Annotated in this window: 60 protein-coding genes and 1 tRNA gene (1 of these 61 cut by a window edge); 23 read left to right on the top strand and 38 right to left on the bottom strand. The window is 62.1% G+C overall.

All coding sequences use genetic code 11. The annotated features are described in order from the left end of the window. Positions 1-3 precede the first annotated feature (3 nt). The 9 genes from ACZ9XP_RS12785 to ald form a co-directional block, all read right to left on the bottom strand. The gene (locus tag ACZ9XP_RS12785; RefSeq protein WP_206211367.1) at positions 4-933 is read right to left on the bottom strand and encodes a GNAT family N-acetyltransferase; all 930 of its coding nucleotides are present in this window, start codon (positions 931-933) and stop codon (positions 4-6) included. An 87-nt stretch (positions 934-1,020) separates the two neighbouring features. Next, on the bottom strand, positions 1,021-1,812 hold the full coding sequence (locus ACZ9XP_RS12780) for a TrmH family RNA methyltransferase (RefSeq protein WP_147687839.1): 792 nt from the start codon (positions 1,810-1,812) through the stop codon (positions 1,021-1,023). 3 nt (positions 1,813-1,815) lie between these two features. Continuing rightward, positions 1,816-3,144 (bottom strand): histidine kinase, encoded by a 1,329-nt coding sequence (locus ACZ9XP_RS12775; protein ID WP_147687837.1) that lies wholly within the window; start codon positions 3,142-3,144, stop codon positions 1,816-1,818. After that, complete coding sequence (locus ACZ9XP_RS12770) at positions 3,131-3,877, bottom strand: class I SAM-dependent methyltransferase (RefSeq protein WP_147687834.1); 747 nt, start codon at positions 3,875-3,877, stop codon at positions 3,131-3,133. The genes ACZ9XP_RS12775 and ACZ9XP_RS12770 overlap by 14 nt, the downstream gene beginning before the upstream one ends. Beyond that, positions 3,877-4,815 (bottom strand): flagellar motor protein MotB, encoded by a 939-nt coding sequence (motB, locus tag ACZ9XP_RS12765; RefSeq protein WP_147687832.1) that lies wholly within the window; start codon positions 4,813-4,815, stop codon positions 3,877-3,879. Before motB ends, ACZ9XP_RS12770 begins: the two co-directional genes overlap by 1 nt. Before the next feature lie 222 nt (positions 4,816-5,037). Further along, positions 5,038-6,417 (bottom strand): aspartate aminotransferase family protein, encoded by a 1,380-nt coding sequence (locus ACZ9XP_RS12760; protein ID WP_465188554.1) that lies wholly within the window; start codon positions 6,415-6,417, stop codon positions 5,038-5,040. A gap of 77 nt (positions 6,418-6,494) precedes the next feature. Next, positions 6,495-7,829 (bottom strand): glutamine synthetase family protein, encoded by a 1,335-nt coding sequence (locus ACZ9XP_RS12755; protein WP_026107855.1) that lies wholly within the window; start codon positions 7,827-7,829, stop codon positions 6,495-6,497. Positions 7,830-7,883: 54 nt separating this feature from the next. After that, positions 7,884-8,639 (bottom strand): gamma-glutamyl-gamma-aminobutyrate hydrolase family protein, encoded by a 756-nt coding sequence (locus ACZ9XP_RS12750; protein ID WP_147687828.1) that lies wholly within the window; start codon positions 8,637-8,639, stop codon positions 7,884-7,886. Between the two features lie 14 nt (positions 8,640-8,653). Beyond that, positions 8,654-9,778 carry an alanine dehydrogenase gene (ald, locus tag ACZ9XP_RS12745; RefSeq protein WP_147687826.1) on the bottom strand — a complete coding sequence of 375 codons (1,125 nt, stop codon included), beginning with the start codon at positions 9,776-9,778 and terminating at the stop codon, positions 8,654-8,656. A 210-nt stretch (positions 9,779-9,988) separates the two neighbouring features. Between ald and ACZ9XP_RS12740 the strand changes: the two genes are divergently transcribed. The 4 genes from ACZ9XP_RS12740 to ACZ9XP_RS12725 all read left to right on the top strand — a co-directional run bounded on the left by ACZ9XP_RS12740 (position 9,989) and on the right by ACZ9XP_RS12725 (position 14,269). Beyond that, positions 9,989-10,534, top strand: a complete 546-nt coding sequence (locus ACZ9XP_RS12740; protein WP_026107854.1) for a cupin domain-containing protein — start codon at positions 9,989-9,991, stop codon at positions 10,532-10,534. Positions 10,535-10,581: 47 nt separating this feature from the next. Beyond that, positions 10,582-12,069, top strand: coding sequence for an aldehyde dehydrogenase (locus tag ACZ9XP_RS12735; protein ID WP_465188553.1), 1,488 nt, complete (start codon positions 10,582-10,584; stop codon positions 12,067-12,069). Positions 12,070-12,349: 280 nt separating this feature from the next. Next, a complete protein-coding gene (gene moaA / locus ACZ9XP_RS12730) occupies positions 12,350-13,324 on the top strand; it encodes a GTP 3',8-cyclase MoaA (protein WP_147687822.1) in 975 nt (324 codons plus the stop codon). 300 nt (positions 13,325-13,624) lie between these two features. Next, positions 13,625-14,269, top strand: a complete 645-nt coding sequence (locus ACZ9XP_RS12725) for a hypothetical protein (protein ID WP_147687820.1) — start codon at positions 13,625-13,627, stop codon at positions 14,267-14,269. Between the two features lie 521 nt (positions 14,270-14,790). Here the strand turns inward: ACZ9XP_RS12725 and mobA are convergent. Both mobA and ACZ9XP_RS12715 read right to left on the bottom strand, forming a co-directional pair. Continuing rightward, positions 14,791-15,375 (bottom strand): molybdenum cofactor guanylyltransferase MobA, encoded by a 585-nt coding sequence (gene mobA, locus ACZ9XP_RS12720; protein ID WP_465188552.1) that lies wholly within the window; start codon positions 15,373-15,375, stop codon positions 14,791-14,793. Beyond that, on the bottom strand, positions 15,372-16,295 hold the full coding sequence (locus ACZ9XP_RS12715) for a pseudouridine synthase (RefSeq protein ID WP_465188551.1): 924 nt from the start codon (positions 16,293-16,295) through the stop codon (positions 15,372-15,374). Before ACZ9XP_RS12715 ends, mobA begins: the two co-directional genes overlap by 4 nt. Before the next feature lie 91 nt (positions 16,296-16,386). On the opposite strand from ACZ9XP_RS12715, the gene ACZ9XP_RS12710 reads away from it, so the two are divergent. Together ACZ9XP_RS12710 and ACZ9XP_RS12705 are read left to right on the top strand one after the other, a co-directional pair. Further along, positions 16,387-17,001, top strand: a complete 615-nt coding sequence (locus tag ACZ9XP_RS12710) for a UPF0149 family protein (protein WP_147687814.1) — start codon at positions 16,387-16,389, stop codon at positions 16,999-17,001. 3 nt (positions 17,002-17,004) lie between these two features. Beyond that, positions 17,005-17,628, top strand: coding sequence for a class I SAM-dependent methyltransferase (locus tag ACZ9XP_RS12705; protein ID WP_465188550.1), 624 nt, complete (start codon positions 17,005-17,007; stop codon positions 17,626-17,628). Positions 17,629-17,695: 67 nt separating this feature from the next. Here ACZ9XP_RS12705 and ACZ9XP_RS12700 read toward each other — a convergent pair whose 3' ends face one another. Continuing rightward, entirely contained in the window at positions 17,696-18,439 is a 744-nt protein-coding gene (locus ACZ9XP_RS12700) for a substrate-binding periplasmic protein (protein WP_465188549.1), read from the bottom strand. Positions 18,440-18,630: 191 nt separating this feature from the next. On the opposite strand from ACZ9XP_RS12700, the gene ACZ9XP_RS12695 reads away from it, so the two are divergent. Together ACZ9XP_RS12695 and ACZ9XP_RS12690 are read left to right on the top strand one after the other, a co-directional pair. After that, entirely contained in the window at positions 18,631-19,209 is a 579-nt protein-coding gene (locus ACZ9XP_RS12695) for a translesion error-prone DNA polymerase V autoproteolytic subunit (RefSeq protein ID WP_147687808.1), read from the top strand. A gap of 14 nt (positions 19,210-19,223) precedes the next feature. After that, positions 19,224-19,373: a hypothetical protein gene (locus tag ACZ9XP_RS12690; protein ID WP_017508317.1), complete on the top strand. Its 150-nt coding sequence runs from the start codon at positions 19,224-19,226 to the stop codon at positions 19,371-19,373. A 309-nt stretch (positions 19,374-19,682) separates the two neighbouring features. Here the strand turns inward: ACZ9XP_RS12690 and ACZ9XP_RS12685 are convergent, their stop codons facing one another. The 3 genes from ACZ9XP_RS12685 to ACZ9XP_RS12675 all read right to left on the bottom strand — a co-directional run bounded on the left by ACZ9XP_RS12685 (position 19,683) and on the right by ACZ9XP_RS12675 (position 22,837). Then, entirely contained in the window at positions 19,683-20,249 is a 567-nt protein-coding gene (locus tag ACZ9XP_RS12685) for a GNAT family N-acetyltransferase (RefSeq protein ID WP_465188548.1), read from the bottom strand. A 187-nt stretch (positions 20,250-20,436) separates the two neighbouring features. Then, complete coding sequence (locus ACZ9XP_RS12680; protein ID WP_147687803.1) at positions 20,437-21,660, bottom strand: sugar MFS transporter; 1,224 nt, start codon at positions 21,658-21,660, stop codon at positions 20,437-20,439. 262 nt (positions 21,661-21,922) lie between these two features. Continuing rightward, complete coding sequence (locus tag ACZ9XP_RS12675) at positions 21,923-22,837, bottom strand: LysR family transcriptional regulator (RefSeq protein ID WP_147687801.1); 915 nt, start codon at positions 22,835-22,837, stop codon at positions 21,923-21,925. Between the two features lie 155 nt (positions 22,838-22,992). On the opposite strand from ACZ9XP_RS12675, the gene ACZ9XP_RS12670 reads away from it, so the two are divergent. The 8 genes from ACZ9XP_RS12670 to ACZ9XP_RS12635 all read left to right on the top strand — a co-directional run bounded on the left by ACZ9XP_RS12670 (position 22,993) and on the right by ACZ9XP_RS12635 (position 29,143). Continuing rightward, positions 22,993-23,796, top strand: a complete 804-nt coding sequence (locus tag ACZ9XP_RS12670; RefSeq protein WP_147687799.1) for a carboxymuconolactone decarboxylase family protein — start codon at positions 22,993-22,995, stop codon at positions 23,794-23,796. 38 nt (positions 23,797-23,834) lie between these two features. Continuing rightward, positions 23,835-24,470, top strand: a complete 636-nt coding sequence (locus ACZ9XP_RS12665; protein ID WP_147687797.1) for a hypothetical protein — start codon at positions 23,835-23,837, stop codon at positions 24,468-24,470. Continuing rightward, complete coding sequence (locus ACZ9XP_RS12660; protein ID WP_147687795.1) at positions 24,467-25,267, top strand: SDR family oxidoreductase; 801 nt, start codon at positions 24,467-24,469, stop codon at positions 25,265-25,267. The genes ACZ9XP_RS12665 and ACZ9XP_RS12660 overlap by 4 nt, the downstream gene beginning before the upstream one ends. 9 nt (positions 25,268-25,276) lie before the next feature. Next, a complete protein-coding gene (locus tag ACZ9XP_RS12655) occupies positions 25,277-26,473 on the top strand; it encodes an MFS transporter (protein WP_147687793.1) in 1,197 nt (398 codons plus the stop codon). Positions 26,474-26,553: 80 nt separating this feature from the next. After that, entirely contained in the window at positions 26,554-27,327 is a 774-nt protein-coding gene (locus ACZ9XP_RS12650; RefSeq protein ID WP_147687791.1) for an AfsA-related hotdog domain-containing protein, read from the top strand. Continuing rightward, positions 27,324-28,169 (top strand): hypothetical protein, encoded by an 846-nt coding sequence (locus tag ACZ9XP_RS12645; protein WP_147687789.1) that lies wholly within the window; start codon positions 27,324-27,326, stop codon positions 28,167-28,169. The genes ACZ9XP_RS12650 and ACZ9XP_RS12645 overlap by 4 nt, the downstream gene beginning before the upstream one ends. Positions 28,170-28,181: 12 nt before the next feature. Beyond that, positions 28,182-28,415: a tautomerase family protein gene (locus ACZ9XP_RS12640; protein WP_147687787.1), complete on the top strand. Its 234-nt coding sequence runs from the start codon at positions 28,182-28,184 to the stop codon at positions 28,413-28,415. Further along, the gene (locus ACZ9XP_RS12635; protein WP_465188547.1) at positions 28,412-29,143 is read left to right on the top strand and encodes an HAD family hydrolase; all 732 of its coding nucleotides are present in this window, start codon (positions 28,412-28,414) and stop codon (positions 29,141-29,143) included. The genes ACZ9XP_RS12640 and ACZ9XP_RS12635 overlap by 4 nt, the downstream gene beginning before the upstream one ends. On the opposite strand, the gene ACZ9XP_RS12630 is transcribed toward ACZ9XP_RS12635, so the two are convergent. The 8 genes from ACZ9XP_RS12630 to ACZ9XP_RS12595 form a co-directional block, all read right to left on the bottom strand. Further along, positions 29,122-30,540 carry a GGDEF domain-containing protein gene (locus ACZ9XP_RS12630; protein WP_147687783.1) on the bottom strand — a complete coding sequence of 473 codons (1,419 nt, stop codon included), beginning with the start codon at positions 30,538-30,540 and terminating at the stop codon, positions 29,122-29,124. The genes ACZ9XP_RS12635 and ACZ9XP_RS12630 overlap by 22 nt on opposite strands. Before the next feature lie 42 nt (positions 30,541-30,582). Continuing rightward, a complete protein-coding gene (locus ACZ9XP_RS12625) occupies positions 30,583-31,041 on the bottom strand; it encodes a molybdopterin synthase catalytic subunit (RefSeq protein WP_147687781.1) in 459 nt (152 codons plus the stop codon). Position 31,042: 1 nt separating this feature from the next. Then, positions 31,043-31,294, bottom strand: a complete 252-nt coding sequence (locus ACZ9XP_RS12620; protein ID WP_147687779.1) for a MoaD/ThiS family protein — start codon at positions 31,292-31,294, stop codon at positions 31,043-31,045. Beyond that, positions 31,291-31,791 (bottom strand): molybdopterin-guanine dinucleotide biosynthesis protein B, encoded by a 501-nt coding sequence (mobB, locus tag ACZ9XP_RS12615; protein ID WP_147687777.1) that lies wholly within the window; start codon positions 31,789-31,791, stop codon positions 31,291-31,293. Before mobB ends, ACZ9XP_RS12620 begins: the two co-directional genes overlap by 4 nt. Before the next feature lie 28 nt (positions 31,792-31,819). Next, the gene (gene crcB, locus ACZ9XP_RS12610; protein ID WP_147687775.1) at positions 31,820-32,206 is read right to left on the bottom strand and encodes a fluoride efflux transporter CrcB; all 387 of its coding nucleotides are present in this window, start codon (positions 32,204-32,206) and stop codon (positions 31,820-31,822) included. Between the two features lie 130 nt (positions 32,207-32,336). Further along, positions 32,337-33,149: a crotonase/enoyl-CoA hydratase family protein gene (locus tag ACZ9XP_RS12605; RefSeq protein WP_147687772.1), complete on the bottom strand. Its 813-nt coding sequence runs from the start codon at positions 33,147-33,149 to the stop codon at positions 32,337-32,339. Positions 33,150-33,151: 2 nt separating this feature from the next. Next, positions 33,152-33,655 carry a DUF4442 domain-containing protein gene (locus ACZ9XP_RS12600; protein WP_147687770.1) on the bottom strand — a complete coding sequence of 168 codons (504 nt, stop codon included), beginning with the start codon at positions 33,653-33,655 and terminating at the stop codon, positions 33,152-33,154. An 80-nt stretch (positions 33,656-33,735) separates the two neighbouring features. Beyond that, positions 33,736-34,317, bottom strand: coding sequence for a TetR/AcrR family transcriptional regulator (locus ACZ9XP_RS12595; RefSeq protein ID WP_147687769.1), 582 nt, complete (start codon positions 34,315-34,317; stop codon positions 33,736-33,738). A 117-nt stretch (positions 34,318-34,434) separates the two neighbouring features. On the opposite strand from ACZ9XP_RS12595, the gene dapF reads away from it, so the two are divergent. The 3 genes from dapF (at position 34,435) to ACZ9XP_RS12580 (ending at position 36,551) form a co-directional block, all read left to right on the top strand. After that, the gene (gene dapF, locus ACZ9XP_RS12590; RefSeq protein ID WP_147687767.1) at positions 34,435-35,265 is read left to right on the top strand and encodes a diaminopimelate epimerase; all 831 of its coding nucleotides are present in this window, start codon (positions 34,435-34,437) and stop codon (positions 35,263-35,265) included. A gap of 93 nt (positions 35,266-35,358) precedes the next feature. After that, a complete protein-coding gene (locus tag ACZ9XP_RS12585) occupies positions 35,359-35,991 on the top strand; it encodes a DUF484 family protein (RefSeq protein WP_147687765.1) in 633 nt (210 codons plus the stop codon). Beyond that, the gene (locus ACZ9XP_RS12580; RefSeq protein WP_147687763.1) at positions 35,988-36,551 is read left to right on the top strand and encodes a hypothetical protein; all 564 of its coding nucleotides are present in this window, start codon (positions 35,988-35,990) and stop codon (positions 36,549-36,551) included. Before ACZ9XP_RS12585 ends, ACZ9XP_RS12580 begins: the two co-directional genes overlap by 4 nt. Positions 36,552-36,622: 71 nt before the next feature. On the opposite strand, the gene ACZ9XP_RS12575 is transcribed toward ACZ9XP_RS12580, so the two are convergent. From ACZ9XP_RS12575 to ACZ9XP_RS12520, 12 genes are all read right to left on the bottom strand, one after another. Then, entirely contained in the window at positions 36,623-37,072 is a 450-nt protein-coding gene (locus ACZ9XP_RS12575) for an OsmC family protein (protein ID WP_147687761.1), read from the bottom strand. Positions 37,073-37,085: 13 nt separating this feature from the next. Then, positions 37,086-38,102, bottom strand: coding sequence for a 3-deoxy-7-phosphoheptulonate synthase (gene aroF, locus ACZ9XP_RS12570; RefSeq protein ID WP_465188546.1), 1,017 nt, complete (start codon positions 38,100-38,102; stop codon positions 37,086-37,088). Positions 38,103-38,114: 12 nt separating this feature from the next. Further along, positions 38,115-38,702 carry an LOG family protein gene (locus ACZ9XP_RS12565; protein ID WP_017508300.1) on the bottom strand — a complete coding sequence of 196 codons (588 nt, stop codon included), beginning with the start codon at positions 38,700-38,702 and terminating at the stop codon, positions 38,115-38,117. A gap of 40 nt (positions 38,703-38,742) precedes the next feature. Further along, positions 38,743-39,816, bottom strand: coding sequence for a prephenate dehydratase (gene pheA, locus ACZ9XP_RS12560; RefSeq protein ID WP_147687757.1), 1,074 nt, complete (start codon positions 39,814-39,816; stop codon positions 38,743-38,745). A 3-nt stretch (positions 39,817-39,819) separates the two neighbouring features. Further along, positions 39,820-40,410 (bottom strand): O-methyltransferase, encoded by a 591-nt coding sequence (locus ACZ9XP_RS12555; protein ID WP_147687755.1) that lies wholly within the window; start codon positions 40,408-40,410, stop codon positions 39,820-39,822. A gap of 175 nt (positions 40,411-40,585) precedes the next feature. Then, entirely contained in the window at positions 40,586-41,803 is a 1,218-nt protein-coding gene (locus ACZ9XP_RS12550; RefSeq protein WP_465188545.1) for an MFS transporter, read from the bottom strand. Positions 41,804-41,988: 185 nt separating this feature from the next. Further along, positions 41,989-43,074 (bottom strand): 3-phosphoserine/phosphohydroxythreonine transaminase, encoded by a 1,086-nt coding sequence (serC, locus tag ACZ9XP_RS12545; RefSeq protein WP_147687751.1) that lies wholly within the window; start codon positions 43,072-43,074, stop codon positions 41,989-41,991. A 63-nt stretch (positions 43,075-43,137) separates the two neighbouring features. After that, positions 43,138-43,584, bottom strand: coding sequence for a PaaI family thioesterase (locus ACZ9XP_RS12540; RefSeq protein ID WP_147687749.1), 447 nt, complete (start codon positions 43,582-43,584; stop codon positions 43,138-43,140). After that, on the bottom strand, positions 43,581-44,054 hold the full coding sequence (locus ACZ9XP_RS12535; RefSeq protein WP_147687747.1) for a PaaI family thioesterase: 474 nt from the start codon (positions 44,052-44,054) through the stop codon (positions 43,581-43,583). The genes ACZ9XP_RS12540 and ACZ9XP_RS12535 overlap by 4 nt, the downstream gene beginning before the upstream one ends. Further along, positions 44,051-46,741: a DNA gyrase subunit A gene (gene gyrA, locus ACZ9XP_RS12530; protein WP_465188544.1), complete on the bottom strand. Its 2,691-nt coding sequence runs from the start codon at positions 46,739-46,741 to the stop codon at positions 44,051-44,053. The genes ACZ9XP_RS12535 and gyrA overlap by 4 nt, the downstream gene beginning before the upstream one ends. A 186-nt stretch (positions 46,742-46,927) precedes the next feature. Beyond that, the gene (locus ACZ9XP_RS12525) at positions 46,928-47,671 is read right to left on the bottom strand and encodes an amino acid ABC transporter permease (RefSeq protein WP_147687743.1); all 744 of its coding nucleotides are present in this window, start codon (positions 47,669-47,671) and stop codon (positions 46,928-46,930) included. A 67-nt stretch (positions 47,672-47,738) separates the two neighbouring features. Beyond that, positions 47,739-48,560 carry a basic amino acid ABC transporter substrate-binding protein gene (locus ACZ9XP_RS12520; protein ID WP_147687741.1) on the bottom strand — a complete coding sequence of 274 codons (822 nt, stop codon included), beginning with the start codon at positions 48,558-48,560 and terminating at the stop codon, positions 47,739-47,741. Positions 48,561-48,688: 128 nt separating this feature from the next. Here ACZ9XP_RS12520 and ACZ9XP_RS12515 point away from each other — a divergent pair, with 128 nt between their 5' ends. Continuing rightward, the gene (locus ACZ9XP_RS12515; protein WP_147687738.1) at positions 48,689-49,297 is read left to right on the top strand and encodes a hypothetical protein; all 609 of its coding nucleotides are present in this window, start codon (positions 48,689-48,691) and stop codon (positions 49,295-49,297) included. Between the two features lie 20 nt (positions 49,298-49,317). Then, a tRNA-Thr gene (locus ACZ9XP_RS12510) sits at positions 49,318-49,393 on the top strand. 79 nt (positions 49,394-49,472) lie between these two features. Here ACZ9XP_RS12510 and ACZ9XP_RS12505 read toward each other — a convergent pair. Further along, positions 49,473-51,269 carry an ABCB family ABC transporter ATP-binding protein/permease gene (locus ACZ9XP_RS12505; RefSeq protein ID WP_147687736.1) on the bottom strand — a complete coding sequence of 599 codons (1,797 nt, stop codon included), beginning with the start codon at positions 51,267-51,269 and terminating at the stop codon, positions 49,473-49,475. Between the two features lie 27 nt (positions 51,270-51,296). Then, positions 51,297-51,674: a Co2+/Mg2+ efflux protein ApaG gene (gene apaG / locus ACZ9XP_RS12500; RefSeq protein WP_240803462.1), complete on the bottom strand. Its 378-nt coding sequence runs from the start codon at positions 51,672-51,674 to the stop codon at positions 51,297-51,299. A gap of 137 nt (positions 51,675-51,811) precedes the next feature. Between apaG and rpe the strand changes: the two genes are divergently transcribed. Next, positions 51,812-52,498 carry a ribulose-phosphate 3-epimerase gene (gene rpe, locus ACZ9XP_RS12495; RefSeq protein WP_147687734.1) on the top strand — a complete coding sequence of 229 codons (687 nt, stop codon included), beginning with the start codon at positions 51,812-51,814 and terminating at the stop codon, positions 52,496-52,498. Next, positions 52,495-53,223: an SDR family NAD(P)-dependent oxidoreductase gene (locus ACZ9XP_RS12490; RefSeq protein WP_147687732.1), complete on the top strand. Its 729-nt coding sequence runs from the start codon at positions 52,495-52,497 to the stop codon at positions 53,221-53,223. The genes rpe and ACZ9XP_RS12490 overlap by 4 nt, the downstream gene beginning before the upstream one ends. A gap of 60 nt (positions 53,224-53,283) precedes the next feature. Here the strand turns inward: ACZ9XP_RS12490 and ACZ9XP_RS12485 are convergent, their stop codons facing one another. Beyond that, positions 53,284-54,129, bottom strand: partial view of a hypothetical protein gene (locus ACZ9XP_RS12485; protein ID WP_147687730.1) — the 3' portion only. Its footprint extends 282 nt past the window's final position; 846 of the gene's 1,128 nt are visible here — the last part of the coding sequence; its start codon lies off the right edge, out of view; it ends in the stop codon at positions 53,284-53,286.

Here is a 54,129-nt window from a genome sequence, read left to right as displayed (position 1 = left end):
GCCTCATGACACAGCGGCTCTGGTGTCAGTGGTGCTAGCGGGCCAGCGGTAGTAGATGTCCCATTCCTCCTCGTGCGTTGGCACAAAACCATGGCGCTGGTAGAAACGGTTGGCCGCACTGCCGCGCAGCGCACCCAACTTGATGGGCATCCCCTGCGCCGCCGCCTCTGCCTGCAATTGCCGCAGCACCGCACTGCCTACACCCTGCCCTTGTTGTGACGGCAACAGGTAGAAGTGGTCGAGATAATAGTGATCGTCTTGCCGGTGACACGCCAGAAAGCCAATGCGCTGACCGGCGCGCACAATCCAGCGGGTAATGGCTGGCTGGTAGCTGGCGGCCAGGCGCGCACGCGCGCGCTCGGGGTCGAAGCGGCCAATGGCTTGCAAGCTAGGCTGCATGGCGGCCAGGCGCAGCACCAGCAAGGCTTCAAAGTCTTCATCGGTACACGGTTGCAGTTGGTAGCCCGCCTGCGCCGCCGCGTCAGCCAGCGGTTTGCACATGAACACGCTTAAGGGGTGATCGGGGTAGTCGCCAAACGGGCCGCAGCGCTCAAAGCCCAGCGAGGCATAGAACGCCAGCGCCTCCGGCTGCAAGGGGCCGGTTTCCAGCTGCAGTAGCCGGCAGCCGGCCGCCCTGGCGGCGCCTTCCAGCGCCAGTAGCAGCTCCCGTGCCACGCCCTGCCCGCGCGTGGCCGGCTGGACGTACATGCGCTTTACCTCGCCACCATCCGGCCCCAGCACGACCGCGGCGCAGCCAATGGCCTGCCCGCTTTCATCACGCGCCACGGCAAAACGCACCTGCGGCTGGCTCAGGGCGCTGATGTCCAGGGTATAGCAAGCTTCCGGCGGGTACAGGCTGGATTGGTAGGCATCGAGTGCAGCAATCAGCGCAATGACATCCGGCTGATCGGGGTGTTCGAAAGCAATGGGCATGGCAAGCATCCGGCTGGCGACTTAGGTTGGCCGCAAATAAAACGGCAGGGCTTTCACCCTGCCATGCCTTTGCCATGGTGACAAGATCTAGCTGGCTGCTTCCAACTGGCGCACGCGCTCGAACAGGCACACGGTAGCGGCCATGGCCACGTTCAGCGATTCGGCATGACCGGGCATGGGGATGCGCACGCGCAGGTCGGCAGCGGCCAGTACGTCGGCGCTGACACCGGCGCCCTCGTTGCCAAACACAAAGGCCACATCCCCGGCCAGGTTCTGACCATACAGCGACACGCTGCCTTCCAGATGCGTGACCAGCTTGCGCCCCGGCCAGGCGGCCAGCACGGCGGGCAGGTCGGCTGCTTCGTGGATGTGCAGGGCAAAGTGTGCGCCCATGCCGGCGCGTAGCACCTTGGGCGAGTACACGTCCACGCAGCCTTTGGACAAATACACATCGCGCACGTTGGCCGCAGCGGCGCAGCGCAGGATGGTGCCCAGGTTGCCGGGGTCCTGCACGTCGTCCAGCATCACGCACGGTGCGCCGGCGGCGGTAGGCTGCGGCGCCGGGCGGCGGCAGACGGTCAGTACTTCGGCCGGGGTGGCCAGCGCGGTGACTTTGGCCAGTACCGGCGTAGCCACCAGCACGGCCAGGCGGCGCTCCAGCCTGGCCAGCAAGGGCAGCAGCTCGCCGTGGTGCTGCGCGCTTTCGTTAACGTAGACGGCATCAATGGTCAGGCCGGCATCGATGGCGGATTGCAGCAGGTGCAAGCCTTCCAGCACGAGCTGGCCGTGTTTGCGGCGCTCGCGCGCATTGCCAAGCAAGCGGCCCAGATGCTTGAGTTCATCGTTGGCCGCCGAGGTGAGGGTTTTCTGGAATGTCATGCTTTACAGGGCTATCTGCGACACCCGCGCTACGGTTTCCTTGAAGCGCTGGTAGGTGTCGTCGTCTATGGGTTTATTGCTGCGGAAGTTATCGACAAAGAACACCCCCGCCAGCGTATGGCCGGTAAACACCGACATGCAGGCAAAGGCGCTATCGCCCAGGTGGCTAAAGAAGGGGTCTTCGTACTTGCGTGCCAGCTGCGCACGGGTGGCCGCAGGCGCGTGGAAGCTTTGCGGCTTGCTGGCCAGCAGGTTAAAGAAGCTGCCCGGCTCCAGTGATACCGCCAGCTTGCGGATCGGGTCGTGGTCGTCCAGCCCTACCTGGTAACGCAGGCGCAGGGTGTGGGTAGGCTGGTCGTAACGCAGGAAGAAAATGCGCTCCAGCTTGAGGTCGTTGGCAAAGTGGCGGATAGACTCGCGCAGCGCCACATCCAGCTGCTCGGCGCTGCTGAGTGTAGACACCGGGTTTTGCTTGACCAGACTGGGGAACGGGCCTTCCCGGTACAGATACGCCCGTGCGCTATAGGTGTAGCCAATGGCGCGCGGGTTGCGGGCGATCTGCAGAATGGACTGCTGTACGACTTTGTGGGCGTCTTCCGGGCTGCAGCCTATCAGCTTGGCGGCGGCTTCTATGCCTACATTCCACTGCGGCCGCCACCAGCCCTGATCCACCCCGTTTGCGGTGGCAATGGCCAGCTTGAGCAGCTGCTTGCGGCGGTTGCCCGGGCCGGTACCCAGGTTGACCAGCAAGCCGCTGGGCAATGGCATTTTCTGGATGAAATGCTCCAGCAGCTTGGGGTATTCGGTCTTGAAAACGTCGGATACCTCCTGCAACAGCGGGCCATGCGGCACGCGGTTGCGGTAAATCAGGTACAGGCAGGCTGGCAGGTTGTACACCAGTGCAGCCAGAAAGCAGTCTTCTACCTTGTAGTCGTCCAGCATGGCCAGCCAGCCCTTGATGGTAAAGGCGGCAATGCGGCTACGCCCCAACCAGTCGCCCAGTGCGTCCAGGACGTCTTCGTCCAGTTTGCCACGGCTGACTTCCAGCACCGGGATATTGCGGTAGCGGGTATTCACCGCCTCCAGCCCCAGCATCATCAGCATCTGCTCTACCGTCGGGGTGGCTTCGCTACGCTGCAAGGCCCTGGATGCGCCCACGACCCGCAGCAGGTCCAGCAGCAGGAAGGGGTCGGACATGGTGAGGTTGGACAGATCGGAAAACGCAATCTGGTCCGGGTGCTGCCCCATCATCTGCCGCACCTTGACTGCAGTGCCAGGCAGGATAGGCCAGCGGTTTTCCGCCAGGGAAGACAACCAGTTAGCTAGTTCCATGCGGGTGTCGCCAGATCAAGAGTTCTTTTTGCAAAATCCCCCCCAGCGGCAGGCGCTGGGCAGGCTCTTCAGTATTGATAGTGAATGTATTACTGACCAGCCAGCTATTTGTGTGGCATTTGTTTAAAAAATACTGCCACACCTTGTCCATCGGCGCCGGGGAAAGAAAAGCGTGAATCACGTTGTACTGCCCCCAGTCTTGCTGCCAGAAATTACCGTAGTACAGCCGGGCGTTGGCCGGGCTACCCGCCAGGCGATGGCGGCAACGGCTCCACAACCAGGGCAGCATGGCGTTTTCTACCCCGGCCACCTCAACATCCGGCCGCAGGCGGGCCAACGCCAGGACGACCCTGCCGTCGCCGCTACCCAGGTCCAGCACACGTGCGCCAGGCGGCAGCCAGGCGGCCAGCGCCTCGGTACTCTCGCGGGATGACAGATACAGCGGCACGCGCTCGGTGATGGCATTGCGTGACACGGCGTAAGTCAGCACAAAGGCCAGCAGGTAAACCCAAGGGGGTAGCGCCAGCCACAATGCGACCAACACCAGCGGGCCGAGCACACCATGCAGCCAGCGTGCCATGCCACGCTGGCGCAGCAGGCTGGCCAGCAGCAGCGCCGCGGCAGCTTGCAGCCCACTCCACAACACCGGCTGTGCCAGCGGCGCCACAAAGTAGAACACCAGCAGCGCTGCCGATAGCTGAATCAGCAGCGCCCGCAGCAGGGCTGCCAGCATCAGTGCCCGCCAGCCGGCGCAGCCGGTGCAACGGCGGCCGCGGCCTCTTTCGGGCTGCTGACCGTGGCGTTGCTCAGGTCGGCGTCGCTAGAGATCAGCCCGTCGCCACGGATACGTGCTTCTGCATCCTTGTTCAGGATCACGATGGCGATACGACGGTTTTCCGGGCTAAACACGTTTTGCTTGTTCAGCGGATCGGCCGGGCCCAGGCCCACAACGCGCAGCACTTTTTCGTCCAGCATGCCGCCGGCAATCATCTCGCGCCGCGCGGCATTGGCCCGGTCGGCGGAAAGCTCCCAGTTGGTGTAACCGGCATCACTGCCGGAAAAGCGGTTGGCGTCGGTATGGCCGGAAATACTGATGCGGCTGTCGATGTCGTTGAGCTCGCGGCCGATGGACTGCAGGATTTCACGGGTATGGCCCAGTGGGGAAAAACCACCGGACTGGAACATGGGGCGGTTCTGCTCGTCGATGATCATGATGCGCAGGCCATCCGGCGTCATTTCCATCTTGACCTGGTTCTTGAACTGTTTCAGCGCCTCGCTCTTGGCCATGCTGTCTTCCAGCTTGTCCTGCAGGCGTTTTTGCAGCTTGTTCAGTTTTTGGGCTTCTTCTTCGGCCTTGGCCGGGTCCGGATTACCCTTCTTTACCAGGCCGGCAGATTTGGTCAGGTCGGTACCGCCACCCTTGATCACCGAGGTAGAGGCACCCGCCCCTTCACCACCTTGCAAGGCAGTTTTCAGGGGCGATTTGAAATAGTCGGAGATACCGCTGAGGGTGCCTTGCGAGGTGGAGCCCAGCAGCCACATCAGCAGAAAGAACGCCATCATGGCGGTAACAAAGTCGGCGTAGGCAATTTTCCACGCCCCGCCATGGTGGCCGTGGCCACCTTTTTTGATCTTTTTGACGACTATGGGGCGTTGTGATTCGTCAGCCATGCTTGCAGCCCTTGTTATCGCGGGTAAACGGCGGGCGCGGCGCTGGCCGGCATGCCCGTCGGTATGGTTAAACAGTGCCGCCACTTACGGCGTGCGGCCAACCCTTATCTTACTACATGACTTGCAGCTGCTGTGTTGCCTTGCTGCTGCCACACGGCATGCGCGTCGCGGCAACACGGCAAAAAACCCGCCGCGGCGGGTTTTTTGCTAAGCGTTGGCGGCTCAGGCCAAGCCTTTTTCTTTCAACTGGCGCTCGAACTCGGCCATGCAACGCGCGGCCGTGTCGATCATCTGGTCTACCTCGGCCTTGCTAATCACCAGCGGCGGTGCAGACACGATATGGTCGCCGCAGGCACGCATGATCAGGTTGTTGGCAAAGAAGATGTCACGGCACATCAGGCCGATCTCGCCCCAGTTGTCGAACAGCTCGCGGGTGGCTTTGTTTTTCACCAGGGTAAACGCCTGGATCAGGCCCACACCGCGGATGTCGTCAACGTGCTCGAACTGGCTGAAGGTTTCGCGCCAGCGTTTTTGCATGTAGGGGCCGATGTCTTCTTTTACGCGTTGGACAATGCCTTCGTCACGCAGGGCTTTCACGTTGGCGTGCGCCACGGCGGCGGCCACCGGGTGGCCGCTATAGGTAAAGCCGTGGTTGAAGTCGCCACCGGCGGCCAGGGTGCTGGCCACTTCGTCGTTGACGAATACCGCGCCGATAGGCAGGTAGCCGGACGACAGGCCCTTGGCGGTGGTGAAGATGTCCGGCTGGAAGCCGAAATGCGTCTGGCCAAACCATTCGCCGGTACGGCCAAAGCCGCAGATGACTTCGTCGGCCACCAGCAGAATGTCGTACTGGCGGCAGATGCGCTGTACTTCCGGCCAGTAGGTGGACGGCGGCACGATCACGCCGCCGGCACCCTGGATAGGCTCGCCCACGAAGGCGGCAATCTTGTCGGCACCGACTTCCAGGATTTTTTCCTCGATCCAGCGTGCAGCGGCTACACCAAACTCTTCCTGCGTCATGTCTTTGCCGTGCTTGTAGTACCAAGGCTGTTCTACGTGCACGATGCCGGGAATCGGCAGGTCGCCCTGCTCGTGCATATAGCTCATGCCGCCCAGGCTGGCGCCACCGATGGTGGAGCCGTGGTAGCCGTTCCAGCGGCCGATCAGGGTTTTCTTCTCTGGCTTGCCTTTTACGTCCCAGTAGCGGCGCACCATACGGATCATGGTATCGACCGATTCGGAGCCGGAGTTGGTATAGAACACGTGGTCGAAGCCCTGCGGCGCCACTTCAGCCAGCAGGTGCGACAGCTCTACCACCGCCGGGTGGGAGGTCTTGAAGAAGGTGTTGTAGTAGGCCAGCTCGTCCATCTGGCGCTTGGCCACGTCGGACAGGTCTTTGCGGCCGTAACCGATATTGACGCACCACAGGCCGGCCATGCCGTCCATGATCTGGTTGCCCTCGCTATCCCACAGGTAAATGCCGTCCGCACGGGTAATCATGCGCACGCCCTGCTCGTTCAGCGAAGCGGTATCGGTAAAGGGGTGCAGGTGGTGAGCGGCATCCATCTCGCGCCAGGCTGCGGTGTTACGTTGCTGCGTCATTTCTACTCTCCGGTAAACACCGCCTGCGGGCCAGGGTTGGCCGCAGGCGGCAGCGTATTGTCGTTGTCGTTATGTTGTTACACGTGCAGCAGCAGGAATTTGCGTTCCCACGGGCTGATCACGCGGAAGTACTCGGAGAATTCCTTCTCTTTCATACCCACATACATCTTCACAAAGCGCGGGCCCAGGATCTCGGCGATATCGGTGCAGTTCTTCAGACGCACCAGCGCTTCTTCAGTACCGTGCGGGAACTGGAACGGCAGCTCGTAGGCGTCGCTGGACAGCGGGTCGCGCGGCTTGATCTTGTTCACCATGCCCAGGTAGCCGCAGGCCAGGGTCGCGGCCATGGCGATGTACGGGTTCACGTCCACGCCCGGTACGCGGTTTTCCACGCGGCGTGCAGCGGGCGAGGAATGCGGTACGCGCAGACCCACGGTGCGGTTGTCGTAGCCCCATTCCACGTTGGTTGGCGCGGCGGTGTAGCGCGACAGGCGGCGGTAGCTGTTTACGTACGGGGCAAAGAACGGCATGCATTCCGGCAGGTAGTGCTGCAGGCCGCCGATGAAGTGCAGGAAGTCGTCGGAAGTGCTGCCATCCGGGTTGCTGAAAATGTTCTTGCCGGTTTCGATGCTGGCCACGCTCTGGTGGATGTGCATCGCGCTGCCCGGCTCGCCTTCCATGGGCTTGGCCATGAAGGTGGCGTACATGTTATGGCGGAAGGCGGCTTCGCGCACTGTCCGCTTGAACAGGAATACCTGGTCGCACAGGTCCAGCGCATTGCCGTGCAGGAAGTTGATCTCCATCTGCGCGGTGCCGATTTCGTGAATCAGCGTGTCCACTTCCAGGTTCTGGGCGTGGCAGTAGTCATAAATGTCTTCGAACAGCGGGTCGAACTCGTTTACCGCATCGATGGCGTAGGAGCGGCGGCCGAATTCGGCGCGGCCGGTACGGCCGATAGGCGGTGCCAGCGGGATGTCCGGGTCCGGGTTGGGCGACAGCAGGTAGAACTCCATCTCCGGGGCCACCACCGGTGCCCAGCCCTTGTCTTCGTACATCTTCAGTACGCGGCGCAGTACGTTACGCGGTGCCACTTCTACCGGCTGGCCATCGGCGCGGAAGGCGTCGTAGATCAGCTGGGCAGTAGGGTCGGTAGCCCACGGTACGTAGCGCAGGGTGTTCGGGTCGGGCAGCAGGACCATGTCCGGGTCGGTCAGATCCAGCATGCTGTCGTCGGGGTAATCGCCGGTAACGGTCTGGATCAGTACCGCTTCGGGCAGGCGCATTTCCGACTCGGAAACGAACTTGTCTTTCGGAACAATCTTGCCGCGTGCCACGCCGGTCATATCCGGCACAATGCACTCCATCTCGGTAATACGGTGCTCGCGCAGCCATTCAAACATTTGGTGACTCATGATGCATTTCCTCTATTTTCCGGTCTGTGCCGGAAGGGTTTGCCGAGTACACGTCTATTGGTTTCGACGCATACGGCGCTCTCGGCAAGCGTCGCCGAAAGCCTTGAAAATCGCTTGTGAAACCTTGTTGTCCCAGTATTTCCATTCCGGGTGCCACTGTACGGCGTAGGCGAAACCGGGGGCCTTGTCAAAGCGGTAGGCTTCTACCAGGCCGTCCTCGGCCAGCGCTTCGGCCACCAGGCCATCGGCCAGGCGCTTGATGCCTTGCTGGTGAATGGAGTTCACCTGCACGCTGTCACAGCCCAGCCAGCCTTGCAGCCAGCTACCTGCGGCCAACCTTACCGGGTGCGCCGGGCCGTACATGTGATCCAGATCTTGCGTATCCGGCTCGCGGTGGTCATTCAGCCCCGGCACTTCCTGTACGTGCTGGTGCAGCTCGCCGCCCATCACCACGTTGATTTCCTGAAAACCGCGGCAGATGCCCAGCAGCGGCACGCCTTCTTTGACCAGCATGTCGATCAGCGGCAGCGTGGTGGCGTCGCGCGCCTTGTCGTGCAGCGTGCCCTCACGGCTGGGCTCGCCCTGGTAATGGTGCGGCTCCACATTGGATGGCGAGCCCGGCAGCAAAATGCCGTCCACCAGGTCCACAATGGCGCGCAGCTGGCTGGTATCGCCCAGCGAAGGGATAAGGATAGCCACGCCGCCGGCTCCGCCCACCGCGGCGGTGATGTACTTTTCACCTACCGCGTGAAACGGAAACAAGCCGATCTGCTTGACGTCGCACGGTATCCCGATAATGGGTTGCAACATGATGTCCTCGTTTGTCAGTGCGCTGCGCGGGCGGCTACCAGCGGCTCGACATAGTCGTAGCCCAGGGCCTGCGCCACCGCAGCGTGGGTTACCTTGCCACGGCACACATTCAGGCCATGACGCAGGTGTTCGTTATCCGCTATCGCCTGCACCCAGCCCTGGCCGGCCAGCGCCAGCGCGTACGGCAGGGTGGCGTTGGTCAGCGCCATGGTGGAAGTGCGCGCCACCCCGCCCGGCATATTGGCCACGCAGTAGTGCACGATGCCATCCACAATATAGGTGGGGTCCTGGTGCGTGGTGGCACGGCTGGTTTCAAAACAGCCGCCCTGGTCAATGGCCACATCCACCAGTACCGCACCCGGCTTCAGGTGCTTGAGCATGGCGCGGCTCACCAGCTTGGGTGCCGCCGCGCCAGGGATCAGCACCGCGCCGACAATCATGTCTGCTTCACGGATGCTGTCTTCGATGTTGGCCGCATTGGACATCAGCGTCTTGATACGGCCGCCAAACACCATGTCTATCTCTTTCAGGCGTGCCAGCGATTTATCCAGAATGGTGACATCCGCCCCCAGCCCCATCGCCATACGCGCGGCATTCAAGCCCACCACGCCGCCACCGATCACCACCACGCGGGCCGGTGCCACACCGGGCACGCCGCCCAGCAGCACGCCACGGCCGCCTTGGGCTTTTTCCAGCGCGTGCGCACCGGCCTGGATAGCCATGCGCCCTGCCACCTCGGACATCGGTGCCAGCAGCGGCAAACCACCACGCTCGTCCGTCACCGTTTCGTAGGCGATGGCCACGGCGCCGGATTCCACCAGTAGCCGGGTTTGCTCCGGGTCCGGCGCCAGGTGCAAGTAGGTAAACAGCAGCTGCCCCGGGCGTAACATGCGACACTCCACCGGCTGTGGCTCTTTTACCTTGATGATCATCTCGGCTTGGGCAAACACCTCGTCTGCGCGGGCGGCAATGCCGGCACCTGCCTGCAGGTAGTGTTCGTCAGTAAAACCTATTGCCAGGCCAGCCTGGCTTTGCACAATCACCTTGTGGCCGGCGGCCACCAACTCACGCACACCGGAGGGGGTAAGGCCCACGCGGTACTCATGATTTTTGATCTCCTTCGGAACGCCGATTAACATAGCTGACTCCTTTGGTGGTGTCGTGAATATTTAGCAGCACTTGTTTAAAAAAATCTACAACATGCTTGCAGTCACACACTGATTTTGACTATAACTTGCACACCTTGCAAAGAAATTTCGATTTTGCAGCGCAGCAGTGCAGTAAAAAGTGGTCAAAATCCTTATCATCGAACGTCTAAAATTATTAACATTTGGATTGGACAGGAACATATGGATGTTGGTGCACGACTCAGGATGGTTCGCGAACGCATGGGGCTTTCCCAGCGCGAACTGGCCAAACGGGCTGGGGTGACAAACGGCACGATCTCGCTGATCGAACAAAACCGTGTCAGCCCTTCCATCAGCTCGCTGCGCAAGGTACTGGAAGGCATGCCAATGACCTTGTCGGATTTTTTCACCTTCGACACCGAGCCACAACAAGCGCATGTATTTTACACCAGCGACGAATTACCCAACCTGGGTAATGACCAGATCCAGTTGCTGCTGGTGGGCACAGCGCACGAGCGGCGTGACATTGCCATCCTGCGCGAGGTTTACCAGCCAGGCGCCGATACCGGCCCGGACATGCTGGTACACGAAGGCCAGGAAGGCGGCGTGGTATTGAAGGGGGAAGTAGAAATCACCGTGGGCAGCGACGTACGAGTACTGGGCCCGGGCGATGCCTACTATTTCGACAGCAAGCAGCCACACCGTTTTCGTAACGTTGGCAACGACACCTGTGAGATTGTGAGCGCAAGCTCCCCGCCAACGTTCTAAATCGCCTCCCAAGCGGGGCGAACCCGACACTACAGAGGAGAAACACCATGGCTCGCACCCATGCAGAATGGAAAGCCCTTTCCGGCCAGATCACCATCGAAGGCCGCGCCTTCGTGGATGGCCAGTACGTCACCGCTGCTGACGGGCGCACCTTCGACTGCATCAACCCCGCTACCGGCGACAAGCTCGCCACCATCAGCTGGGCTGGCACCGCCGAAGTGGAGCAAGCTGTTGCCGCAGCACGGCGCGTATTTGAAAGTGGCAAATGGTCCGGGCTGGCACCGCTGGCACGCGGCCGCATTCTGAAACGCTTTGCCGCACTGATCCGCCAGCATGGCGACGAACTGGCCCTGCTGGAAACGCTGGACGCCGGCAAACCCATCGGCGACACCACCACCGTGGACGTGCCCGGAGCTGCTTATTGCGTGGAATGGTTTGCCGAAGCGATCGACAAGATCGGCGGCGAAATCGCCCCGGTCGACCCCAAGTTGGTGGGCCTGGTGTCGCGCGAAGCCATTGGCGTGGTAGCCGCCGTGGTGCCGTGGAACTTCCCTATCCTGATGGCCAGCTGGAAATTCGGCCCGGCGCTGGCGGCCGGTAACGCGGTCATCCTGAAGCCGTCGGAAAAATCCCCGCTTACCGCCATCAAGCTGGCCGCACTGGCCAAAGAAGCCGGCATGCCGGATGGCGTGTTCCAGGTACTGCCTGGCGCTGGCGACGTGGGCCAGGCGCTGGCACAGCATATGGACATCGACTGCATTGCCTTTACCGGCTCCACCGGCGTGGGCAAGCTGATTGCCAGCTACGCCGCGCAGTCCAACCTCAAGCGCGCCTGGCTGGAGCTGGGCGGCAAATCGCCCAATATCGTGCTGGCCGACTGCCCGGACATCGCCCGTGCTGCGCGCACTGCTGCAGGCGCCATTTTCTACAATATGGGCGAAATGTGTACCGCCGGCTCGCGCCTGCTGCTGCACAAAGACATCAAGGACGCCTTCCTGGTCGAGTTCAAGAAAGCCGCTGCGGCCTACCAGCCGGCCGACCCACTGGACCCGGCCACCAGCATGGGCGCCATTGTGGACCGCATCCAGTACGACAAGGTGCTGGGCTACATCGCCAAGGCGCGCGAGGAAAACTGCGAGCTGGTCTGCGGCGGCAACGCCACCCGCACCGACGAAGGCCTGTTCATCGAGCCCACCGCTTTTGTGTGCCCGCGCCCGGACATGACCATCTGCCGCGAAGAAATCTTTGGCCCGGTACTGTCCATCATCACCTTCAGTGACGTGGAAGAAGCCATCCGCATTGCCAACGATACCGAATACGGCCTGGCCGCAGCGGTGTGGACCAGCAATGTCAGCACCGCGCACCAGGTATCGCGCCGCCTGCGCGCCGGCACCGTGTGGGTGAACTGCTACGACGAAGGCGGCGATATGAACTTCCCGTTTGGCGGCTTCAAACAGTCCGGCAATGGCCGCGACAAGTCGCTGCACGCGCTGGAAAAATACACCGAGCTGAAATCCACGCTGATCAAGCTGTAAACCTGCCCCAACCCATGCCAAGCCTGCCGCGTGCAGGCTTTTTCTTTTGCAGCCTGCGCGGGCACCAGGCCCTGCCATGGCGCAGACAAAATGTCGCAATCGTGTACGGGAGGGACAGAAAGTCGCACCAGCAGCGTAAGATAAAGCCTGCCTGCGCCGACTGATACGCAGCCCGGCCACGCCAGCGCAGGCTGCGGCCAACCTTGCCCCCCGCAACCGGCCCTGGCAGGCCATTTGCTTAAAACCTGTTTTACCCAGCACTTACCCACGGGAATGCCCCATGTTGTCAGACCGCTTCGGCCGCACCATCGATTACCTTCGCCTGTCGGTTACCGACCGCTGCGACCTGCGCTGCAGCTACTGCATCCCCAAAGGCTTCAAAGGCTTTGAAGAGCCGGCCAACTGGCTGACCTTCGACGAAATCGGCCGCGTGGTGGCCGCCTTTGCCCGCCTGGGCACCCGCCGCTTCCGCCTGACCGGCGGCGAGCCACTGCTACGACGCAACCTGCCCACCCTGGCTGCCAGCCTGGCCGCCCTGCCCGGCGTGGAAGACCTGTCGCTGTCCACCAACGCCACCCAGCTGGCCGAACACGCTCACGCCCTGCACCGTGCCGGGGTAAGCCGCCTGAACGTGAGCCTGGATTCGCTGCGCGAAGACTGCGTCCACGACATTACCGGCAGCCACAGCTTGCCCAAGGTGCTGGATGGCCTGCGCGCTGCACGCGACGCCGGCTTCACGCGCATCAAGATCAATATGGTGCCCATGGCCGGCATCAACGAAGCCGACATCGAGCCGATGGTAGCGTTCTGCATCGAAAACGGCCTGATCCTGCGCCTGATCGAAGCCATGCCCATGGGCAGCACCGGCCAGCAGACGCGCGGGCTAAACCTGCAGCACACCCTGGCACAGCTGCAACAGCGCTTTGATCTGCGGCCAACCTGCAAAACCCTGGGCGGCGGCCCCGCCCGCTACTGGGAAAGCGCCGACGGCGGCTTTACCCTGGGGCTGATTACCCCCATGTCGCAGCATTTTTGCGCCACCTGTAACCGCGTGCGGCTATCGGTAGACGGCACGCTGTACATGTGTCTTGGGCAGGAAGAGCGCTTTGCACTGCGCCCCTTGCTGCGCGCCGGCTGCAGCGACGCCGAGCTGGAAGCCGCCATCCGCGCCGCCATCGAGCTGAAGCCCGAAAAGCACGAATTCACCGAACAACCGCAGCGCGTGGTTCGCTTCATGTCGATGACTGGCGGCTAAACAGCCCTGCTCGCCTTCCTTTGCGCGTTGCCGATACGTTTTCCCCGGCAAGATCAAGATATACCGCATGCCATAACCGGCTCATTTGCTACCGCCACCCTGCACCCCGGCAGGGCAGCGCATTTCCCACGCCCAAAGCCCAAGATTAAACAAATAAGCCACAAAATCACTTGGCATTTTTAATGCCATTAATATTAAAATATGCCCAAGGCAAATTTATAGGCATAAGCATGGCAATGCCGTGCGTGCCCAATTCTGGCCTGACCTCTTTCATCGCAACCCCCAAGAGAAGCACTCGTTATGAAACGCCTCGCCATCCTAGCCGCCGCGCTATCGCTCACCGCCTGCGGAACGACCAATAACTATCTGGCAGAAAAGACCAAAACGGTCGAGTACTACCGTATCTTCGATATCAAGACCACCGCCTCCAAGCAAAGCATCATCAAGGCCGCCAGTGACGGCCTGGGTCGCAACGTCAACAACGCGCAAGAAGCGACGCCCATCCCGAAGTCGGCAACCCCACCTGACACCCCGGGCCGCTTTAGCATCAAGAACCCGTTCGAGGGCTCATCGCTGGCCATGCTGGCTGGCGGCGCAGGTTCTCTGGGCTTGCAAGTTGCCACCTGCGATGGCGCCGCCTGGACAGCCAAAGCCCTGCGCAACATCGAAGGGAGTGACCGGCTCAACCTGACGGTTTGCCTGTTCCCGTACAAAGACGGGTATCACTTGAACATGTACGCTGTGTTTGTGAAAAGCGAAGGTGGCCTGCTGCAACTGGGCAGGGATGCGGCCAACGCTATAGCTGGCTCACCAGAAGAATGGACCGAGCGCACACTCAACGACGTAGTCAGCAGCATCAACACCAAAGTAAAAGCCAATATCGAGCTGCTGGAAGCCCAGCCAGAGGTTGAAGGCAAACCGTGGCTGAACGGTGCCGCCAAGTAAAACACCACACCGCTACCGGCATGCGCCAGACAGCTGGCCATGCCGGTAGCGCAGCCGCCTGATGCGGCAGCACGCAAGCCGCCAACCTGCGTACCGGGCACCAAACCAAGCGGTGGCGCCAGCGTGCTGGCGCTCCTGGATGTACCCGCATTAAATAGGTACCCGGGTCAAAGCACCATTACCGCCAGGCATGGCAACACGGCCGGCATCATCCAATCGGCAGCGACGGGGAGCATGAGGGGTAGCGCATGGCTTGGCGGAATAAATCATTCCATGAAAGAATGAAAATCATAAAAATGATTCATTTCACGAATGCTCAAGGCGTCCCTATACTGCAATTACTCTCTGTGTTGTGTTGTGGCTCACAAGCGCAATGCCCTGAATTTCCTGCCCCGCCCGGCCAGACCGGTAGCGTGGCAAGCCGAATGGGCACCCTTGATATGAGCATTGCGCCGGCTATATGCCGGCCATTTTTTTGCCTGCTCGCCGCACAACACAGCCGCCAGGCCGTACGGCCAACCCTAGCCAGCCCTGCCCATCACCGCCTCCAACCGCGCTAACGCGGCTGCGTCGTTGGCATTGGCAAACCCCGCCTCATCAAACACCACCTCCACCACCTGCAAGCCTGCCAGCCAGCCGCGGATGCTGCGCCCGCCCGCCGCCAGATACGCTGGCAAGCCCGCCAGCGCCGCCACACGCAGCAGCAGGCATGCCGGCTGCGGGCCTTGTGTTGTCACCGGCATCGCTGCATCAGCCTCGCCCAGCGCCGCAGCCAAGCGATGAACCAGATCCGCTGGCAACAGCGGGGTATCGCACGGTGCCGTCTGCAGCAGCGTGACATGGGGCGGCAAGTTAGCAGCCGCAGTAGCCAGCGCCGCCAGCGGCCCCATACCCTGCCAAAGCGCTGCGTCCGGCCACACCGGGTGGCCATGCGCGGCGTAATCGGCCAGGTGACGGTTGGCGCTGATGGCCAGCCAAGCCACCTGCGGCTGCAACCCCTGCAACACGTGCTGGTACAAAGGTTGGCCGCACAACGGCTGCATGCCTTTGTCTACCCCGCCCATGCGACGGCCTTCGCCCCCCGCCAACAGCAAGGCACCAATCATGGCTGCACCGTCGGTGGCCAGGCCAGCTCGCGCTGGCTGACAAACTGGCGCTCACTGCCATCTATCGGGTCGGTAAAGGCAATGCTGCGCGCCAACAGTGCCAGCGGCTGGCTGAAATCGTCGGGGGCTTTGTCGTGGCGGAATACCGGGTACCACGGGTCGTGGGCGATGCCGATGCCCAACGCGGCCAGATGGGCGCGCAGCTGGTGCTTTTTGCCGCTGGCGGGCTGCAGGCGGTAGCGCGCCCAGTCGCCACGTTGCGCCAGCAGGCTGATGGTGGTTTCGCTATTGGGCTCGCCGGCCACCTCCTGCATGACAAACTCGCCCGGCACCTCGGCCAGGCGGCTACGGTGCCGCAGCGGCAATGGCAGATCTGGCCGCCACGGGGCAATGGCTTCGTATTCTTTTTGCACGCTGCGCTGTTCGAACAGACGCTGGTAAGCACCACGGCTGGCCGCGTCCACACAGAACACCATCACGCCGGCGGTTTCACGGTCCAGCCGGTGAATGGGCGATACCTGTGCCAGGCCGGGCTGGCTGCGCAGGCGCGCCAGCACGGTTTCACGCACGTGCCGCCCGCCGGGCACGCAGGCCAGAAAATGCGGCTTGTCTACCACCAGCAAGCGTTCGTCACGGTGCAGGATGGCGATGTCGAACGGCACCGGCACCTCGTGCGCCACCTCGCGAAAATACCAGATGCGCACACCTGGCCGGTACGCCGCGCCGGGTGCCAGCGGCTGGCCGGCATCATCCCACACCTGGCCTGCGGCCAACCTGTGCGCCCAGGCGTCGGCCACATGGGCAAAACGCTGGCATAGAAAAGCCAGCAAGTCGGGCCAATGGCCCTGTGGCAGCACCAGGCAGCTGGCAGCAACGCCGTGGCGCGGCGGGACGGGAGAGATGGCAGTGGACATAGTCATGAAAAGTAGCGCGGCCTTCGCGATAAATAGCCGCAGAGCCGGCATTTTACCGGATAATGCAGGCTTCCCACGCAACAGGCCTACGCCACCCATGAAATCTGCCGCTCTGACCGACCAAGACTACCAGCGCCTGTCCGACACCCTGGCCCGCTTCGCCCCGCAAGGCGCCATGAGCCTGGAAAAACTGGACGGCTTTTTTGCCGCCCTGCTATGTGGCCCGGAACAGATCAAGCCGGTGGACTGCCTGCCGGCCATCATGGGCGCAGCCTTCGACGACGACGACGCGTTCAATACCGCCAAAGCCATGGATCAGTTTGTGCGCCTGCTGTCCGGCCACTGGCTGGACATCGCCCATACCCTGCAGCGTGGCCAGGCCTTTCAGCCGTGGCTGGACGAGGACGAACACGGCCAGGTCCACGGCAATGTGTGGGCGGAAGGCTTTAGCGAAGGCATGCAGCTGATGCACCAAGACTGGGGCCTGCTGTTTGATGATGCCGACGCCGCCCCGGCGCTGGCCCCCATCATGGCACTGGCGTTCGAGCACCACCCCGACCCGGAAATGCGCCCCTTCCTGCATGGCGCCAGCGCCGAGCAGCGTGAAGCCTGGCTGGCCAGCATCTCCGACTCGGTCGCCAGCATCTACGCCTTTTTTGCCCAGCTACGCGCCGAGATGGCGGCCGCCGAAGCCGCCGAGGAAAACGAGTAAGCCATGAGCCAGGCCGCCCTGTTCTGGAACCCGCGCTTTGCCGGCGAGCAATACGTCTACGGCAACGCCCCCAACGACTTTCTGAAAGAGCAAGCGCCCAGGTTGGCCGCAGGCAGCCGGGTGTTGAGCCTGGGGGAAGGCGAAGGGCGCAATGCCGTGTATCTGGCGGCACTGGGGCACCAGCTTACCGCTGTAGACGCCGCCCATACCGGCCTGATCAAGCTACTGCAGCGCGCAGCCCAGCAAAACCTCAGCATCACTGCCACGCTGGCCGACCTGGCCGACTACCCCATCGCGCCCGGTAGCTGGGACGCCATTGTTTCCATCTTTTGCCACCTGCCTTCCACCCTGCGTCGGCAGGTACTGGCCGGCTGCGTAGCCGGGCTGGTACCCGGCGGCCTGCTTATCCTGGAAGGCTACACCCCGCGCCAGCTAGGCTTTGGCACCGGCGGCCCCAAAGATACCGACCTGCTGCTGGAGCCCGATACCCTGCACCAGGAGCTGGCCGGGCTGGAGCTGCTGCACTTTGCCGAAGTACAGCGCGAAGTGATAGAGGGCAGCCTGCATACCGGCATGGCCGCTGTATTGCAGATTGTCGCGCGCAAACCTGGCCGCGCTATCGCCTGAGCCCCTATCGCAACGACAACGCCCTGCCCGGCATCGCCAGGCAGGGCGTTTTGTCGACCGCCTGCTGCTACTGCTCTGCGGCCTGATGGCGGGCCAGCAAGGCATCCAGCTGCCCGCTACGCTCCATCAGCTCCAGCTGCCGGTCTACTTGCCGCAACAACGCCTCGGCCTCCGGATACGCCCGCGACACCATGAAATGCAGCGGCACCGGCACCAGGCCGGGCAGCAGCCTGGCCTGCAAACGCCCGCCGTCTTCGCCCAGCAAGCCCAGCCACTGCAGGCTGCGCCCCACTTCGGCATACTCGGCAAAACCGCGACAGCGGCCAGCTTGCAGCTTTTTCATCACCAGCAGGTAGCTGGACGAGCCTTCATCCACATCTCCCGGTTTCAGGCCAAAAGGCGCGTAGTTAAAGCCGATCAACCCGCACAAGGGCAAGCTTGGCGCTGCGCCGGGCCACAAAAACAATGCCGGGCGCAAATGCAGGTAGCGGCGGCTAAACAAAAACAACCGTGCACGCTCGGCAGAAAATGTCGCCCCCATCACCACCTGCACCTGTCGCCCCTGCTCGGCCAGGCTCAGGCAACGGCGGAACGGCAACAACACAAATTCCGGGCGAAACGCACTGCTACTCAACACTGCGTGCAGTACGTCCGGCGAATACCCCAGCACCGGGCGCGCGTTATTGTGCTGCGGCGGGCCAAAATAAGACGAGGGCGGCCAGCCATTGTCGCCACCACAGGCCACAATACCTGTGGCAGCGGCCACCTTGGCAGCCATCAGGCAGAACATAAAGAAAAACAGCCTCGCCATAATTTCCTTTCTATCGAGACTGGCAGACTAACAGCGCAGGGGTACGGCAACAAGCACTGGCCCGCACCGCCGCCACAACACGCACCATTTCTATAAACCGATATAAAAACAACACCCTGCCCGCTACGGCAAAAAGAGGCTTGCCTTTGTTTTTGAATACGTACAAAATCAGAAGCAAGGAGATCACACACATGACACAAGGTGGAAAACGCGAAGGCGCAGGCCGCAAATCACGCTTTGGTGGCGACAAAACCATCGCCATGCGCGTGCCCGAGCCGCTCAAACCGGTGCTGGAAGGCTGGCTGGACGAATACCGCAGCCTGCGCAGCTTGCGTGGCAACAGCGCCGGCGACATCGCCCTGCTGGGCGAAGCCCTGAAAAACATGTCGCTGCCCCTGTTTGCCAGCCGTGTGCCTGCAGGCTCGCCCGTCGCCGCCGACGACCTGAAAGAAGCCGATATCGACCTGAACCAGCACCTGGTGCGCAAACCTGCATCCACCTTTCTGGTCACCGTCAAAGGCGACTCCATGATCAACGCCGGCATACACGACGGCGACCTGCTGGTTGTCGACCGCTCGCTGGAGCCACGTAACGGCAAGGTAGTGGTGGCCGTGATCAACGACGAGCTTACCGTCAAGCGCCTGGAACGCTCGGCCGGCCGCATCCGCCTGCTGCCGGAAAACCCTGATTTCAAACCGATAGAAGTACCCGAAGACGCCAGTTTCTTCGTGTGGGGCGTCGTCACCAATGTCATTCACGCAGTGGACTGAACAAGGAGCGCAGCATGAACAAGCATAACGACCCGGTAAAAATGATGTTCCGCGACTGGAAGCGCCTGCCACGTGCCTTTCGCGCGGTGATAGAAGGCCAGCCGCAGGTGCTGCTTACCCGCACCGGCCGCAGCTACTACGCCCCGGTAGAGTTTGTCGGCTAAGCGCGCCGCCCGCCCTTTGCAGCCAGGCGGGCAAACCACCAGCCAGCCCACGGGCAAAACACCCGCTGCCGACAAACTGCCGGCAGCATGATATACCCGCAAGGCAGCAAAATACTGCCAACGCAGCCTGCCCACTTCAGGCGTTACCGCTACCCCCGTACAACAAGGCGCTGCGCCACTGCGCAGCCCTGGCTACCGTGTCAACCCACCCCGGCCATGCCGGGGCCATGACAGGCCCGAGTTGGCCGCCCCCGGCCCCTGCCACACCGGCAGGGGCTTTGCTTTGGCCGGTGTCTTGCTACGCTCCGCTCAGGCGGTGCCCTGCCTGGCGGTAAACTCTGGCGCCAGCAACGAAAACTGCAGCAGATCGTGGTATTGCCCCAGCCAGAAACCTGCATCGCGCAGCCGGCCTTCTTCTACAAAACCCAGCTTGCGCGCCAGCTTCAGCGACGCCGCATTGTCCGGGTGGATGCAGGCATCAATGCGGTGCAGCTGCATCTGGTCAAACCCCCAGCCCAGCACCGCCTGCAGCGCCTCCTGCATATAGCCCTGCCCCCACGCCGTACGCCCCAGCTCGTAGCCCAGCGTGGCGCGCCGCCAGCCCCGATTCCAGGCAAACAGCCCGCAGGTACCCAGCAGCGGCCCACCCTCACGCCGCGCAATGCCCCAGCGCGTACCCGGGTTGGGCAACTGCCGCCAGCCCTGCCATACCGCCACAATCTGCGCCATCTGCTCTTCGTCCTGCACCGGGTCAGTACCGAACCAGCGCATGGCGTCGGCGTCGGCAAATACCGGCAGCAGTGCCGGCACATCTTCCGGGCCTATCTGCCGCAGCAGCAACCGGGGGGAGTACAACAAGGGAAAGGTATCGGGCATGGTCATCTCTGCATGGAAAGGTTGGCCGCACAGGCAGGGGGGCCAGTTTACCTGATGACCCAATGATATGAGCATGCCCAATCGGGCTACCTCAGCCCCAGCTCAAACGGGCGCAGGCAGGCACGGCAACCAACCAGCCAGAACGCATGAAAAAAGCCACCCGAAGGTGGCTTGGTCTGCAGGGCGCTTAGCGCGGGCGATAACCTACCAACGCGTAGTACAGGATGAACACATAGCACAGCAGCGGCACGCCAAAGGAGGACAGCAGGCTGATGTTGTCTGCCACGCTGGCTTGCAGCAGCGGCAAGACCGCGCCACCCACAATGGCCATGCACAACACGCCAGAGCCCGCGCCGGTGAGCTTGCCCAGGCCCGCCAGTGCCAGCGAGAAAATAGTGGGGAACATGATGGAGTTGCACAAGCCCACGGCCAGCAAACTCCACATGGCCACTTTGCCACCGGCCAGCATGGCTACGGCAATCAGCAGCACCGACACCAGCGCGTTGAACGCCAGCACCTTGCTAGCGGCAATACGGCGCATCAGCGCACTACCCACAAAGCGGCCAACCATGGCGCAACCCCAGTACAGCGACAGCAGCTTGCCTGCATCGGCCTGGCTCAGGCCACCTACGTCGGGCTGCTCCATCAAGCTCACCAGAAAGCTGCCAATACCGACTTCAGCGCCCACGTACACAAAAATCCCGACCGCACCCAGCACCAGGTGGCGGTGCTGCCAGACGCTACCGGCCGCCTGGCTGTCCTGTGCGGCATCATCCTGGATGACCGGCAGACGCAGCATGGCAAACACCGCGGCAATGGCAAACAGCGCGGCCGCCAGCATCAGGTAAGGGCCTTGCACCGAAGCGGCTTCGGCCAGTGCTTTTTCCTGCGCCGAGACACCGGTCACGTGCTGTGTACCGGCCAGAATCAGCACTGCGCCCAGCAGCGGCGCCACTGTGGTGCCCAGCGAGTTGAAGGCCTGCGTCAGGTTCAGGCGGCTGGAGGCAGTGGCTACCGGGCCCAGACGTGTAACGTAAGGGTTGGCCGCCACCTGCAAGATGGTAATGCCGCTAGCCAGGACAAACAGCGCCCCCAGAAACGCCGGGTAGGACAGGGTCGCCGCTGCAGGATAGAACAGCAGGCAGCCTACACCGGCAATACCCAGACCCGCCACGATGCCACGCTGGTAGCCCAGGCCATGCACCAGGCGGCCGGCAGGCAAGGACACCACAAAATAGGCAGTGAAGAAGCTGAACTGGATCAGGGCAGCCTGCACATAGCTCAGGGAAAACACCCCTTTGAGGTGCGGAATCAGAATGTCGTTCAGCGAGGTAATCAGGCCCCACATGAAAAACAGGGTAGTCAGGACGGCGAGCGATTTGCCGTGTTGTGTCTCTCCATGCGCGTGCATGTATCGTGCTCCGGTGGTAATGGGCGAAGGCGCGCAGTCTAAGTTCAAGTAGCAATGTACTCGACTGTTTTCACGGTTTTTTATCCACCCTGCCACGCTGGCCACCAGCAAAAATCAATACAAACAAAAACTTAAACAAGCACGACAGGCATTACCCGACAGCCAGCCCGGCCAGAAGCCCGATATTGAATGTAAGTTTCGCGTAAGAAAACTACACCACAACGCTGTCATGCGGCCAACCTTGACGCAACAAGTGGCAGTGTCATGGCGCCGTAGCGGTGCGCCCGTCGGCAAAGTACTGGCGCACGCATTGCACAAATGCCTGCACCAGCGGGCTCTCGCCTTGCTGCCGCCAGGCCACCCCCACGCCGATAGACAACAGCTCGCCTTCGGCAAAGCGCCGGTACACCACGCCGCTACGCCGGATCTGGCGCAAGGAGCGCGGTATCAGGGCCCCGCCCTGCCCTGCGGCAACCTGCGCCAGCAGGATATGGTGTTCGGGCGGCTCCGGCACAAAGCGCGGCGGGTGCGGCAACGCCTGGAAAGCAGGCTGACAAAAGTCGTAATACGCCGGGTTCAGCGCCCGGCCAAACCAGAACAGCGCCTCTCCCTGCAAGTCGGCCAACCTGACCTGGCGCTTTTTGGCCAGCGGGTGGCCAGCAGGCAGGGCCAACATCAGCGGGTCGTCAAACAGTTTTTCTACCACCAGTTCGTTTGTCAGCGAAGGCAGGCCGATCAGGGCCACGTCCAGCTCGCCACGGCGTAGCTGGCGTATGAGCTGGATGGAAAGCTGGCGCGAGATGGCCAGGCGCACCCCTGGGCAGGGTGCTGCCAGCATGGCGGACCAGTCTGGAAAGATACCGCTGTCTACCACCGTGGTCATGCCGATGCGCAACACCGCACCCGAATCTTGCTGACGCGCATGCTGCAGCACGTTTTCGGCCTGCTGCAGCAGCGCCCGTGCATCTGCCAGAAAATGCTCACCTGCCTCGGTCATGCGTACGCCCCGCGTATCCCGCTCGAACAGCTGCCGCCCCAGCACGGCCTCCAGCTGCTGAATCTGCCGGCTCAGTGGTGGCTGCGTCATGCACAGGCGCTCTGCCGCCTGGCGAAAGTTCAGTAGCTCGGCCACCGCCACAAAGCACTGTAGCTGTCTGGGTTTGAATAATCGGCTCATCCATATACCTCGTTATCACCGTATTAAGCCTTATGCAGCCCAGTGCGCCATGCACAAAAGGTATCAAGCAAAAGGTATTAGTCATACCCGTTCAGCGCAGTCTAACTTATGTCATACCGTTTAATCTGTTTTGCTTAAAAAGCAAAGGACATGGCATGAGCGACACACGTTACGAGCAAGGCTTGGCCCAGCTTTGCCTGGTAGAAGGCACCACACAGCCGGGCATTATCCAGGCCATGGCGGCCATAGCACCGGACCTGGCCCGGCTCACCATTGCCTTTGCTTACGGCGATGTCTACACGCGCCCGGGCCTGACTCCCCGCCACCGGCAGCTGGCCACCATCGGCGTGCTGGCGGCACTGGGCAATGCCCAACCGCAGCTGAAATTCCACATCATGGGCGCCATACGCATGGGCTGCAGCGCAGGCGAGGTAATCGAGGCGCTGATACACATGGCGGTGTACGCCGGCTTTCCGGCTGCGCTAAACGGGGTCTTCACCGCGCAGGCGGCGTTCGAGGTGCTGCAGCTAAGCCCGCCGGAACCCAGCCCGCCGGCCAACCCTGCCATGGCAACCGACACTGCGCGCTACGACGCAGGCTGGGCCGCATTAAGCCATATCGACGGTGAAGCCGGTTTTCGCGTGGTAGACAGCCTGAAAGCCATTGCACCAGACCTGGCGCACTTTGTGGTGGCGTTTGCCTTTGGCGATATCTATACCCGCCCCGGGCTGGACCTGCTGTCACGCGAAATCGTCACCGTGGCGGCCCTGGCCGCCATGGGCACAGCCACGACCCAGCTGAAAGTACATATCCACGGCCTGTTGAACGTAGGCGGCACGCAGGAGCAGCTTACCGAAACCCTGATCCACACCGCCGTGTATGCCGGTTTTCCGGCTGCCATCAACGGCATGCTGGCCGCACAAGACGTACTGCAGGCACGCCAGGCCCATACGGCCTGAGCGTGCTAACAGCTTCCATACCCTAAACGGAGCACCTTATGTCTACCCAACTCTTACTCGTCAGCGAAGCACCCACACTACCCGGCCAGGCGCCAACGGCAGCCCGGGCCTGGGCTGGCACCATTGCACCCGACTGGGTAGCGGCCCGTCAGCTGTATACCGCACTGGACGGCAGCAGCGTACTGGAGCTGATGGCCTTGCCCGACGTGGCCAAGCTGGCCCTGCTGGATGGCTGGTGGCAACACTGCTTGCAGGCAACGCGACCTTATTTGCAGGGCGACATGTGCCGGCAGGTACTGCGTTTCGTCGAGGCACCCAAAGACTGCACCACCCCGCTGCCCCGTACCCGCTATATCCAGCTGCGCCATGTCGAGGTACGCCCACCGGTGCACGAAGCGTACCTGGCGTGGCGCGAGCAAACCATTTTTCAGGTAGTGCGCGAGGCCAGCGAAGTAGAAACCTTTCTGGCCTACCACTCGCTGATCAGCAACGAACCCGGCGTGATGTTTGTGTCTGGTTTCTCGGGCAGCCTTGCCGCCTATAGCGCGGTATTTGGCAGCCCGGCTTACCAGGACATCGTGCGCCAGGCCGGCAACCGCTTTATTACCGGCGGCGAGCGTGGCTTGTACACCAAGCTTTACCAGGACATCAGCCAGCCGGAGCCGCAGCCATGAACGCCACTCGACCGTTACAAAACCGTGTTGCCATGGTGAGCGGCGCCAGCGGCGGCATGGGCCAGGCCATCTGCACCCAGCTGGCACAAGCCGGGGCGCAGGTAGTGATGCTGGGGCGCGACCTGGACCGGTTAAGGCAAGCGCGCGAACAGCTGGCCCGGCAATGGGGCATTGGCGACTTGCTGTCCATACAGCAAATCGATATCCGCGATGCAAGCTCGGTGAGCCAGGCTATCACCGCGCAGGGGCAGGCACTGGGCACGCCCGACATGCTGGTGCACGCAGCCGGCGACGGCCCGGTAGCGCCCTTGCTGGAGACCACAGAAGCCATGTGGCAAGCCACCATACAAGGCAAGCTGCTCGGCACCATACGCCTGACCCGTGCGGTGGCAGCAGGCATGGTGGCCCGCAAAAGTGGCCGTATCGTGATCATCAACGGGGTATTCGGCCGCGAGCCGGACCCGCTGTTTCCCATCAACAGCACCGTCAATGCCGGCCTGGCGGCTTTTGGCAAAGCCAGCGCGCACGACCTGGGGCGGCACGGCATCTGCGTCAATGTCATCAACCCGGGCGCTACCGACACGCCGCTGTGGTCAGACATCAGCCAGGCGTTGGCCAGCCGGCTGCACACCACCGCCGATGCTGTGAGCCAGCAAGCACGCGACAAGGTCCCCCTGGGCAGGTTGGCCGCACCCGACGATGTGGCCGCGCTGGTGGTATTTCTGGCATCGGCAGGCGGGCAGTACATCAACGGAGCGGCCATCACTGTCGATGGCGGCGCCAGCGCCGCTATCTAGAAAGTGACCATGAAGCACACCACCCCGCCGGCCAGCTCGCTGGCCATGACCCTGCTGCTAGCCTGTGCCGCCACCTGCCTGGCCGTGGCATCGGTGTACCTGAGCCAGCCCGTTTTTGCCGACATTGCGGCCAGCTTCTCCTTGCCGGCAAGCGATGCCCGCCTGGGCTTTAGCGTAGCTAGCCTGGCCTATGCACTGGCCTTTTTCATTCTGGGGCCATGGTCAGATTACCTGCCTGCTGCTGCCATGGCTCGCCGGGGGCTGGTGCTGGGCGCACTCTGCCTGGGTGCGGCGGGCATGCTGTCGCATTTCAGTGCCTATTTGCTGGCCGTCGGGGCTGCCGGGGCCTGTGCCGCCATGGTACCTGCAGCCATGTTTGCCCTGCTGCCCCGGCTAGCGCCGCCACAGCAGCTAGGCAGTTATTTTGGCCTGATCATTGCCGCTTCCGTGGTGGGTATTACCCTGGGCCGGGCCGGCATGGGCCTGCTGGCGGGGGTGACCGGCTGGCAGCATGCGTACCTGATAGCGGCGGCGGCTCTGCTGCTGATGGCACTGGCCACCTACGGCCTGCCACCGGAGCCCCCCCGGGGCAGCCAGGCGCAAGTACCGCAGCGCCATACCTATTACCAGTCGCTAGCCATGTTGGCCGAACCCGGCCTGCGCAGCTTGTTCATGACAGGGTTTCTACTGTTTTTTGCCTACCTGGGCATGGTGACGTTTCTGACTTACCGCCTGCAGCAGCCGCCCTTTCACTATGACAGCACCGATATCGGCAAGGTCAGCCTGGTAGGCCTGATCGCCGTACTGGGCGCCCCGCTGTCCGGCCGCCTGGCCAACCGTTACGGGCCACGGCAGGTTGCCCTGGCCGGGCTGGCACTGGTCGCGCTGGCTATCGGCCTGCTATGGCGGGCAAGCGCGAGCCTGCATGTCAGCAGCGGGCTATTTCTGCTGTTTTCAGGTGTGTTTTCCTGCCAGCCCGCCATTTTTGTACAAATCGCCGGGCGTGCCGGGGCCAGCCGGCGCGGTACGGCATCGTCACTGTATCTGCTGATTTGCCTGGGGGCAGGCAGCTTGTCCAGCACTTTACTGGAGCCGGCATGGCGACTGGCGGGCTGGGCCGGGGTCAGTGGCGTCGCCCTGGGCTGCACGGGGCTCGCCGCCCTGGTGTTGCTGCGCGACAGCGCAGGTCAGCACCCTAGCCGGTAATGCGACCAAGCCAGCCCCAGCAAGACATACAGCGGTTCTGATGGGCATACCCACTCTTTGCACACACACCGGGAGCAGCCATGCAAACCATGTTTATCGTAGGGAACAAGTTCAAGGATTTCTGCCATCACGACAATGTGATCACGCTAGCCCAGCTACAGCAGCTGGTGCTGGATAAGCAGCTTGCCAGCTTGCCCAAGGACACGCGCCTGCTAGCCGGCCAGGGGCTGCGCGAAGCGGATATCCAGCAGATACTGCGCACCTTGCAGCCTGCTGCGCTGGCCGCTGGCCTGGACCTGAGCGGGCTATACCAGCGCCCGGCACGCGCCAGCAGGCTACACACCCACAAGCACCAGCTGCAAAACGCCATCATCTCGCACCCTTTACGCCTGAACGATACGCTGTTCGAAGTGGCACTGATGGTGGACGATCGCAGCGAACTCATGGGTGACCATGCCACCGGTCAGCACATACAGGGCATGGTACTGATCGAGGCTGCCCGCCAGACTTTTCTGGCAGTGACCGAGGAATACTTCATCGGGCCGGATGAACCGCAGCGGTATTACTTTGTGATCAACAGCATGGCTATCCGCTTCCAGGGTTTTGTTTTCCCGCTGGATGCCACGCTGCGCTACCAGATCGTCAGCATGACCGTGGATAACCGCGACCGCATGCGCTTTGACACGCTGATCACCGTGCTGCAAGGCGGCAAATCCGTGACCCAGCTTGGCGTGCAATTCACCGCATTTCTGGCCGAGCAGATCGAAGCCAAAGAACAGCAGCAAGCCACACTCGCGCTGCAAGCTCATTGGCAGCAGGCTGCCAGCACGGCGAAGACAGAGGGGGTGGCATGACACAATCCGCCAGCTACCCGCTGCAGCTCACCACCCAGGGGCCCAGCTACCCACCCAGCGAGGTCATGGACGCCGAGGGCAACTTTATCGTGATCGGCCGGGTAAACCGGCAGGCGCCTGATGGCGGCCTGTCCAGTACGTGGTCACGCGCCATCGTGGCAGCAGACAGCCCACTGCCCGCCTTCGGGCAGCAGCTGCCGTACCGCATCGTGCGCGAGCTGCCCGCCACCCTCAGCCCGGCCGACCAGCAGCTGGTACTGCATACCCTGCCGCTACCGCTGCCGTGCAGCAACTACCCCATGCTGTTTGCCCCGGCACAGCAGCCACTGGCCAGCCAACAGGCACGGCCCAGCTACGCCTTTCACCAAACCCCTATCCCCGACCTGCGCGAACAGGATGGCAGGCGCATCGTCACCCCCATCACGCTGGGCATGTGGGTGACGGCCAGCGGGCAGCTGAACGTACAACTATCGGCCGACCGACGGCATGCCACTTTCGAGCTCGCCATGACAGGGCTGATACCCGACAGCCTGTACACCGTGATGAGCCTGCGCCAGCACGACCTGCACCCGGTCGCCCCCACCCGCCCCGGCCCGCTGGGCGTACCCAATGTTTTCATGGCCGACGCGCAAGGCCGCGGCCACTACCGGGCTACGCTGCCCCACCCCTTTCCCGACCCGGCCAGCCCGGGTGCCAACCGCGTCATCAATATCATTGTGCTGTGGATGAGCTACCAGATGAACTGCGGCGGGGCGATAGGCTGGTTTGGCCTGGGTGGGGATATCCACGCCCAGCTCAAGCTGGCCGAACCTGGTTTTCAAACACTGCAGACCCACCCCTGACAGGAGCACACCATGCCCATTCTTCACCTGACCACCTGGCCCGGCCTGGGCGATGAAAAAAGCCGACAGCTGGTAGCCGCCCTGACCCGCACGCTGCACGAGATAAGCGGCGCACCGCTGGACCGCATCACCGTCTACATCAGCGAAATCCCCACCAGCCGCTGGGCAGAGGGCGGCATTCTGGGGTGCGAGCCCGACTTTGCCGCCCGAAGCCGCCAGCCACCTGCCGCAGGACACCTGCCATGAACACGCCACGCTTTGCCTTTTTTGATGTCGACAACACGCTGATCAACCTCAAAAGCATGTTCAGCTTTCACGACTACTGGTACCAGCACTGGCTACCGGCTCAGGGCCGGGCCGCCCCGCAGGAGTACGAGGATATCTGCGCCATTCTGGATACCCTGGCGCGCAATGGCGAAAGCCGAGAGGCCATCAACCGGCGTTATTACACCTTCTTTGCCGGTCGCAAGATAAGCGAAGTAGCCGAGTGCGCTCAGTCATGGTTCGAGCAGCATCGCCATCGCCAGGGCTTTTTCATTACGCAGACACACACCGAATTGCAGCGTTTACAGCAAGACGGGCTCACACCGGTTCTGGTGTCCGGCTCGTTCCGCGCGGTGCTGGCACCGATTGCAGACACCTTGAGTGTAAGGCACATCCTGTGCACCACACTGCTGGAGAGCGGCCAGTGCTATAGCGGGCGCATCGCACCACCGCAAACCATTGGTGCAGGCAAAGCCACGGCCATGCTGGACTTTTTACAAGCACACGGTACCCATCCACAAACCTGCTGGGCGTTTGGCGACGACTATTCCGACTTTGCCATGCTCACGGCTGTCGGCCATGGCGTACTGCTGGGGGGCAACCCGCGGCTGGAGGATCTGGCACGGCTGAAGGGTTTGGATATCTTGCGGACACAGCCTGCAAGTGATGACGGCCAGCCGCAGGCAACTCAGGACAGTACATCCGGCTGATAGACACACACGCTGCGCTTGCCTGCGGCTTTGGCCCGGTACATCGCCATGTCCGCCCGGCGCAGCACCTCGTCGGCCCCCGGTGCCGGGCCGGCAGCAAAACACGCCAGGCCGATGCTGACCGACACCTGGACAGCGTGGCCATCCAGCTGCTGTGGCAAGCCAAGCTGTGCGGCCAACTGCTGCATGGCCTGGGCGTAGTCTTGCGGCCCAACCAGCAATAGCACGAACTCGTCGCCCCCCATGCGCGCGGCGCACTGCGCGGCAGGTTGCCACTGCTGCAGCTGGCTGGCGATGTGCTGCAACAAGGCATCGCCTGCGGCGTGGCCGTAGTGGTCGTTTACTGGTTTGAAGCCATCCAGATCCAGGTACGCCAAGGCCCAGGGCTGCGCGGGTGGCTGCTGTACCCAGGCTTGCAGGCTGGCAATCAGCGCGCGGCGGTTGGCCAGGCCGGTTAGTGCGTCGGTATGTGCCTGGCGTGCCAGCTGCTGCTGCACCTGCGTTTGCTGCTGTGCCAGCTCACGCAAGCGGGTGTCGGTACGCGCCAGCCAGCCCAGTATGGTGTCGGCCTCGGCCGGCTGGGCGGGCTGGGTATGGGCATCGCCGATATGCACGATATAGCTGTACAGCTGGCGCAGGCTGCCGCCCAGCACATCGCGGCTGTAGCTGCGCATACGCAGCAATAGCAAGCACAAGCCGGCGGTGACCAGCAGAAAGACAAAGCGCACCAGCCTGGCCTGCATGGCCGCTTGCTGTACCTCAAACAGCGTGCGCTGCTCGATCAGCTGATAGAACTCGTCGATAGGCCGCATGATGCGCGCCTTGGCCAGCATGTAGCGCTCATCCGACACCATTTGCAGGGCCTGTGCCCTGAGTGCTGCAGCCTGGCTGGCAGGCAGGCTGTCGCTGCGCGCCACCATGCCCATGGCGGCCAACTCAACGCGGATCAGGCTATCGGACTGGCGCTTTGCTTGTGCCAGGCGGGCAAACTCCTGGCTGGAAAACCGCGCGGCTTGCATCAGTGACATCAGGCTGGCTTTTTCACCTGCGGGCTTGGGCCTGTCATTACGCGGGTAGACCAGGTCCCAGTAAATGCGGTTGTAATGCAGCGGACGGGCGATGGTGCCATCGCGGATGGCGATGATTTCATGAAAATACTGGCGGTATTTCGGGTTGCCGGTGGCCACATAGCTGCGCACCATGCGGGTTAGGTCGTCGGATGACTGGCGCAGCTCGTCGGCCAGCAGGTAGGACTGATAACGCCGCTCGTTGGCCTGGTCCAGCCGCCACTCGGTAAACACATACAGGGCAAAGGTGGCGGTGAACACCGCAAACAGTAACAGCGTGCAGATGAACAGCCACTGCAAGCGGTCCAGGTTTTTCTGTGCGGCGCTCATGCTCAGTCCTATAGGCAGGCTACTGATCGCGGCGAGCCTGGCTTAGGCCCAGCGTGCGGCGGCGGCGTCATCACTGGCTTTGGCATCCACCCAGCGGCGGCTGCCATCCACAAAGTCTTCGCGCTTCCAGAACGGCGCTTCGGTTTTCAGGTAGTCCATCAGGTACTCGGCTGCGGCAAAAGCGGCCTTGCGGTGGCCGGAGGCTACCAGCACCAGCACGATCTGCTCGCCCGGTGTCAGGCTGCCGACACGGTGGATTACCCGCACCGCAGAGAGCGGCCAACGCTGCGCGGCATCATCGGCTATGCGCTGGATCTCTGCCTCGGTCACGCCGGGGTAATGTTCCAGAAATAGTGCGGCCAACGGTATGGCGGCATCGTGGGCACGCACCATGCCCTGAAAAGCCACCAGTGCCCCAGCGTCGCCGGCATGCTGACGCAAGGCAGCTTCTTCGGCGGCCAGGTCAAAACCCCCGGTCTGGATGCTGATATGGCAATGCATGCTAGCCCCCCGTGACTGGTGGCAGAATCCCCACCTCGGCCCCTGGCGGAATGTCAGCCTCGCCACGCACCACCTGCTGGTTCACCACCAGGCGAAACACCTGGCCCTCGGCCAAGGCCTGCGCCCAGCTATCGCCACGGGCACGCAGCTGGGCCAGCAAGGCGGCCGTACTGCCGCCCGCCCACGGCAGTTGTTCTTCACTACACCCGGCGGTGTCTTTCAGGCGGCCAAAATACAGTACGCGTATGTTCACTTGTTCTCCTTCAGCCAGCACAAGACAAAATCGGCGATGGCATCGGTATGGTTCAGCGGCAGGCAGGGGACGGGCAGGTCGAGCGCCGTATCACTGGCTACCGCCATGATGTTCGGATCGTCCGGCTGTAGCAGCGGTTTGCCCAGCGCGGCGCGGTATACCTCTATTTTCGGGATGGGTAGCCACTTCTGGCCTTCCAGCACCACCAGGTCTACCGGTTGCAGCCTGGCCAGCTGCGCCGCCAGATCGGGCGGTGTGGCAAGGTCTTCATAAACGGCCAGGCCCTGCTCGCCCAGCAGCATCACCTGCGCAGCACCGGCAACCCGGTGCCGGTAGCTATCCTTGCCCGGCGTATCAAAATCCAGGCGGTGGTGGCTATGCTTGATCACCGACACCTGCAGGCCGGCCTGACACCAGCGCGGCAACAGCTGCTCCAGCAAGGTGGTCTTGCCACTGCCAGACCAGCCGGCCACACCCAGTACTGTTTGCATGTTCATGCTTTCTTGCCATAAAGCCGGGGCAGGCTCAGCGCGTGGCATGGCGCAGCAGCTGCACGCTGGCCAGCCCCAGGCCCGTCATCAATAAAGAGCCAGCCAGATGGCTGCCGATATGCGCCAGCGCCCAGGCCCAGCGCCCTTGCTGCAGCAGCGTGACCGACTCGGCCGAAAAGGTGGAAAACGTGGTGAGCCCGCCCAGAAAACCGGTGATCACAAACAGCCGCCATGCTGGTGCCAGCTGAGGGTTGGCTGCAAAAATGGCCAACGCCACGCCGATCAGGTAGGCACCGATCAGGTTGGCCACCAGGGTGCCGGGCGGCAGCGCGGGAAACAGCGCATTCAGCGACACAGACAGCAGCCAGCGCAGCACCGCACCCAGCGCCGCACCCACACTGATAGACAAAATGGCCAGCACACGCACACCCCGGCAATGAATCAGGCTGCCACTTTAGCCCAGCATGGCCTGCGCCGCCAAGCCAGCAGCAAAAAGCCCTGCTGCATAGCAACAGGGCTTTGGTTTGATGCGGCCAACCCGCCACGCTGCGTTAGTCGCGATATACCGCCGGCTGGCCGGTGACCGCGGCCATCACCGCCAGCTGAATATCTTCCGACATCAGCATGGCCGCGTTCCAGTTGGCCACGTGGTTCAGGCCGTCGGCTACGCTGTGGTCGCGACTGTAGTTCAGCACTTCTTTGGTGCCCTGTACCGCCAGCGGCGATTTGGCGGCAATGGCCGTGGCCATGTCCATGGCGGCGGCCAGCACGGCAGCCGCATCGGGCAGGACACGGTTCACCAGGTGCAGGCTGGCAGCCTCGGCCGCTTTCACGTCTCGCGCGGTCAGCGCCATCTCGCGCGCATTGCCCTCGCCTACCACGCGCCCCAGGCGCTGCAGCGTACCCACGTCGGCCACCATGCCCACGTCTACCTCGCGCACGCTGAACACGGCGTTTTCGGCAGCCAGGCGGATGTCTGCGGCCAACACAATATCCAGCGCCCCGCCGACACAAGCGCCATGAATGGCGGCAATCACCGGCTTGCGGCACAGCTCCAGGCTGCTGACATTGGCCTGCAGCCCCAGGATGATGCGGCGCAGCTTGTCACGCTTGCGCGCCTCGCAGGCATCCTCGATAGCGCTTTGCATATTCATCAGCATGGACAGATCGATACCAGCGCAGAAATGCTTGCCATTACCCGACAGCACCACGGCGCGCACACCGGGCTCGGCATCACACCATTCCATGGCCTGCTGCAGCTCTTGCCACATGGCCTCGTTCAGCGAGTTGGCTTTGTCCGGGCGGTTCAGCGCCACATGCGCCACGGCACCGTGTTGCGTCAGCTGCAAGGTGGTGTAGCTCATGCTCAGGCCTCCTTGCGTTTCTTGGGCACCCAGGCCCATACCATCTCGCACACGATGGGCGATTCACCCGATTCGTCGGTCACCACCACATCCACCAGTACGTCGCCTTTGTCTTCCACAAACATGCGCTGTACCTGGTCGGCATTCAGCGTGGCCACGGCGCGCATATCGCCCTGGGCGCGCTTGTAGTAGCTGACCTTCATGGATTTGAGCAGCATCAGCTTGTCGTCCGGCACGTTCATGCCCACCACAAAGCCCGACGCGGTTTCGGCCAGCAGCGCCATGGCAGCGGCGTGCAGGCCTTTAATATGGTTTTGTACCTTTTTGCGGTTTTTTACGCTGACCACCATGCGCTCGCGGCCAACTTCCTCGAACACCAGGCCGGCGGTACCCAGAAACGGTACAAACTTGCCAAACATGCGGGTAATAACCCAGGAACGCATCCCGGCCGGCAGGCTGGCGGTTTTGTCCACCATACGGCACATACTGTTTTTTGCTGTTGTCATGATTGCCCTTCTCGTGTTGTCGATGGCTGCTCGGGCAGCCTTATAAACGGGGCGAGGCTATGGCCAGCCCGCCTCCTTGATTACGCCTGCGCCATGCCCAGCAGCAGGCGGATTTGCTGCTTTACCTCGTCCAGCGCACTACCGTCCAGCCGTGCCAGCTGCAGGCTACCCTGCATGGCGGCAAATACAATGGTGCCCATGCCTTCCGGCGTGCCCACGTAATGCATGGCCCCCGCTGCCTGGCCACGGCGCACGATATCCACCGCCCAAGTGCGCATTTCTTCTACAAAACTGGCGGTACTCTGGCGCATTTCCGGCGGCAGCGTGTGCAGCTCGGCCGACAGGATGCCGCTAGGGCAGATTTGCTGCTTGTCATAGTAGGCATCCGCCAGGGAAAAGTAGCGGTCCAGCTGTGCCGGCGGCGGCAGCTCGGCCTGCGCCTCGACATAGCGGGCAAAGCGGCGGCGGTAGCGCTCGATCAGGGCCACGCCAAGGTCGGTTTTCTTGGGGAAATGGTAGTGGATGGCAGCGTTGCGCACCCCCAGCTCACCGCTAATGTGTTGATAGCTAAAGGCATTGAACCCGCGCGAGAGCATCAGCACCTCGGCCAGGTCCAGGATTTTCTTGCGCGTATCGGTACGGGCATCGGTTTCAGGCTTCATGCCGCGACTCTACTTACTGGTCAGTAAGGTGTCAATCCGGCCACCGCCAGCCATGGACAGGCATGCCGAATACGTTATGATGGTGGCCAAATTGCCTGATTACACGCGGTAAATTCAATGAAACTCAAGTTCAGCAAAATGCACGGCCTGGGCAATGACTTTGTGGTCATTGATGGCGTACGACAAACCGTCACCCTGACAGCCGACCGCCTGCGCCAGCTGGGAGACCGCCATCTGGGCATCGGCTTTGACCAGCTGCTGCTGGTAGAAGCCCCGCAGTCGCAAGAAAACGATTTCCGCTACCGCATTTTCAACAACGACGGTAGCGAGGTAGAACAGTGCGGCAACGGCGCGCGCTGTTTTGTCAAGTTTGTTACCGAACAACGCCTGTCCAACAAGCGCGCCATCCGCGTGGAAACCGCGCGTGGCGTGATCGTGCCAGAGCTGGGCGAAGGCGGCCTCATTACGGTAGACATGGGCGCACCGCGGTTTGCACCGCTGCAAATTCCTTTTGTGGCCGAGGGCGATGCCATTACCCACCCGTTGCAAGTGGGGGACGAATCTATCGACATCACCGTGGTATCGATGGGGAACCCGCACGCCGTGCAGGTAGTCAGCCATGTAGATACCGCGCCGGTCGCCACGCAAGGCCCGCTCATCGAACACCATAGCCGCTTCCCGGAGCGCGTTAACGCCGGCTTCATGCAGATTGTTGGCCGCAGTGAAATCCGCCTGCGCGTCTACGAGCGTGGCGCAGGCGAAACCCAGGCCTGCGGCACCGGCGCTTGCGCCGCCGTGGTAGCGGGCATACGCCGCGGCCTGCTGGACAGCAAGGTAACCGTACACACCCGCGGCGGGAAGCTGCAGATCGAATGGCTGGGCGACGGCCACCCGGTACGCATGACCGGCCCGGCCGTAACGGTATTCACCGGCGAAATCGAAGTCTGACGCGGCCAGGTGCTGCGGCAGATCAACGCTGCCACCGCGCCCGGCGTGTAGCGTGCCGTCACCCCCAACACTGTTTTGCAAAGGAGTGCTGTAGTGGAAGCTGATGACGTACTGGCCTATCTGGACGCCAACCCGGACTTTTTATCCAGCCACGCCCTGCGCTACGGGCTCAAGCCGGTACAAGACCGCGTGGTCTCGTTTGCCGACCGCCAGCTGCTGGACCTGAAAGACCGCAACCGCCAGCTGGAAGCGCGCCTGACCCAGCTGGTACGCCACGGCGAGCAAAACGACCAGACCCTGGCGCGCACGCACAAGCTGAGCCTGGCCCTGATGAAAGCCGGCAGCGTGGACGAGGTGCACAGCGCCATCCTGCAGGTATTTGCCGAACACTTTGGCCTGAACCGCGTAGCCGTGCGGCTGTGGCACGACGCCGCTGCCGACACCGGGCTGTACAACGCCCGCCAGGATGTGCGCCTGCTGGCGGGCAACCTGTCTGCACCCTATTGCGGCCCGTACGCCAACGACGAAATCATCAGCTGGTTCCCGGCCGTACCCGTGCTGCAATCGTTTGCGCAGCTGGCCCTGCGCGAAGGCACCGAGCCGTTCGGCATGGTGGTCATTGCCAGCGACGACGCCCAGCGCTTTACCTTTGACATGCAAACGCACTACCTGGCGCAAATGGGCGAGCTGATCTCGCTGGCCATGCTGCGCGCCCTGAAAGCATGAGCCCTACCCTGTCCAGCGCACTGCTGCTGTTACCCCTGGTGCTGTACACCCTGCACGCACTGTGGCGGCTTATCGCCAGCGACAGCCTGCCGGCGGTGCTGAGCTTTGCCCTGTCGTACCTGGTACTGGGCCTGCTGTGCCGCCTGGCCCTGCCTACCTTGCCCATGGTGCCGGTCTGGCTGCCTTTCCTCTACCCTTATGCTTGGGCTGGCGTGGGGGCGCTGCTGCTAGCGCTGGCTACGCTGAAGGTTGGCCGCAACGGGCTGCGGCTGGAAGGCATACCGCCGCTGTTGAGCATCTATGTGCTATCCCAGCTGTGCATGCACGCTGGCGTGCTGCTGCTTACGCCACTGCTGTCCGGCCGCCCGGCGCAGGCCTACACCATGCTGCCGCCGCTGGTCGCCACCGGCGCCTACCTGATCTACCGCCTGTGCCTGAAACTGTGCCGCGGCCAACACGGCTTTTCCTGGCTAGCCGTCGTCGCCGCCACGCTGGCCGCCCCGCTCCTGCTGGGCTGGATGGCCGAGCTCAGCGTACCGCTGATGCTGCGGCATTTCTGATAACGGTAGCCACCATGAAAAAACCCGCCTTGGCGGGTTTTTTCATGGCTTTGCACACATCGCAAGCAGGGTCAGGCCGGCGCTTTCAACACAGTGCCGTCGGCGTCCAGTACGGTCAGGCTGACCGGAATCGCCGCAGCCACACTCTGCGTTACCGTGCAGAAGTCTTCAAAGGTATCCAGCAGGCGCGACAGCTGCGCCTGGCCAGCTGCCGGCGTACCGCAGCGTAGCGTCACCGTTATACCCAGCACACGCAGGCGGTTTTGCGCATTACGGCCAATCTCGGCACTGGCCTCGCAGCTGAGCGGCTCCAGGTTGATGCGGTACTTGCGAGCGGCAAACAGCAGGCTGGCACTCAGACAATTAGCCACCGCCCCCACCAGCAGCTGCGATGGCGAGGGGCCGGTATCGCTACCCAGTGGCGCCGGCTCGTCTGTGACCAGCGTATGGCCGCCATCGAAATGGTTGTCGAAGCGGTAGTTTTCCAGCTGAGTCAGTGTGACACGGGCATGGTCGGACATGTGCTCTCCTTGCTTACAGCGTGCGCCCCACTACGGCCGCCAGTGGCCGCAGCGTCGCCAGCAGTTCATCCAGTACGTCCGGGGTAATCGCCTGCTCGGCGTCGCACCAGGCTTGTTGCGGGTCGTTGTGCACTTCCAGCAATAGACCATCAGCACCCGCAGCAATGGCAGCGCAGGCCAGCGGCGCCACCAGGCTGGCGCGCCCGCCGGCATGGCTGGGGTCCACCAGCACCGGCAGGTGGGTTTCGCGTTTCAGCAGCGGGATGGCGCTGATATCCAGCGCATGGCGGCTAGCGGTATCGAAGCTGCGGATACCGCGCTCGCAGAAGACGATATTGTGGTTGCCGCCCACCGCGATGTACTCGGCAGCCATCAGCCACTCGCTCAGCGTAGACGCCACACCACGGTGCAGCAGCACCGGTTTGTTGATGCGGCCAACCTCTTTCAGCAGCTCGGCGTTTTGCATATTGCGCGGGCCGATCTGGATCACGTCTACGTCGTATTCCAGAAAAGTATCCAGCTGGCGCACGTCCAGCAGCTCGCTCACCATGGGCATGGCCTGGATACGTGCAGCCTGCTGCAAATACCCCAGCCCCGCCTCGCCTACGCCCTGAAAGGCATACGGGCTGGTGCGTGGCTTGTAGGCGCCGCCACGCAGCAGGCTCACGCCGCTGTGGCGCAGGCGGGCAGCCAGTGCCTGCATCTGCGCTGCGCTTTCGATGGCGCTGGGCCCGGCTATCAGCTGGATGGCGCTACCGCCCAGCTGCACGCCGCGCACTGACACCACACTATTGTCCGGTTTGACCTCGCGCGAGACGATGCGGTAGTCCTTCAATACGCGAATGGCACGTTCCACGCCGGGCATGGTTTCAAACATATCCGCAGACAGCACGCGCTCATCGCCCACCGCACCGATAATGGTACGCTCGGTGCCACGCGACAGGTGTTCGGCCAAACCGGCAGCGCGAATCTTGGCCACCACCGCATCGATATGGGCGGGGTTGGCCCGGCCGTGCATTACGATAATCATGCCGCGCTCCGGCTAGATGTTGTCATGCGACAGCCACTTGCCCTCGGGCGCACCACGGTAGTGGTTCATGGCATCCAGCAGCTCGGGCAGCGTATCGGCCACCACAAACAGCGACAGATGGCTTTCTCGTACAAAGCCCTCGTTTACGCCGTGTTTCACCATGGCCAGCAGGGGGTCAAAGAAACCATCCACGTTCAGCAGACCGATGGGTTTGCTATGCACCGACAGCTGCGCCCAGGTCAGCATTTCGAACAGCTCGTCGTAGGTGCCAAAGCCACCCGGCAGCGCAATGAAGCCGCCGGACAGGTCTTCCATCAGCGCCTTGCGCTCGTGCATGGTTTGCGTGACATGCAGCTCGGACAGGCCATGGTGCGCAACTTCTTTTTCTTTCAGAAAGCCGGGAATCACGCCCACCACACGGCCACCTGCGGCCAGCGCCGCGTCGGCGGCCTCGCCCATCAGGCCGATATTGCCGCCACCATAAACCAGGGTAATGGCGCGGGCCGCCAGGGTGCGGCCCAGCTCTTGCGCAGCGTGGGTGTAGGCAGCGCGGGTACCGCTATTGGAACCGCAGAACAGACAAACAGACTGGATGCTCATGAGATGCTTTCTATCGGGCCGCCTGCCGGCAGCCCAGTCATTACAGTACGGCTTGCGGGTAGGCGCCCAGCACTTTGACAAACGATGTGCGCTCGCCCAGGCCTTTCAGTGCCTGCGCGATATTGTCGCTGCTGTGGTGGCCTTCCATATCGATAAAGAACACGTAGTCCCACAGCCCGGCACGCGACGGGCGTGACTCGAACTTGGTCATGGACACACCGTTGGCCGCCAAGGGTTCCAGCAGCGAGTGCACCGCGCCCGGGCGGTTTGGCGCCGAGACAATAATGGAGGTTTTGTCCTGCGCGGTCTGCCCCACTTCCTGATGGCCCAGCACCAGGAAACGCGTGGTGTTGTTGGGCTCGTCTTCGATGTTCTCGGCCAGCTTGGCCAGGCTGTAACGCTCGGCAGCGGCCTGGCCGGCGATGGCGGCGCAGTCGGCATCTTCTGCGGCCAACCTGGCGGCTTCCGCATTACTGGCTACCGAAATGCGCTCCACGTGGGCCGGCAGGTTTTTGTTCAGCCACTCGTGGCACTGTGCCAGCGCCTGGGCGTGGGCGTACACGCGGCGGATACCATCCATGGCCGGTGCATTGCGCAGCAGGTGGTGGTGGATGCGCAGCACCACTTCGCCGCAAATCTTCAGCGGGGTGCTCACCATCAGGTCCAGCGTGCGGCCAACTGCGCCTTCGGTGGAGTTTTCTACCGGTGCCACCACGTAGTCCAGCTGGCGCGACTCTACCAGGCGGAACGCCTCGTCTATCGACGCACAGGCCACGGTGCGGGCAGCGTGGCCAAAGTGCTTGAGGGTGGCCAGCTGGGTAAAGCTGCCTTCCGGCCCCAGGTAGGCAATGGACAGGGGTTTTTCCAGCGCCAGGCATTCGGACATGATTTCACGAAACAGGCGGGCCACGGACTCGCCCGGCAACGGGCCGGGGTTCAGCGCCTTGATGCGGCGCAGTACCTGCGCTTCGCGCTCGGGGCGGTAGATAATGCCGCCGCCCTTGATTTCGCCGATGTCGCGCGCGTGCTGCGCACGCTGGTTAAGAAGATGCAGAATGTCGACGTCGATCTGGTCGATAGCGTCACGATGGAGCTTGAGGAGGTCTTCAGACACGATTCAGAGGTCTTTCAGGATGACAAATTGGCCTTTTCCGATAGGATAAGTTTCCGCGAGATAGCCATGTGTCGCAAGCACTGCCGCAATAAAATCCGCGCACTCGGCAGCATGCGACAGGGCATTATCCATCACCACCAGCCCGCCTGGCGCCAGAATGCGGGTAATTTCCGGCCAATAACCCTGATATCTTGCGCGATCGGCGTCCAGAAACAGCAAATCTACCGACTCGTCATTGGCGTCGGCCAGCAAGGAAAACGCATCGCCCGTACGCAGGCTCACCACATCGTGCAGACCAAAGGCATCCAGCGTGGCACGCGCCAGCGCGGTTTTGTGTGCCGAGCTGTCTACTGTCAGCACACTGCCCTTGTGCGCCTTGGCTGCCAGGCCCAGCCACACAGTGGAAAACCCGTTGCTGGTGCCGATTTCCAGCACGGTACGCGCGCGGCGGCTGCGGGATAGCTGGTAAAGGAATTTGCCGGTGTCCGGCGTGATGTTCAGGCGCTTTTCGCGCCGCTCGCTGTGGCTGGCGTCAAAGTGCTCGCCCTCCTGCCACAGCTGCTGCAAACGCTGCAGTATCGATGGTGTCAGCATGGCCCACCCCTTTCATTAAGCATACCCGCCTAGTGTAAGGGCAAAGCCACGGCTGTGCAGCGCCATCAGAAGCAGCTGGCGATGGTATTACCGAGGCCCACGATAAAAGCGGGCCGGCCATAAGCCCACAAACCCAGCAACAGTACCGTGAACAGGCCGGCGGCCAACAGCAGCCTCATGCTTGCGCACCGGCCACTGTCACCGGCACTTCTTTGACCGGCAGGTTGGCCGCAGCAGCCATCAAACCCAGTGCGATAGCCATGCCCCACACGATGTCGTAGCTACCGGTACGGTCATAAATCAGCCCGCCCAGCCACACGCCCAGAAAGCTGCCCACCTGATGCGAGAAAAACACCGCACCCGACAGCATGCCCAGGTTGCGCACGCCAAACAGGCTGACAATCACGCCGTTGGTCAGCGGCACGGTAGACAGCCACAAGAAGCCGATAGCCGCAGCAAACAGCCCCACCGACACGCTGGAAAGCGGTGCCAGCAGGAAAGCCACAATCACCACGCTGCGCGCAAAGTAAATACCCGCCAGCAAATACGGCTTGGGGTAGCGCCCGCCCAGCTTGCCGGCGGTGTAGGTGCCGCCGATATTGAACAGGCCGATCAGCGCCAGCGCCATGCTAGCCACGCCACCGGCCAGGCCGTGGTCGCGCAGATAGGCGGGCAAGTGCACACCGATGAACACCACCTGGAAACCGCACACAAAATAGCCGGCCATCAGCAAACGGAAAGAGCGCTGCTGCCAGGCCTGGGCAAACGACGCCACCATCCCCTGCCAGATGCTGCCCGTGGCCGCCGGCACCGGCTGTGCATTGCGGTAGGCGCGAGCCATGGGGGCAGCCAGCGGCAACAGCGCCGCCGCCATGCCCGCCAGAATCAGCAAGGCTGGGATCCAGCCCAGGCTATCAATCAGCCCGCGCTCGATAGGCACCATCATGAACTGGCCAAACGAGCCGGCAGCCGCAGTGATGCCCATGGCGCTGGAACGCTGCGCGTCCGGCACGGCGCGCACAATCACGCAAAACACCACGCTATAGGTGGTACACGATAGCGCCAGCCCCAGCAGCAGGCCGGCCGAACCAGACAGCAGCCAGCCGGTGCTGGACACAGTCATCAGCACCAGGCCCAACACGTACAGCAAGCCACCAGCCAACAGCACCTTGCCCGGCCCGTGGCGGTCGGCAAAGGCCCCGGCAAACGGCTGCGTGGCACCCCACACCAGGTTTTGCAGGCCCAGCGCCAGGGCGAAGGTTTCGCGCGTCCAGCCAAAGGCCTGTGTCATGGGCGGCAGAAAAAACCCGAAACCATGGCGCACGCCCATGCTGATCGACACGATCGCACCCGCAGCCAGCAATAACAGGGTGAGTGGGGATAAGGTACGCATGGGCATTCTCCGTAAGGGTAGCCAACATCATGCGACATAATGCCGCAGCAAAGCCAGCCACGCGGCGCAAACAGTCTTGTCTGCGGAGTGAACAACGGTGCTCATGGCAAACAAAAACCCCTTCCTGGCGGGAAGGGGCTTTGCGTTAACCGGCCGCACCGGCGTGCGGCCAACCTTTGGCGTGATCAACCGTGCTGGCGGGCAAAGTCCAGCATGAAATGCACCAGCGCCTTCACGCCTTCGATCGGCATGGCGTTGTAGATGGAGGCACGCATGCCGCCTACCGAGCGGTGGCCTTTCAGCTGTACCAGGCCGTTTTTCTTGGCTTCGGACAGGAACTGCTCTTCCAGTGCCTCATCTTTCAGGCGGAATACCACGTTCATCTTCGAGCGGTACGGCGCGTCGATATGGCTGTAGTAGAAACCGTTGCTGCTGTCGATGGCGTGGTACAGCAGGCCGGCTTTTTCTTCATTACGCGCCGCCATGCCTTTGATGCCACCCTGGGTTTTCAGCCATTTGAACACCAGGCCCGCGATGTAGATCGGGTAAGTCGCCGGGGTGTTGTACATGGAGTCGGCGTCGGCGTGCACCTGATAGTTCAGCATGGTAGGCGTTTGCGGCTGGGCACGGCCCAGCAGGTCTTCGCGCACGATGACCACGGTGAGGCCGGACGGGCCGATGTTCTTCTGTGCGCCCGCGTAGATCAGGCCAAACTTGGACACATCGATCTCGCGCGACAGGAAGTCGGACGACATGTCGCACACCAGCGGCACGCTGCCGGTGTCGGGGATGGCACTGTATTGCAGGCCGCCGATAGTTTCGTTGGAGGTGTAGTGGAAGTACGCCGCATCGGCGCGGCACTGCCAGGTATCGACTGCCGGCACGGTAGCGTAGTGGCGGTCGGCGCTACTGGCCACCACATTCACCTGGGTATAACGCTTGGCCTCTTTTACCGCCAGGCGCGACCAGTGGCCGGTATCCAGCACGTCGATCACACCGTCCGCCGGTGCCAGATTCAGCGGCACCATGGAAAACTGCTGCGACGCACCGCCCTGCATGAACAACACTTTGTAGCCGGCGGGAATCTGCAGCAGCTCGCGCAAGTCTTGCTCGGCGTCGTGGATGATTTCCATGAACTCTTTGCCGCGGTGGCTCATTTCCATCACCGACATGCCGGAACCGTGCCAGTCCAGCAACTCGGCTTGCGCCGTGGCCAGAACTTCGTGCGGCAGTACTGCGGGGCCAGCCGAAAAGTTGTACACCTTTGCCATGTCAGACCTCTGTCTCTTTGTCTCTGATAATGAAAAAGCCACGCGCGCAGCGTGGCTTTGTGTCTAGCTGCCGGTGCTGAGCAGAAAATGCGCTCGCGCTACCGCCACCGGCTTCTTGCGGTCTTCCTGCCATGCCTCAATCAACACGTGCGCCACCCGCTTGCCCTGCTTGGTAATCTCGCAGCGGGCATACAGTGTTTGCGCGCGGCCGCTGCGCAGGTAGTCCAGCGAAAAATCCACAATCTTGGGGGCTTCCTGCGATTCGCGCCCCCACATCAGGTGCAGCAGCGCGGCGTTTTCCAGAAAGCCGCCAATCAGCCCGCCATGCAGCGCAGGCAGGGTGGTGTTGCCGACATTGCGCTCGTAAAACGGCAACGAAAACAACAGCTCGCCATCGTCGCCTTCGCCAAATTCCACGCCCATCAGGCGGGCATACGGCACGGAGGCAATCACCTCGGCGTAGCGCTTTTCGTCACGCAGGCGGTCGAAGGTTTCCATGAACTGGCTCATGGCTTGTCCTCCACCTGCAGCATGGGTTTGGGGTTGGAGCCGCGCATGAAGGTGGCCACGCCGTGGGCAATCGGGTCATCCGGTGAATCGTGATAGCACACGGCGCGGGTAAAGGCGATCTGGCTGGCCATGCGATAGCATTCTGCCGTGCAGTAGATCGCTTTGCCGGGGGTAGCCGCCTTCAGGTAGTCGATGCGCAGGTCCAGCGTGGCGATGGTTTCGTAGTCCTGCATATTGGCCGCCACCGATACCGCACTGGTGGTGTCGACGATGGAGGTAATCACCCCGCCGTGCACCACGCCGGTGGCGGGGTTGCCTACCAGGTCTTCGCGCCACTGTACCCGCAGCGTTGGCTTGCGGCCAACGGTACCCAGGTATTCAAAGCCCAGGGTGCGGCAATGCGGCAAGCTGACAAACAGCTCGCCCATCGCCTTCAGCACCTCGGGGTTGGCCGCATCGGCATGACTCATTCGGCCGCGCCCTCGCCTGCCTCGGCGGCCGGTGCTGCGCCTTCTTCGGCTACCAGCCCGGCACCGGCTTCTGCCTCGCCACTGTCTTCGCTGCTGTCTTCGCTTTCGGCCACTTTCACCAGGCACACCAGCTTCTCGCCTTCGTCCAGGTTGATCAGGCGCACACCTTGGGCCGAGCGGCCGGTTTCGCGGATCTGGTCTACCTTGGTACGGATCAGCACGCCGCCGGTGGTGATCAGCATCACGTCGTCGCTGTCTTCCACCAGGCTGGCCGATACCAGGCCCAGGCCGGTTTTGTCGGTGAGGTCCATGGCAATCACGCCCTGGGTACCACGGCTGGTCTGGCGGAATTCACCCACGCGGGTACGTTTGCCGTAACCACCATCGCTGGCGGTAAGCACCTGCTGCTCATCGCTATTGGCCACCAGCAGCGAAATCACCTGCTGGCCGTCGGCCAGCATCATGCCGCGCACGCCGCCAGCGGTACGGCCCATGGCACGCACATTGGCTTCGTCAAAGCGCACGGCTTTGCCGGCGTTGCTAAACAGCATGACCTGGTCGCTACCGCTGGTCAGGGCCACGCCCACCAGGGTGTCGCCTTCGTCCAGCTTCACGGCAATGATGCCGGCGGTACGCGGGCGGCTGAAGGCCTCCAGCGGCGTTTTCTTCACGGTGCCGTTGCCGGTACACATGAATACGAACGGGCCTTCAACCTTGTCGCTCACCTCGGCGTCGTCGTCCAGCTCCGGCTCGTTACCGGTGAAGGCTTTGACTGGCAGCATGGCGCTGATTTTTTCGCCATCCTGCAACGGCAGCACGTTGACGATGGGCTTGCCACGGCTGGTCCGGCCGCCTTGCGGCATGTTGTACACCTTGATCCAGTAGCAGCGGCCAAAGCTGGAGAAGCACAGCACGTAGTCGTGGGTGTTGGCCACGAACAGGGTATTGATGAAGTCGTCGTCCTTGGTAGCCGCGGCCTGTTTGCCACGGCCGCCACGGCGCTGCGCCTGGTAGTCGCCCACCGGCTGCGCTTTCAGGTAGCCGGTATGCGACAGGGTTACCACCATTTCCTGCGGGGTAATCAGGTCTTCTATGTTGATGTCGCCGCCGAATGGCTCGATCTCGGAGCGGCGCTTGTCGCCGTATTGCAGGCGGATAGCAGTCAGCTCGTCGTGGATGATCTGGTTGATGCGTTCCGGGCGCGCCAGGATGTCGATCAGGTCCAGAATGGTTTCCATGATCTCGCGGTATTCGCCCACGATCTTGTCTTGCTCCAGGCCGGTCAGGCGCTGCAGACGCAGGTCCAGAATGGCCTGGGCTTGGGCTTCGGACAGGTAGTAGCCGTCTTCGTGCAGGCCCAGGTTGGCCGCCAGGCCTTCCGGGCGGGCCTGGCTCTGATCTACGCGGGCCAGCATGCCTTCCACCAGCTCGGAGCGCCAGGCGCGGCCCAGCAGGGCGGCCTTGGCTTGTGGCGGGGCTTCGGATGCCTTGATCAGCGCAATAATGTCGTCCACGTTGGACAGCGCCACGGCCAGGCCTTCCAGGATATGACCGCGTTCGCGCGCTTTGCGCAGCTCGAAAATGGTACGGCGCGTAACCACCTCGCGACGATGGCGCAGGAATTCGTCAATGATCTGTTTCAGGTTCAGCAAGCGCGGCTGGCCGTCGACCAGGGCCACCATATTGATACCGAAGCTATCCTGCAGCTGGGTCAGCTTGTACAGGTGGTTCAGTACCACTTCGGGCATTTCGCCACGTTTGAGCTCGATCACCACGCGCATACCGGATTTGTCCGATTCGTCGCGCAGGTCGGAAATGCCCTCGATCAGCTTTTCGCGTACCAGCTCGCTGATGCGCTCCAGCAGGCGGGCCTTGTTCACCTGGTACGGGATCTCGTCCACAATGATGGCCTGGCGGTCGCCCTTGCCGATGTCTTCAAAGTGCACACGGGCGCGCATGATGGCGCGGCCACGGCCGGTGCGGTAGGCTTCCTTGATGCCGGCGGTACCGTAGATGATGCCGGCGGTAGGGAAATCTGGCGCCGGGATGATGTCGATCAGCTCGTCGATGGTCATCTCGCTATTGGCCAGCAAGGCCAAGCAGCCATCGATGACTTCGCTGATATTGTGCGGCGGAATATTGGTCGCCATGCCCACGGCAATACCGGAGCTGCCGTTAATCAGCAGGTTCGGGATGCGTGCAGGCAGAATCAGCGGCTCGTGCTCGGAGCCGTCGTAGTTCGGCCCGAAGTCGACGGTTTCCTTGTCGATATCGGCCAGCAGCTCGTGCGCAATGCGCGCCATGCGGATTTCGGTATAACGCATCGCGGCGGCGTTATCGCCATCCACCGAGCCAAAGTTACCCTGGCCATCTACCAGCGGGTAGCGCAGGCTGAAGTCCTGCGCCATACGCACGATGGTGTCGTACACCGCGCTGTCGCCGTGCGGGTGGTATTTACCGATCACATCACCCACGATACGGGCAGACTTCTTGTAGGCACGGTTCCAGTCGTTCGACAGTTCGTGCATGGCAAACAGCACGCGGCGGTGTACCGGCTTCAGGCCGTCGCGCACGTCCGGCAGGGCACGGCCCACGATGACGCTCATGGCGTAATCGAGATAAGAACGACGCATCTCCTCTTCGAGGCTGATGGGAAGCGTTTCCTTGGCAAAAAGCTGGTCGGTCATGGAAATCCGTATCAGAGGCAAAAAATATCGCCCATTCTACCACAAACCCATGTCCGGCAAGCCCTGGCGGCGCGCAGCGGGCATGCAAAAATAGCGCAAGCGCTTTTTGCAGCACATTGCACAGCCCGCACCATGCAAAAGCCCCCTGGCCATCGCAACAGGGGGCTTCTTTTGCCTGGCAGCCGCTTAGCGCGTGCCGATGTGCAGCTTTTTCTCCAGGCGGGAAATACCCCACGCCATCAGCATGGTCAGCGCCAGGTAAATGAACGAAATCGTGAGATACGGCTCCCAGTAGCGCGAATACACCCCAGCTACCGTACGTGCCGCGTAGGCCAGCTCGGCCAGACCGATGGCCGACACCAGCGAGCTGTCTTTCAGCAGCATGATGGCCTCGTTGCCCAGCGGTGGCAGCATGCGGCGGAAAGCCTGCGGCACAATGACAAACTTCATGGTCTGGCCATAGCTCAGGCCTAGCGAGCGCGCGGCCTCCATCTGGCCACGGTCAATAGACTGAATGCCGGCACGGAAAATCTCGGTGATATAAGCACCTGCATTCAGCGTCAGCGCCAGCAGGCCCGACAGGAAGGCACCATAGTTCTGACGCAGGTCACGCGCCAGCTCGCCGTCGATCAACACGCCATCCACCGGGTGAATCAGCATGGGCATCAAGGCAAAATGCACCAGCAAAATTTGCACAAACAGCGGCGTGCCACGGAAAAATGCCACATACGCAGCAGAAGGCCAGCGCACGCCAAACTTCAACACATACTTGGCCGCACCATGTTTGGCCTCTGCCAGACGTGCCATACCCATAAACAGACCGATCAAGGTACCCAACACCACGGCAACCAGGGTAATACCTACGGTCATCTTTGCACCTTCAACAAACAAAGGCGCGTAATCGGCAATCATGCCCCAACGGAAATCCATGCTCTGCTCCCGGCTTTATAAAAAGAAAACGGCGGATCTGCCCGCAGACCCGCCGCTGCCCGTTTTGTTATTTGGCGCCGAAGTATTTATTGAAAATCTGGTCGTACGTACCATCAGCCTTGATGGCTTTCAGGCCGGCATTCACCTTGCCAAGCAGCTCGGTATTGCCTTTTTTCACAGCAAAACCGTAGTACTCGGGGGCAAAGCTCTTGGTATCTTCTACCGTGGTCATGCCGTGTTGCGGGTTGTTTTTAACGTAGTTGATTACCACGCCGTTATCACCTACCGCCGCATCCACACCACCGGTTTCCAGCTCTTTCAGCGCCAGTGGCATGTTTTCAAAGCGCTTGATATTCGGATTGGTCTTGCCTAGCAGTTTTTGCACCACTTCATCACCGGTGGTACCGGTCTGCACGGCAACTTTTTTGTTTTTCAGGTCCTGGAAGGTTTTTACGTCCGAGACACCTTTGGCCACAGCAATCAGCTGACGCGCTTCAAAGTACGGATCAGAAAAATCCATGCTCTGCTTGCGCTCGTCGGTAATGGTAATGGCCGACGACAGGATATCGCGATCGCCCTGATCCACCGTGGCAAACATGCCCTCCCATGGGGTATTGATGAACTTCACCTTGAAGCCACCCTTGGCTGCCGCAGCGCTGAGCACTTCGACATCAAAGCCGACAATTTCACCTTTGTCGGTCTGGAATTCAAACGGTGCATAGCTGGCATCCGTGCCCACTACGTACTCTTTGACATCCCCCCCAGCTGCAGACGCTTCTGCCACAGGCGCCGAAGCCCCGGCTGCCTCTGGTGCTTTCTGGCCGCAGCCAGACAAGGCAAAAGCAGACAACAGCATACCTGCCAGCAATGTTCTTCTCGTTTGTTTCATCCCTAATCTCCTTGATTTCCTGCGCTGAACCCATTTCCTTTTGGGATTGGGCTGCGTGCTAATATAGCAACCTCAAACTGGGGCTACAATGCGAAAAACCCCCGGGCCAACCGAACAGAATCATTCAAATGCAATTAACCCGCACCATTGCTTCCATCCTCATCGCTGCCGTGGCATTTTCTGCCACCCCCAGCTTTGCAGAGGGTGAAGATGCCCCGCTTCCGGGCGATTTCCAGCCAGCCCCCCTTCCCAAGGCACCCAAAGCCAAACCGCTGAACCTGCCACCTGTCAGCCCCGCTCCTGCCCCCGAGAAACGCAGCGAAGCGCGCCAGCAGCAGGCAAACCAGACAAAAACCACAAAAAAGGCCAGCGCCAGCAGCAAGAAAGCCAGCAAAAACAAGCCTCAAGCCAACAAACCCGGCAGCAAAGCCCGCAAGGCAACACAAGTTACCCGCACGCAAAAAGCTAGCAAAAAGCGCGCCCAGGCAAGCAAGGCTGTGGCAAAACGCCAGAAAACCACGCTGCGCAGCCAGGCCAAGGCTCGTCAGACAGTACGTAGCAAAAAAGCAACGTTACTGAAATCCAAGGCGGTGCGCGAGGCAAAACGCCAGAAAAGCCGGCCAAACGCCCGCGTACAAAAAACAAATAGCCGCCAGCTGCAAGCCAGCAAAAAAGCGGCAAAGCGCAGCAAGGCCGTAAAAAAGACACGGCAGCATCTTGCCAAGCAGAAAAAGTGACGGCATAATTCGTCTTCTTCGCCGGTGTAGCTCAGTTGGTAGAGCAGCTGACTTGTAATCAGAAGGTCGAGGGTTCGACTCCTTTCTCCGGCACCAATACCAAAAGCCCCGCACAGCAACTGTGCGGGGCTTTTGCTTTATCCTGCTGCCCTGCCTGGCAGCAGGGCAGCCGTCATCAGACCGGCTCTACCGCCTCGCCCTCCTGCTGTAAACGCCACATTTCCGCATAGCGCCCACCTTGGGCCAATAGCTCACGATGCGTGCCGCGCTCCACAATACGCCCACCATCCATCACCAGAATGCAGTCGGCCTCGGCGATGGTGGACAAGCGGTGCGCAATGATCAGCGTGGTACGGTTGGCCGCAATACTGAGCAGCTCGGCCTGGATGGCTTTTTCGGTACGCGAATCCAGCGCACTGGTGGCCTCGTCAAAAATCAGCACCGGCGGGTTTTTCAGAATGGTGCGGGCAATGGCCACGCGCTGCTTCTCGCCGCCCGACAGCTTGAGCCCGCGCTCGCCCACCGTGGTGTCGTAGCCATCCGGCAGCCCCATGACAAAATCGTGAATGTGCGCCGACCGGGCTGCTTCTATTACCTCATCGCGCGTGGCATCGGGCCGGCCATAGGCAATGTTGTAGTAGATACTGTCATTAAACAGCACGGTATCTTGTGGCACGATACCGATATGCGCGCGCAGGCTGTCCTGGCTGAGTTCGCGCACATCCGTGCCGTTAAAGCGGATCGCCCCGCTGCTGACATCGTAAAAGCGGAACAGCAAACGCGACAGCGTGGACTTGCCCGCACCGCTGGCGCCCACCACTGCCACGGTATGGCCGGCAGGAATGTCAAAACTGACATCGTGCAAGATGGTGCGTTTGGCGTCGTAGCCAAAGCCTACGCCCTCAAAACGGATCGCCACTTCCCGGCTGGCTAATGGCTGTGCCGACGGGCGGTCTGCTACCTCGGCCCCGACATTCAGCAAGGTGAACATGCGCTCCATATCCGCCAGGGAATGGCGGATTTCGCGGTAAACAAAACCCAGGAAATGCAGCGGCGCCCACAACTGGGTAATAAAAGTCGCCACCAGCACCACATCCCCCACCGTCATCTCGCCCTGGTTTACACCGCGTGCGGCCAACCACATGATCAGCGTGACACCGGTGGCAATGATCACGCCCTGCCCCGCGTTAAGGAACGATAGCGATACCTGGTTCTTGATGGCGGACTGCTCCCACGACGCCAGGTTGCCGTCGTAACGACGGGTTTCGTAGCCCTCGTTACCAAAGTACTTGACCGTTTCGTAGTTGATCAGCGCATCGATCGCCTTGCTGTTGGCCTTGGAATCCAGGTCATTCATGCTGCGGCGAAACACCGTGCGCCACTCGGTAATCACCAGGGTAAACACGATATAGATGGCAATGGTGGCAAAGGTCACCACGGCAAACCAGGCATTGTAACGATGCAACAGAATGCCGATCACCAGCCCGATTTCCACCAGCGTAGGCAGGATGTTGAACACGGTAAAGTTCAGCAAGAAGCCGATACCCTTGGTGCCGCGCTCGATATCACGGCTCATGCCGCCAGTCTGGCGCTCCAGGTGAAACCGCAGGCTCAGGCGGAACAGGTGCGAGAACACCTCGCGCGCCACCGTGCGCACCGCCCCCTGCACCACGCGGGCAAAAATGGCATCGCGCAGCTCGCCCAGCACACTGGACAGCAACCGCGCCAGGCCATAGCCCGCCAATGCCATCAGCGGCACCACGGCCATAGTGGCCGGCAGCGACAGCTGGTCCACGATATCTTTCAGGTACAGCGGCGTGGTCACCCCCGCCACCTTGGCCGCAATCAGGCAGGCCAGCGCCAGCAGCACGCGCAGCTTGAAGCGCCACAGGTACGGCAGCAGGGTCTTCAGGGTTTTCAGGTCGTTACGGTCGGTCGGCGGCGGGGTGTTGCCGTGGGCAAAATGACGCATGCAGGCTTTCGGTGGTGGCGGTGCGGCTTAATGCAGCACGCGCGGGGCAATCAGGTGGAATTCGGGAATCTCGGCGTCAAAGGCATGACCATCGTCGGCTTCCATCTGGTAGCTGCCGCGCATGGTGCCATACGGGGTCGTCAGCGCCGAGCCGCTGGTATAGGTGTAGCTTTCGCCCGGCTGCAGGTGCGGGTGCTCGCCCACCACCCCCATGCCGCGCACCTCTTGCACCTTGCCGGTGGCGTCGGTAATCACCCAGTGGCGCGACAGCAGCCTGGCCGGCTGCTCGCCCGTGTTCTTGATGGTGATGCGATAGGCAAACGCGTAGCGGTCTTCTGCCACGCTGGAGTGCTGCTCCTGGTAGATAGCCTCGGCCGATACGGTGATATGGTATTTCTGGCTCACGATAAGTCCTTTGATGCGGGCGGCCAACTACTGGCCGCCACAGCGCGATACGAAGGCTAATTGTACGCCACGCATCGCGCCGGCGGGGGCGATCGCTTACAATGGCGCCCATTTCCAGCCCTGCCCACGATAACGCCATGAGCCAATTCCGTATTGCACCGTCCATCCTGTCTGCCGACTTTGCCCGCCTGGGCGAGGAAGTGCGCAATGTCATTGCCGCTGGCGCCGACATCATCCACTTCGACGTGATGGACAACCACTACGTACCCAACCTCACCATGGGCCCAATGTTCTGCGAGGCGATTCGCCCGCACAGCAGCGCTCCTATCGACGTGCATCTGATGGTAAAGCCGGTAGACGCACTGGCTGCCGCGTTTGCCAAGGCCGGTGCCGACATCATTACCTTTCACCCGGAAGGCTCCGAGCACATCGACCGCACCCTGGGCCTGATCAAGGAAGCAGGCTGCAAAGCCGGCCTGGTATTCAACCCGGCCACCCCGCTGAGCTACCTGGACCACGTGATGGACAAAATCGACATGGTGCTGATCATGTCGGTGAACCCCGGCTTTGGCGGCCAGAAGTTCATCCCGCATGCGCTGGAAAAAGTGCGTGCCGCCCGCCAGCGCATCGATGAATACACCGCCAAACACGGCGGCGAAATCTGGCTGGAAGTGGACGGCGGCGTGAAAGTAGACAATATCGCCGAGATTGCCGCCGCTGGTGCCGACACCTTTGTCGCCGGCAGCGCCATCTACAACACACCAGACTACAAAGCCACCATCGACGCCATGCGCGCCGAGCTGGCCAAGGTTGGCCGCGTGTGAACGGCTACATCGTCACAGGTGCCTCTCGCGGGCTAGGCGCCGCGCTGGTGGCGCAGCTGCTGGCCGACGGCGGCCACGTGGTAGCCATTGCCCGCGACTGCAGCCCACTGCCGGCGCACCCGCAGCTGGCCACCATCGACGCCGACCTGGCCGACAGCCACCTGCTGCCACTGCTGGCCGAGCGCGCACTGGCTCAGCTGGCCAGCTGCGCCAGCCTCACGCTGATCAACAACGCCGGCACCGTGCAGCCCATCGCCAGTGTCGGCAGCTTTGCCGACGGCGTGGCCGAGCAGGCCCTGGCGCTGAACCTGACGGCGCCAGTTGTGCTGTGCAATGCCTTTGTGGCGCACACTGCCGGTTTTGGCGGCACGCGCCGGGTGCTGAACATCTCGTCGGGTGCGGCGGCCAACGCCTACCCCGGTTGGGCGGTGTACTGCGCCAGCAAGGCCGGGCTGGACCACTTCACCCGCACCCTGGCACTGGAGCAGCAGGCGGCGGCCAACCCTGTGCTGGCGGTATCGCTGTACCCCGGTGTAGTGGATACCGGTATGCAGGGCGAGATTCGCGCCGCCGACCCGGCACACTTCCCCAACCTGCCGCGCTTTACCGCACTGAAGACCGAAGGCCAGCTGACCCAGCCCGCCGACTGCGCCGCGGCGATCTGCCGCTACCTGCATAGCGCTGGCTTTGGCCAGCAGGCGGTGGCGGATATACGCCTGCTGTAAAGTGCCAGCGCCGCACAAAAAAAGCCGCCCAGTGGGCGGCTTTTTTACGCTGGCGATAGCTTACTTCACCTTTTTAGCCTGCGGCTTGCGCGGCTTGGCCTTGGCTGCAGCCTTCGGCGGCAGCGGCATGGCTTCGGCCGGGGCGGCGGCTTCGGCAGCATCTACATGCGGCTCGGTGGCCTCGGCAGCCTCCTCGCCATCATGCTTGCCCGTTACGCCAGCAAACCACGACGGCGGCTTGAGCTCGTCCAGCGTCAGCACGTTGGCCGCAGTGGGCACCACGGTGAACACCGGCTGGCCGTGGTTGCGCACGGCCATCTGCGTACGCAGGGTCATGCTGAAACCCGTCAACTTAGGGACACGCAGCGTGCGCTGCTCTTCCATGGCTAGCAGCTTGGCCTGGCTATCCACCAGCAGCTCGGTCTGGCTGTCGGATGCCAGCTCGCCCTGCGTCTTGGCCACCTCCTCGGACAGCTTGTCAGCCAGTGCCTGCACCTCCTTGCTGGCGCTATAGCGCTTCACGCGGGCGGCCACTTCCTGCAGCATGACACGCCCCAGCTGCGCATCGGCTGCCGGGTCCAGCGTGAGGCGGATGCGATAGCTGGCGCCCTTCTGGCGGTCACTTTCGCTCAGCGGCTGGAAGGTAAAGGCTTTTTTGTCCACCGCTGCGTACGCCTTGCCGATAATCAGCGGCAGGTCGCGCATCACGGCATCCACCGGGATATCCGCTACTTTGTCTTGCGGTGCATTGAGTTTCAGCAGCTTGCCGTGCAGCTGTGGCAGCGCCAGGTCCAGCGCCGAGGCATCCACCCAGGCGGTCAGGGTATTGAGCTGAAACAGCATGGGCACGCGCACCCAGCTTTCCACATTGGGCCGGGCAAAGCGGAAGGTTGGCACCAGCTCGAT

The sequence above is a fragment of the Vogesella perlucida genome (assembly GCF_979366545.1).
The sequence above is the reverse complement of the archived record's forward strand: the minus strand, read 5'-3'. Positions and strand labels throughout refer to the sequence as shown.

Excerpts from the sequence above, each read along its gene's own strand:
- ACZ9XP_RS12785 (WP_206211367.1), bottom strand. The coding sequence starts at position 933 with ATGCCCATTGCTTTCGAACACCCCGATCAGCCGGATGTCATTGCGCTG.
- ACZ9XP_RS12780 (WP_147687839.1), bottom strand. The coding sequence starts at position 1,812 with ATGACATTCCAGAAAACCCTCACCTCGGCGGCCAACGATGAACTCAAG.
- ACZ9XP_RS12775 (WP_147687837.1), bottom strand. The coding sequence starts at position 3,144 with ATGGAACTAGCTAACTGGTTGTCTTCCCTGGCGGAAAACCGCTGGCCT.
- ACZ9XP_RS12770 (WP_147687834.1), bottom strand. The coding sequence starts at position 3,877 with ATGCTGGCAGCCCTGCTGCGGGCGCTGCTGATTCAGCTATCGGCAGCG.
- motB (WP_147687832.1), bottom strand. The coding sequence starts at position 4,815 with ATGGCTGACGAATCACAACGCCCCATAGTCGTCAAAAAGATCAAAAAA.
- ACZ9XP_RS12760 (WP_465188554.1), bottom strand. The coding sequence starts at position 6,417 with ATGACGCAGCAACGTAACACCGCAGCCTGGCGCGAGATGGATGCCGCT.
- ACZ9XP_RS12755 (WP_026107855.1), bottom strand. The coding sequence starts at position 7,829 with ATGAGTCACCAAATGTTTGAATGGCTGCGCGAGCACCGTATTACCGAG.
- ACZ9XP_RS12750 (WP_147687828.1), bottom strand. The coding sequence starts at position 8,639 with ATGTTGCAACCCATTATCGGGATACCGTGCGACGTCAAGCAGATCGGC.
- ald (WP_147687826.1), bottom strand. The coding sequence starts at position 9,778 with ATGTTAATCGGCGTTCCGAAGGAGATCAAAAATCATGAGTACCGCGTG.
- ACZ9XP_RS12740 (WP_026107854.1), top strand. The coding sequence starts at position 9,989 with ATGGATGTTGGTGCACGACTCAGGATGGTTCGCGAACGCATGGGGCTT.
- ACZ9XP_RS12735 (WP_465188553.1), top strand. The coding sequence starts at position 10,582 with ATGGCTCGCACCCATGCAGAATGGAAAGCCCTTTCCGGCCAGATCACC.
- moaA (WP_147687822.1), top strand. The coding sequence starts at position 12,350 with ATGTTGTCAGACCGCTTCGGCCGCACCATCGATTACCTTCGCCTGTCG.
- ACZ9XP_RS12725 (WP_147687820.1), top strand. The coding sequence starts at position 13,625 with ATGAAACGCCTCGCCATCCTAGCCGCCGCGCTATCGCTCACCGCCTGC.
- mobA (WP_465188552.1), bottom strand. The coding sequence starts at position 15,375 with ATGATTGGTGCCTTGCTGTTGGCGGGGGGCGAAGGCCGTCGCATGGGC.
- ACZ9XP_RS12715 (WP_465188551.1), bottom strand. The coding sequence starts at position 16,295 with ATGACTATGTCCACTGCCATCTCTCCCGTCCCGCCGCGCCACGGCGTT.
- ACZ9XP_RS12710 (WP_147687814.1), top strand. The coding sequence starts at position 16,387 with ATGAAATCTGCCGCTCTGACCGACCAAGACTACCAGCGCCTGTCCGAC.
- ACZ9XP_RS12705 (WP_465188550.1), top strand. The coding sequence starts at position 17,005 with ATGAGCCAGGCCGCCCTGTTCTGGAACCCGCGCTTTGCCGGCGAGCAA.
- ACZ9XP_RS12700 (WP_465188549.1), bottom strand. The coding sequence starts at position 18,439 with ATGGCGAGGCTGTTTTTCTTTATGTTCTGCCTGATGGCTGCCAAGGTG.
- ACZ9XP_RS12695 (WP_147687808.1), top strand. The coding sequence starts at position 18,631 with ATGACACAAGGTGGAAAACGCGAAGGCGCAGGCCGCAAATCACGCTTT.
- ACZ9XP_RS12690 (WP_017508317.1), top strand. The coding sequence starts at position 19,224 with ATGAACAAGCATAACGACCCGGTAAAAATGATGTTCCGCGACTGGAAG.
- ACZ9XP_RS12685 (WP_465188548.1), bottom strand. The coding sequence starts at position 20,249 with ATGCCCGATACCTTTCCCTTGTTGTACTCCCCCCGGTTGCTGCTGCGG.
- ACZ9XP_RS12680 (WP_147687803.1), bottom strand. The coding sequence starts at position 21,660 with ATGCACGCGCATGGAGAGACACAACACGGCAAATCGCTCGCCGTCCTG.
- ACZ9XP_RS12675 (WP_147687801.1), bottom strand. The coding sequence starts at position 22,837 with ATGAGCCGATTATTCAAACCCAGACAGCTACAGTGCTTTGTGGCGGTG.
- ACZ9XP_RS12670 (WP_147687799.1), top strand. The coding sequence starts at position 22,993 with ATGAGCGACACACGTTACGAGCAAGGCTTGGCCCAGCTTTGCCTGGTA.
- ACZ9XP_RS12665 (WP_147687797.1), top strand. The coding sequence starts at position 23,835 with ATGTCTACCCAACTCTTACTCGTCAGCGAAGCACCCACACTACCCGGC.
- ACZ9XP_RS12660 (WP_147687795.1), top strand. The coding sequence starts at position 24,467 with ATGAACGCCACTCGACCGTTACAAAACCGTGTTGCCATGGTGAGCGGC.
- ACZ9XP_RS12655 (WP_147687793.1), top strand. The coding sequence starts at position 25,277 with ATGAAGCACACCACCCCGCCGGCCAGCTCGCTGGCCATGACCCTGCTG.
- ACZ9XP_RS12650 (WP_147687791.1), top strand. The coding sequence starts at position 26,554 with ATGCAAACCATGTTTATCGTAGGGAACAAGTTCAAGGATTTCTGCCAT.
- ACZ9XP_RS12645 (WP_147687789.1), top strand. The coding sequence starts at position 27,324 with ATGACACAATCCGCCAGCTACCCGCTGCAGCTCACCACCCAGGGGCCC.
- ACZ9XP_RS12640 (WP_147687787.1), top strand. The coding sequence starts at position 28,182 with ATGCCCATTCTTCACCTGACCACCTGGCCCGGCCTGGGCGATGAAAAA.
- ACZ9XP_RS12635 (WP_465188547.1), top strand. The coding sequence starts at position 28,412 with ATGAACACGCCACGCTTTGCCTTTTTTGATGTCGACAACACGCTGATC.
- ACZ9XP_RS12630 (WP_147687783.1), bottom strand. The coding sequence starts at position 30,540 with ATGAGCGCCGCACAGAAAAACCTGGACCGCTTGCAGTGGCTGTTCATC.
- ACZ9XP_RS12625 (WP_147687781.1), bottom strand. The coding sequence starts at position 31,041 with ATGCATTGCCATATCAGCATCCAGACCGGGGGTTTTGACCTGGCCGCC.
- mobB (WP_147687777.1), bottom strand. The coding sequence starts at position 31,791 with ATGAACATGCAAACAGTACTGGGTGTGGCCGGCTGGTCTGGCAGTGGC.
- ACZ9XP_RS12605 (WP_147687772.1), bottom strand. The coding sequence starts at position 33,149 with ATGAGCTACACCACCTTGCAGCTGACGCAACACGGTGCCGTGGCGCAT.
- ACZ9XP_RS12600 (WP_147687770.1), bottom strand. The coding sequence starts at position 33,655 with ATGACAACAGCAAAAAACAGTATGTGCCGTATGGTGGACAAAACCGCC.
- ACZ9XP_RS12595 (WP_147687769.1), bottom strand. The coding sequence starts at position 34,317 with ATGAAGCCTGAAACCGATGCCCGTACCGATACGCGCAAGAAAATCCTG.
- dapF (WP_147687767.1), top strand. The coding sequence starts at position 34,435 with ATGAAACTCAAGTTCAGCAAAATGCACGGCCTGGGCAATGACTTTGTG.
- ACZ9XP_RS12580 (WP_147687763.1), top strand. The coding sequence starts at position 35,988 with ATGAGCCCTACCCTGTCCAGCGCACTGCTGCTGTTACCCCTGGTGCTG.
- ACZ9XP_RS12575 (WP_147687761.1), bottom strand. The coding sequence starts at position 37,072 with ATGTCCGACCATGCCCGTGTCACACTGACTCAGCTGGAAAACTACCGC.
- aroF (WP_465188546.1), bottom strand. The coding sequence starts at position 38,102 with ATGATTATCGTAATGCACGGCCGGGCCAACCCCGCCCATATCGATGCG.
- ACZ9XP_RS12565 (WP_017508300.1), bottom strand. The coding sequence starts at position 38,702 with ATGAGCATCCAGTCTGTTTGTCTGTTCTGCGGTTCCAATAGCGGTACC.
- ACZ9XP_RS12555 (WP_147687755.1), bottom strand. The coding sequence starts at position 40,410 with ATGCTGACACCATCGATACTGCAGCGTTTGCAGCAGCTGTGGCAGGAG.
- ACZ9XP_RS12550 (WP_465188545.1), bottom strand. The coding sequence starts at position 41,803 with ATGCGTACCTTATCCCCACTCACCCTGTTATTGCTGGCTGCGGGTGCG.
- serC (WP_147687751.1), bottom strand. The coding sequence starts at position 43,074 with ATGGCAAAGGTGTACAACTTTTCGGCTGGCCCCGCAGTACTGCCGCAC.
- ACZ9XP_RS12540 (WP_147687749.1), bottom strand. The coding sequence starts at position 43,584 with ATGAGCCAGTTCATGGAAACCTTCGACCGCCTGCGTGACGAAAAGCGC.
- ACZ9XP_RS12535 (WP_147687747.1), bottom strand. The coding sequence starts at position 44,054 with ATGAGTCATGCCGATGCGGCCAACCCCGAGGTGCTGAAGGCGATGGGC.
- gyrA (WP_465188544.1), bottom strand. The coding sequence starts at position 46,741 with ATGACCGACCAGCTTTTTGCCAAGGAAACGCTTCCCATCAGCCTCGAA.
- ACZ9XP_RS12525 (WP_147687743.1), bottom strand. The coding sequence starts at position 47,671 with ATGGATTTCCGTTGGGGCATGATTGCCGATTACGCGCCTTTGTTTGTT.
- ACZ9XP_RS12520 (WP_147687741.1), bottom strand. The coding sequence starts at position 48,560 with ATGAAACAAACGAGAAGAACATTGCTGGCAGGTATGCTGTTGTCTGCT.
- ACZ9XP_RS12515 (WP_147687738.1), top strand. The coding sequence starts at position 48,689 with ATGCAATTAACCCGCACCATTGCTTCCATCCTCATCGCTGCCGTGGCA.
- ACZ9XP_RS12505 (WP_147687736.1), bottom strand. The coding sequence starts at position 51,269 with ATGCGTCATTTTGCCCACGGCAACACCCCGCCGCCGACCGACCGTAAC.
- rpe (WP_147687734.1), top strand. The coding sequence starts at position 51,812 with ATGAGCCAATTCCGTATTGCACCGTCCATCCTGTCTGCCGACTTTGCC.